Below are 57,671 nucleotides of genomic sequence, written 5' to 3'. Positions count from 1 at the left end.
AAAACAAAAGATAGGGTGATGAGTCATGCCTAAATTTCTGCAGAAACGCTGGCACGGCTATCACACCGTCTGGGCGTTTGCGCTGGTGCTTCTGCTTGTCATATTCCTGTCATTCTATAATACGATTCTAGGTCTGGTCGGGCTGCTGCTGGCTGTGATCGGCGGATACGCGATGCTAAAAGCGGAGATGAAGTTCCGGCGGGAGCTCGTCGAGTATATTGGCGATCTATCGTTTCGCATTCGGCGTGTGGAGGGAGAGGCCGTCAGCGTATTGCCGTTCGGAATCGTACTATACAGCGAGGATAAGACGGTGGAGTGGCATAATCAATTCGTTGTGAATATGTTTCCTCACCAGACATTGGTCGGCGTATCCTTGGAGGATCTGCTTCCTCAGCTGGTGAAGGCGATCAAGGAGACGCGGGAGAAGAAGGATGGCAAGGAGAACCAGCCTAAGGAGATTCGGCTCGAAATATCACATGAGGACAAGTTTTATGGGGCGACCGTCATTCCCGAAGAACGGCTGATCTATCTTGATGAGATTACCGAGCTGGTCGTTCTGCGTCAGCGGTATGAGGATGAGCGTCTGGCGCTGGGCATCATTATGATGGACAACATCGACGAGGCGTCCCAGGGCATGGATGACCAGCAGCGGACGGCGCTCATCGCGAAGGTGACCAGCGAAATTACCGACTGGGCCCGGGAATTCAACGTCTATCTGCGGCGGCTGTCGTCGGATCGTTATTTGATGATGCTGAATCACCGATCACTTGATCTCTTGGAGAACAGTCGGTTCGTCATCCTCGATGAAGTGCGGGAGATGACTGCCGATCTGAAGGTGCCGCTTACGCTCAGCATCGGTCTTGCCTTCGGCTCCGATGATATTACCGAGCTCGGTCAGCTGGCCCAGTCCAGCCTTGATATGGCTCTGGGAAGGGGCGGCGATCAGGCAGCGGTGAAAGCGGGGCAGCGCCTGTCCTTCTACGGCGGCAAATCCAATGCCGTGGAGAAGCGGACACGGGTCCGCGCTCGCGTCATTTCCCATGCGCTGCGCGATCTGATGCAGGAGAGCGACCGCGTCATCGTGATGGGGCACAAGCTGCCCGACATGGACGTGATCGGGGCATCGGTCGGCATTCTGAAAGCCGCTCAGATGTATAAAGTGGACGCATATATCGTGTTGGAGGGGCTCAACCCGTCGATTGAGCGGATTATGGATGAGGTTCGCAAGGATGAGGCCTTGATCAGCCGCTTCATATCGACGGAGCATGCGATGCAGATGATGACCGAGCATACCCTGCTCGTTGTCGTGGATACGCATAAAGCGTCCATGACGATGGAGCCGCGGCTCGTGCAGCGGGCAAGCCGGGTGGTCGTGATGGATCACCATCGCCGGGGCGAGGAATTCATCAACGACGCGGTGCTGATCTACTTGGAGCCATATGCATCCTCCACCTGCGAGCTCGTTACGGAGGTGCTGCAGTATATTCATGACCGGGTATCGCTTACCCCTGTGGAGGCGACAGCGCTGTTAGCGGGTATAACGGTCGATACGAAGCACTTCGCCCTTCATACCGGATCCAGGACGTTTGAGGCGGCAGGCTTCCTGCGGCGGCATGGTGCGGACACGATGCTGATCCAACGGCTGCTCAAGGAAGATCTGACAGAATTTATCGCTAAGGCAGAAGTCGTAAAACATGCTAGAATGGTATATGATCACATCGCCATTGCGGTCGCGGAGAGCGGGGAGCCGATGCCGCAAATGCTGATCGCGCAGGTTGCCGATATGCTGCTGAATATGAACGATGTGCAAGCATCGTTTGTCATCAGCGAGCGCACAGACGGCAAGATCGGCATCAGCGCCCGATCGATGGGCAAGATGAATGTTCAAATGATTATGGAACGTCTCGGGGGAGGCGGACACTTAACCAACGCCGCCGTACAGCTGGACTCGACGCTGGAAGAAGCCGAGGAGCAGCTGATGGAAGTGTTGGAGGACATTGAAGCGAAAGAGGGGTTATTCGAATGAAAGTAATTTTTATAAAGGATATGAAAGGCCAAGGCAAGAAAGGCGAAGTGAAGGAAGTATCGGAAGGTTATGCAACAAACTTCTTGTTCCCGCGCGGGGTTGCTCGTCCGGCAACGGAGGGCAATATGAAGACGCTGGAGCAGCAGCAGGCTTCCGAACAGAAGCGTAAGGCTCAAGAGAAGGAAGAGGCTCAAGTGCTCGGCAAGAAGCTGGAAGAGATGACGGTTGTGCTGAAAGCGAAGGCCGGCGAAGGCGGCCGCCTCTTCGGCGCGATTACGAGCAAGCAGATTGCCGAAGCGCTGGCTGGACAGAAGATTAAGATCGACAAGCGAAAAATCGAGCTGGGTGAACCGATTCGAACTCTGGGCGTGACGCAGGTACCGGTGAAGCTGCACCCGGATGTGAAGGTAACGCTTAAGGTTCAAATTACGGAGGAATAACATGGGAGGAGAACTCTATTTCGATCGGGTCCCCCCGCAGAACCTCGAAGCCGAACAGGCGGTGCTGGGGGCCATTCTGCTGCAGAGCGAAGCGCTGATTACGGCGATGGAGCGGGTGCAGACCGAGGACTTCTACGACAAAACGCACCAGATGATCTACGAAGTGATGGTGCAGCTCGGAGAAGAGAATCAGCCGATCGATCTGGTGACCCTCACCTCCCGTCTTCAGGATAAAGGACAGCTGGAAGAAATCGGCGGCGTCAGTTATTTAGCGAAGCTGGCGCATGCGGTTCCGACGGCGGCGAACGTGGATTACTACGCGCAGATCATCGAAGAGAAATCGATGCTTCGGCGGTTGATCCGAACAGCGACGCAGATCGTGAGCGAAGGCTATACCGGCGGGGAAGATGTAGCCGGCATGCTGAGCGAGGCGGAGCGCCGCATTCTCGAAATTTCCAACCGGCGCACGGGCAGCGGGTTCATTGCGATCCGGGATGTGCTGATGGAAGTGTTCGAGAAGGTGGAGGTTCTGCATCAGAACCGGGGGAGCACGACGGGAATACCGTCCGGCTTCGTTGATCTCGATAAAATGACGAGCGGCTTTCAGCGCAGTGACCTTATTATCGTAGCGGCGCGCCCATCCGTAGGTAAAACGGCGTTCGCCCTGAATATCGCGCAGAATGTAGCGATTCGGGCGAAGGAGACGGTCGCGATCTTTAGTCTCGAGATGTCCGCGCCGCAGCTGGTTCAGCGTATGATCTGCGCCGAGGCGAACCTCGACGCAGGCGTCATGCGGACCGGCGATTTTAAAGGCGATGAGGACTGGTCCAAGCTGACGATGGGGATCGCCGCGCTGTCGGAAGCGGAAATTTATATCGATGATACGCCTGGGGTTACGGTTGCCGATATCCGGGCGAAGTGCCGGCGCCTGAAGAAAGAGAAGGGGCTCGGGATGATTCTGATTGACTACCTGCAGCTCATTCACGGGCGCGGTAAGCCGGGCGAGAACCGGCAGCAGGAAGTATCCGAGATTTCCCGTACGCTCAAGCAGATTGCGCGGGAGCTGGAAGTGCCGGTAATCGCGTTGTCCCAGCTGAGCCGGGGCGTCGAGCAGCGTCAGGACAAGCGTCCGATGATGAGTGACCTTCGGGAATCCGGTTCGATCGAGCAGGATGCCGATATCGTTGCGTTCTTGTACCGGGATGATTATTACAATCAGGAGACGGAGAAGAAGAACATCATCGAGATCATTATTGCCAAGCAGCGTAACGGCCCGGTCGGCACGGTCGAGCTGGTGTTCTTGAAGAACTTCAACAAATTCGTCAATTACGAGCGTACGCATGCCGATGCTTTTGCCGCGGGATAGCCAATTATATACGAATATATTCGGGAATCATCTGTAGTTCTCGTCCTAATTCCGAACAATCGTACTGCATAGTGTACGATTGTTCGTTTTTTATTTGACTTTAAAAATAAGGACTGTTACACTGGTATTGCTGCCTTTTGTGCAGTTGAGGATATGAAACATGCTTCAAGACGATGTATTTCATAAAGGGTTTGACGAAATAATAAGGGTGCTAATGCCCGGGCGGAGGAATGAATATGTCAACGGTAGTCGTTGTGGGAACACAATGGGGAGATGAAGGGAAAGGGAAAATCACGGATTATTTGGCGGAAAGCGCCGACGTGGTGGCCCGTTACCAAGGCGGCAACAATGCCGGTCACACCATTCTGATTGACGGTAAAAAGTTCAAGCTCAGCTTGATTCCATCCGGAGTATTTTATAAAGATAAAACCTGTGTAATCGGAAACGGCATGGTCGTAAATCCGGCTGCACTGATTGAAGAGATTAACTATATTCACGATAATGGATTCAGCACGGACAATCTGGTCATCAGCGACCGGGCGCATGTCATCATGCCGTACCATATGGTGCTGGATGCTCTGGAAGAGGACCGGAAGGGCCCGAACAAGATCGGTACAACCCGCAAAGGGATCGGTCCTTGCTACATGGATAAAGCAGCGCGCAACGGAATCCGGATCTCGGATCTGATGGATCCCGAGGAGTTCGAGCTGAAGCTTCGCCATATGGTGAAGGAGAAGAATCAGGTGATCACGCAAGTGTACGGCGGCGAGGAGCTTGATGTCGAGGAGATTTTGACGAAGTACCTGGAGTATGCCGAATTCATTCGTCCATACGTCCGCGATACGTCGGTCGTGCTGAATGATGCGATTGATGAAAATAAGAAGGTGCTGTTCGAAGGCGCACAGGGCGTTATGCTGGATATCGACCAAGGCACCTATCCGTTCGTTACTTCGTCCAACCCTTCGGCTGGCGGCGTATGCATCGGCTCGGGTGTAGGCCCATCCAAAATCCAGCAGGTTATCGGAGTAGCGAAATCGTACACGACCCGTGTCGGCGATGGACCATTCCCAACCGAGCTGAACAATGAGATCGGCGACTATATCCGGGAAAAAGGCCATGAATACGGTACTGTTACGGGCCGTGCCCGCCGCGTCGGCTGGTTCGACAGCGTCGTGGTCCGCCATGCCCGCCGCGTCAGCGGAATCACCGGCCTGTCGCTGAACTCGCTGGATGTGCTGAGCGGACTCGAGACCGTTAAGATCTGCACAGCCTACAAATACCGTGGCGAGGAGATCAAGCACTATCCGTCCAGCCTTAAAATGCTGGCCGAATGTGAAGCGATCTATGAGGAGCTGCCAGGCTGGAGCGAGGATATCACCGGTGCGAAGACGCTGGAGGACCTTCCGGAGAATACCCGTCGTTATGTGGAGCGGGTATCGGAGCTGACCGGCATTCCGATTGCGATTTTCTCGGTAGGCCGCAACCGGGAGCAGACGAATCAAGTGCTGCCGATCTACGAATAATGCTGTAGAAGCATCAATTGTCCCAAAATATAGAGACGGAGAACGTCATCTGTTAGACCTGTTGAAGCCTGCTCGGGGGTGAGAACCCGGCAGGCTTTTTATTATGGCTTTAGCCAGTTGAGCTCGCGAAGCGTGCGAAACAAAAAACCACCCGCTATGCGGGTGGAGGGATCGAGGGTTTGACCAACAAGACCATTCCGATAAAATTGAGATGTTCAGGCTCAATAATGAAAGGAATGGTCTTAGATGGCAAACAAGAGCTATAGTTTAGCTCACACGAAGTGGATGTGCAAGTACCACATTGTGTTCACCCCGAAGTATAGACGGAAAGAGATTTATAATCAAGTGAGGAAAGACTTAATCGAAATTTTCAAACGATTATGCAAATACAAGGGAGTGGAGATAATCGAAGGCCACATGATGCCCGATCATGTACATATGTTGGTAGCAATTCCCCCCAAAATCTCAGTATCATCATTTATGGGATACCTGAAGGGGAAAAGCTCACTCATGATATTCGAGAAGCATGCTAGCTTGAAGTATAAATATGGCAATCGAAAATTTTGGGCGGAGGGATACTACGTCAGCACAGTGGGCTTGAATGAAGCCACCGTGGCAAAATATATCCGTGAGCAAGAAGCACACGACCAGGCAATTGATAAACTGAGTGTGAAAGAGTATGAAGACCCATTCAGCAAAAACAGTAGCAAGAAGAAGTAAACCAGTTTAACTGGTAAGTGAAAGTGACAAATTACACTGAGCCTGAACAATTTTATTGTCAGGCTAGCGTCTTTAGGCGCAGTTTGGCAACAAGGGGTTATACCCCAAGAGCAAACCACCCGTTTGACGGGTGGTTCTGATTTTGGGGGCGATGGGGAAGAAGTATAAGATTATACCCCTCCGTCCGAAAAAATTATCCCTCGACCGCAAAGATTTCAACCCTATAATGGAGTTAGAAATAAAGAGCATGACGCTGGGTTTGGAATTGGGGCTAAGACAGCGAACCGCACGGCAGGATAGCTATGATCACAGAGGGAAGAAGCCATACGCTTCTTAACAAGGCGTACGGCCTTATGGGAGAGCCGGGAATGCTATTCCCGGCAGCATAAAGACCGGAATCATCCGAAAGCGTTACATGCGGATGATTCCGGTCTTTTAACGTGCGTACCCCATTATGGCAGCCATTGCTGAATCCCTTCCATAGATTATATAGATCGGGGAACGAAAGTTAACCTCAATGAGGAATGATGCCTGATACCAATAAACGGTAGAGTGCCTGATACCGATTAAGGAACGCTTCGCGTCCGTAATAAGTCTCTATTTTCTGACGGGCGGCAGCGCTCATTCGCTCTCTCCATTCAGAATGGTCCAGGAGGTACATAAGCTGCTGGGCGTAATCCAGCTCCTCTGCTTCGGAACGCCCGATGAGAACGCCGTCATGGTGCTGGTGAATCAAATCCATCCATCCCCGGACAGCGAAGGCTATGACGGGCACCCCGGCTGCCATCGCTTCCAAGCCGCTAATCGGAAGTCCTTCACTTGGTGAGGTGGACGCCATGACATCCGTAAACTTCAGAATCTGATGCACGTCTCCGCGCGCACCAAGGACAATGATTTTGGACGACAGGGACCCGATGGCTTCGATTACCTGCTGCTTCAACGGACCTTCCCCAACGATTAGAAACCGGTAGCGATCCGCGGAATCGGCAGCGATCATTTGTTTGGCGATGGAAATGAATTTTAACGGGTCCTTGTCGATATTTAGTCTGGCGATGTAGGAGACGACCTTCTTATCCAGCGGGATGTTAAAGCCTTGTTTTAATATGGCATATTCCTCGGCAGTACCGGGGCGATATAAATTCGTATTGATCCCGTTTGGCAGCAGGCAGATTTTCTCGGGATTGATATGGAACAGGCTCGTCAAGGTGTCCTTCATTGACTGTCTGCACACGTTATAGCAATCAATCCAAGGATCGAACTGAACGGAATGCCTTACATGATCCCAGGGCAATTCAGGAACATAGGCGTGAAGCAGGGCAATGGTTTTAAGATGAGGAAATCTCGCTTTCAAGCCAGGCAGTATATTGTAGCCGACTTCGCTGTTGTTGTTATGGAGAATCTGTATGCCCCTGGTTTCGATCAGGTAATGGATGATGGCCTCCATTTGCTCCGGCAGCTCGCAAATCGAAGGGAGCAGAAAGATTTCATCGGTACATTGGTCATATCTCTGGTAAAGCGGGCTTTCCTCCCGTATGGTCGTGACCAGTGTAATGTGATACTGATCTCTGGGCATGGCCTCCAACAGATCCAGAAAGAAGGTCTCCGCCCCGCCGATAATGAGCCAAGGCATGATGATCATAATTTTAATTTTGTCGTCAGCCGGTTTGGTCACCATATAGTTATCTGACTGAATGTTCCAATTTGCCGATATCGCAGACGATTGCCTCATGCTGTACTCTAGCTGTCCGGCATCGAGCATGCTGTAGGCCCGGTGGTGTTTTCTCCGAAGATGTTCGCGAAGCTCATTCTGGCGGGGAAACTGTCTGACGGATTCGGTTTCGCCATGTCTGCGGTAGAAGAACAGCAATTCAGGAATACAGAATCCTCCCCAACCGAGACTGGTCAGCTGGATCCAGAAGTCCCAATCCTCGTAGCCTTTGCCTTGTTCGTCAAATCCGCCCGATCCCTCCCATGCGGCACGCCGAAACATTGAATTCCCCACGACTATATTATCTCTGAGCAGCTGGGCCAAGGAGAAGGGGGGGAGGATCCAAGTCCAATTCTCCTGATCAAATGCCTGAAGATAACAAGTAACGAAACCGACATGAGGGCGAGTATCCAATACGAGCGCCCCCTTCTCCAGCAGCGTATGGTGGATTCGGTCATCGGCATCAAGGCGAAAAATATACTTCCCCCTTGCCTCCCGTATCCCCCGATTTAACGCTGCCGGGATTCCTTTATTCTCTTGTCGAATGACTTTCGTCTTTGGCTTCTTCATGGTTCGGAACAACTCTACGGTATAAGGGTCTGTGGAACCGTCATCGACAACAATAATCTCGATATTTTGAATCGTGGAGGCGAGGCATGAGTCAATCGCTTCCTCGAGATAAACCCCATAGTTATAACATGCGATAACCACGGATACCAGCGGCTCGCTCTCTTGAGAATGTATAAACATGCGTCTAATGTGCCTCCTCTCACTTTGAGATGACAATGCACCACTCTCATTCCGGCTTACTGGCAGACGGACATCGTTCGGCTCTAGCATCTCATGCAACTGGTACTTTATCGTATGCAGGTCCGGCATAGGGGGCATAGGTGATCATATCAGCATGCCGTAATTATGCGAATGCACGGGGTGGATATCCCTGCAATATAGCAATTCTCAATAGAAAATAGAAAGCTTTGAGGTTGAAGAGAACGATAAGCGTCAATACTGGAAAAAGAAGACAGCCATCATTACGCAGTCTTATGGCATGCGGAAGGAAGGAGGAGAGGCGGATGAATCTGATGAAATGGCTGCTGAAGGTCAGCCTGACGGCAATCCTTGTCAGCACATTGACGATTGTGACCACGGGAATCGTTGTGAACGCTTATATTCAGTCGATCCTGTCCAGCCTTAATATTCAGCTTGAGGCTCAGCCTCTAGGAGTCGGAGGCATCATGAAGACGATGCTTGGCTTTGGCGCGGGTGCCGACACCGGAGCTGGTACGACGCCAGCCACTTCGGAAACCGTGAATGTGACGAATGCCAATCAAACTTCACCAGACTCCGTGCAAAGCGATGACAAGGAGCCTGGTGCAGACGAGGCAGATGCGGAGACTAACGGGACGCAGGAGGCTGAAGAAACGGATGCAGGCACGGGGGAAACGGAAGGGACGTCCTCCGAGCAGGGGGCTCCGGATGGATCGCTGCCGGTGATGGGGAGCTCCGCGGCCGATTCGGAAACGGCGCCAGAGGACGACCAGATTGTCATGACTCCTGGCGATATTGTAGACCGCAAAGGCAGTCTGCCGCTTGAGGACAAGGAGGAAATCTTTACATTGCTGATGAATAAGCTTCCCCAATCGGAAATGCAGAAAATATCGGAAGCTATGGAGGATGGCTTGACGGAGGCCGAACTCACGGAGATCGAGGAGGGCATCACCCAATACTTGAGTGAAGCTGAGTACGACAAACTAATCTCGCTGCTCCAGGAATAGAGCAAGGCCAGGAGCTGAGATGCGCCTGGTCACTATTTTGTCACAAATTGCAAGCCGTTTAATATTGGAAGACGTGTGAAAACCCGCATGTGATGCGGGTTTTTTGCTGTTTTGGCAAACTTGAAATGAGCTTAACGGCTATGTTAAAGTATACAAAGATCAAAAAGGTTAAAATTTTGATACCTTTTGACAGGTGATGACATTTTTCAAACGAGCAGTCAACATGTTCAGATGATATGCAGTGATTACATATGAACAAGGCTAGAAGGAGAGGGACATGAAGGGTTTCAAGGGGATACGGTGGATCGAAGGTTTGCTTCGTCGACAGCAAGCGGATCGCTCCGCCCTACACAACAATTCAACAGACGAGTCCGAGCTGCCTTCTCATCCGGAATCTACTGGACGGGCCGTTCCGCGCAAGTGGATTTGGATGTCGGCAGGGGCTCTACTCCTAGCAGGATCGATATATACCGGCAGCAAGGCTTATGTGAACGCCAATACCATTCCGTTCTATCATGTATATGTTAACGGTCAAGCGATCGGCGCGATTGCTGATGACGCCGAGCTGGACCGGCTGTTTGAAGAGAAGCGACAGGAATTTCAGGAGAAATACCCGGATGTGCTGATGGTGTTGCATACCGATGGGATTACGACGAAAGCGGATCGCTCCTTTAAGCCGGAAATTAACAGCGAGGAAACGCTGAACAAGCTGGACGGCATGCTGAAGGCATACGCTCGGGGCGTCGAGCTGAAGGTGGACGGCAAGACTGTTGCGATCGTCAAGGACCAGGAGACGGCAAGGGCTGCGATTGAGGCTGCCAAGCTGAAATTTGCGCCGGACGCGGATGCGGTGAAGACCAAGACGCAGCAGGTTGCTTTTAAGAGGGTCTCTGCTCAAGCTTCTACCAAGAATAAAGAAGGCGCAGAGCTGGAGTCCGTCCAGATCAAGGAAGAGATTACCGTGGCCGGCACGAAAGCCGATCCGAACAAGGTCTTGGATGTGGAGGACGCCGTGAAGGTGCTGACCGGAGCGAAGGACAAGCCGGTGACCTACACGGTGAAAGAAGGGGATACGATTTCCTCGATTGCCAAGCAGTACGGGATGAAATCATCGGAGGTTATGGCCTTGAATCCGGGGCTTGAGGAAAAATACATGCAGATTGGAGCCGAGCTGCAGCTTACCCAGCCGGAAGCGCCGCTCACGGTGCGGACGGTCGAGACGGTTACCGAGAAGCAGCCGAGCAAGCCGGAGACGATCGTTCGCAAGAGCGACCAGCTTCCTCTCGGTAAGCGTAAAGTTGTTCGCCCTGGGCGAGACGGTGTCAAAACCGTGAGTTACGTGGTCACGAAGGAAAACGGCAGGGTGGTCTCCAAGCTGTGGACCGGGCAAGAGGTAGTTCAGGAGGCGCTGCCGGAGGTTGTTTATAAAGGCACGAAGGTGGAACGCAAAGCGGCTGCACCGAAGGTGAGCAAAAAAACGTCGAGCAGCAAGCAGTTCGCCTGGCCGGTGAGCGGAGCTCGCATCACGAGCTCCTTCGGACATCGCTGGGGACGGAGCCATGAGGGCATCGACGTTGTCGGCGGCAGCACCATTATGGCCGCGGCCTCCGGTCGGGTTGTCTTCTCCGGCCAGCAGAGCGGGTACGGCAATGTGGTCATTGTGGACCACGGCAACGGCTACCGTACCCTGTACGGCCACATGAGCCGGATCTCCGTCAGCAACGGCCAGTCCATCAGCCAAGGCCAGAAGCTTGGCGTGATGGGCAATACCGGTCGTTCGACCGGAACCCATCTCCATTTTGAAATTCAAAAAAATGGAGTTGCCCAAAACCCGATGAAATATTTATAAATCTGTGTTATACTATCGTTACTAGTGACGACATAAGCCATTATTGGTTTTATATATCATAATGATGAAGATGGCCGCTCCTTTACGGGGGCGGCCATTTTCTTCGTTTGCATCTGCTTGGATGGGGGATGGGGATGTGGGAGGCAGAACGGGAAATATCTTTCCAGTCTGGGGGCATGGGGTGTCCTTCTCCATCGCTGTTGAATTCGGAAAATTTGGAACTAATAATCCCTGATGAGATTTTCCGAATTCAAAGGCGAGCGCTCCGCTTTCCGAATGCCACCCCAAGCTGAGTATGAAGGGTTTCCCTTATCTGCAAAGTCCATCCCCAATCCCGTGGAAGCCGATGCTGCCGAAGAGGTGGCCGCTCCCCGTGAACCGGAGCGGGCCATGGAGGCGAGGGTGTGGGAGGCAGAGCGGGAAATATCTTTGCAGTCTAGTGGCATGGGGTGTCCTTCTCCATCGCTGTTGAATTCGGAAAATTGGAACTACTAATCCCTGATGAGATTTTCCGAATTCAAAGGCGAGCGCTCCGCTTTCCGAATGCCACCCCAAGCTGAGTATGAAGGGTTTCCCTTATCTGCAAAGTCCATCCCCAATCCCGTGGAAGCCGACGCTGCCGAAGAGGTGGCCGCTCCCCGTGAATCGGAGCGGGCCATGGAGGCGGGGGGTGTGGGAGGCAGAGTGGGAAATATCTTTGCAGTCTAGTGGCATGGGGTGTCCTTCTCCATCGCTGTTGAATTCGGAAAATTGGAACTACTAATCCCTGATGAGATTTTCCGAATTCAAAGGCGAGCGCTCCGCTTTCCGAATGCCACCCCAAGCTGAGTATGAAGGGTTTCCCTTATCTGCAAAGTCCATCCCCCTTTCCGTGGAAGCCGATGCTGCCGAAGAGGTGGCCGCTCCCCATGAACCGGAGCGGGCCATGGAGGCGGGGGGTGTGGGAGGCGGAGTGGAAGCTGGAGCAAAGGAGTGAGTGCTGCATGCGTGAGTGTCCTTTGCCCTGGCGGAATGGGTGTGTCCAGGCGGCAGGTGTGTTAAAATGAAAAGAAGACCGTTCAAGTGAAGGTATGAGGTGAACAGGAAGATGCAGGGAACCATTCTGGTGGTGGATGACGAACAGCCCATCGCCGATATTTTGAAATTTAACCTGGAAAAAGAGGGCTATGAGGTCATTTGCGCCTTTGACGGCATCAGTGCGGTCGACATCGCGCTGACTCGGCGCCCGGATCTGATGCTGCTTGATCTGATGCTGCCCGGTAAAGATGGGATGGACGTATGCCGCGAGGTGCGTGCCGCCAACCTGCAGATCCCGATCATCATGCTGACGGCTAAGGACGGAGAGATCGACAAGGTGCTCGGGCTTGAGCTTGGGGCGGACGACTACGTGACGAAGCCGTTCAGCACAAGAGAACTGCTGGCCCGGGTGAAGGCGCAGATGCGCCGGCAGCAAAAGCCTGACAGCACGGCGGATCAAACGGGCGGTACCGGCGCGGGCGGACAAGGCCTGCGGTTGTTCGATCTGTTTATCGATACGGATATGTATATGGTATACAAGGGCGGCGAGGCCCTTGATTTGACGCACCGCGAGTATGAGCTGGTGTATTATTTGGCACGCAATGCCGGCAAAGTGATGACCCGGGAGCATTTGCTGCAAGCGGTATGGGGCTTTGAGTATTTCGGGGATGTACGCACGGTGGATGTGACCATTCGCCGATTGCGGGAGAAGATTGAAGAGAATCCGAGCAAGCCGGAATATATTTTAACCCGGCGCGGTCTCGGCTACCTGATGCGAAGCCCTAAAAACGGAGGCCTCTAATGAAGTGGCTCTCCTTCTTCCGCACGATTCAGGCGAAGGTGATCATCATCTACGTGCTGCTCATTCTGATCGCGATGCAGCTGATCGGGGTGTATTTCGTCAGTGCGATGAAGACGTCCCTGACCAGCAACTTTACGAAGGATTTGCAGGAGCGTGCGGAGCTGATGTCGGTGCTGGCCGCCAAAACCCTTGGCGGCGAGAACGAATCGGAGGAGGATCCCGTGGAAAGCCTGCGCGTCATGGTGAACAATCTGTTCAATCTGAGCGGGGCCGAGATCCAGGTGCTGGATTCGACGGGACGGGTATTGACGACCTCACTGCCTTCCCACGCCGATTATGAGGGCACGAAAAACACGCAGACTGTCGTAAGCCGGGCTTTGCAGGGAATCCAGGACAACGAGGAATACATTATTGACGATGACAATATCCGCAAAAAAGTCGTCGCCAAGCCCGTCATGTATAACGACAAGATCGTAGGCGCGATCTATATCGTTGCGAGCATGAGCGAGCTGTACAATACGATGCAGCGGATTAACAATATTTTTATATCCGGGATTCTCCTGGCGCTGGGCTTAACGGCCGTGCTGGGGGTTATCCTGTCGCATACGATCACGCACCCGATCAAGGAGCTGACGAAGCATGCGCGCGCGGTCGCCGACGGCCGGTTTACCGAGAAAACGCCGGTATTCGGCAGTGACGAGATCGGCCAGCTCAGCCAGGCGTTCAACTATATGACGAGCCGCCTGCGCGAAGCGCTGTCCCAGAACGAAGAGGAGAAGGAGAAGCTTGCTTCGATCCTCACCAACATGAGCGACGGCGTCATTGCCACGGATGAAGCGGGCCGGGTGATCCTGATGAACCGCCGCGCCGGTGAGATGCTGGGCGTGGAAGGCGAGGAGCTGGCTGGACGCGATATCGGGTCGCTCCTTGGCTTGGAGGAAGCGGAATCCGAGGCGCTGGCACGCGGGGAGCATCATGACTCCAAGCTGCTGGAGATCGCGCCGCGCGAAGGCGGAGAGCCGTTCATGGTGCGGGTTACCTTTACGCCGATCCATCGGCGGGAGATCGGGATTACGGGCACCATTGCCGTGCTTCAGGACGTAACGGAGCAGGAGAAGCTTGAGGCTTCGCGGCGGGAGTTCGTGGCGAATGTGTCGCATGAGCTGCGCACACCGCTGACCACGATCAAAAGCTATACCGAAGCGCTTGAAGACGGGGCGCTGGAGGACAAGCAGATGGGGCCGCGCTTTGTCGGCGTCATCCAGAACGAGACCGGGCGGATGATCCGCCTCGTCACCGACCTGCTTCACCTGTCGCGGCTCGATTCCAAGGAAGCGGCGCTTCATAAGGAGCCGACGGATATCGTGGAGATGCTGGAGGATGTCGAGGACCGGTTCTCTTTTCAAATGAAACAGAAGCATATCCGCACCATTATCGATATCAAGCCAGGTGTGTCCGCAGCGATGCTGGATAGGGACGGTATCGACCAAGTGCTTGACAATCTGATCTCCAACGCCCTGAAATATACGCCCGACGGGGGTTCCATCACCATGGAGGCAAGCATCACAGAGGACGGCATGCTGTCCTTATCCGTGAAAGATACCGGGATCGGCATTCCGAAGAAGGATCTGGATCGCATCTTCGAACGGTTTTACCGGGTCGACAAGGCTCGAAGCCGCAATTTGGGGGGCACCGGTCTTGGCCTGTCCATTGCCCGGGAAATTGTTAGAGCCCACGGGGGCTCAATCACCCTTCAGTCCGAGCTGGAGAAAGGTACAACCGTGACCTTTACCTTGCCCCTGAATGACGAGGGGAGGTCAACGCCGTGAAGGAACGATTAAAGACTTTACTGCTGGTCGTGCTGGTTCTTGGCAGTCTCGTGCAAAGCTATGTGCTGATCTACCGCCTGCCGGGCAGCGATTCTGTTGTGCAATCGAAGGATTCCTACATCCGAACCGAGGAGATGGGGCCGGAGGAGAAGCCGGAGAATCTCTTGTATCCCGACAAAATGATCATTCATCTCGGTGAGGACAAGCATACGATCTTTTATCCGAACGATACGTTCTACAATCTGGTGTACAACCGGCTGAAGGGCCGGACCTTCGACAATTTCCAGCGCCGGATGGTAGGCAATATCGACTGGAACAAGGTTCGATCCGAGAACCGGGGCATTGAGCTAAGCTTTGATTCAGGCATCCCGGTAACACTTCTGCAGCGCGTGATGCAGATCGTGCCCGATTCGCTGTTTAGTGGAGAGAGCATCAACAAAATGTGGCTGTACAGCGTTCCGGGCGAGGCGAAGGTTCATGTCATGTTTTTCAGCACCAAGGGAGATGTCGTTTACGAAGCCGTCCAGGCGGACTTGACCGTTCAGGACGTTGATCAGCTGGTCGATTTCGGGTTCAATTGGACGCCATACACCATGGTTAATGGCAGATATTATGTGCCGAACAAGAAGCTGAATATGGTCAGCACCGAGCTGCCGATCGGCGTGTATACGATTGAGCAGATGCAGCGCAGCCTGTTCTTTGACCCTAGCATCACCCGCAATATTCGGGAAAAAGACGGCTCCGAAATTTATACCGACAGCAAGCGCAGCCTGCAGGTGGATCAGGGGCAGCATTGGATCAGCTATACCGACCCGGCTGCGCCGCCGTCGGGAGAGAGCAGTCCGGGCAAGGATGTGCTGTCTGCGATTGATTTTGTCAACCAGCATGGAGGGTGGAACGGAATCTACCGGCTCAGTAAAGCTAGTGAATCTGAGGAGCGCACGCTGGTGAAATTCCAGCAGTACTACGGAGGCTATCCGATTCTCAATACGTCAGGCTTCCAGTACGGCGTGATGGAGCTAGATCTGCAGCAAGGCACGGTGACGTCGTATGAACGTTCGCTGCTTTATCTGGAATCGCCGGCGCTGAGCAAGCAGATGGTGACCCTGTCGGGAGGCGAGGAGCTCCAAGCGAAGCTGGATACGATCGCAGAGGAATCCCGGATTCAGAATTTGGAGCCGGCATATCTGCCGATCATTACAGGAGAAGGGCTGTTGCTTAAACCGGTATGGGCCGTCGAGCTTCAGAACGGAAGTGTGCGCACGCTGGAGTAACGGGTAAAGCAGATTGTGTTGGAATTACGAGAACAAGGAGGGACCGTCATGGATTGGGGCCGGGCTAAAAATGTTTTGATCTACGCCTTTTTGCTGCTGAATCTGGTGCTGGGCTATCAGCTGTGGATCGACTATCGGGAGCAGGCCGGCTCCAGTCTGGACTTTACCTCGCTCTCGGAAAGCACGCAGCAGATCATGGAGAAGAACGGGATTCAGGTGCAGAGTCCGATTCCGTCGGAAACGCCGCAGCTGCCCAAAATCAATTATATCTACAGCGCCGAAATGCAGAAGGAGCCGGTGGAGCTCGAAGAGCCGGTAGATACGAAGCTCATTTACGCCGATGAGAAGGAGCTGCGCAGTGTTCTGCAAGGGACTATACCGAATCTCGGAAACTATCGTCATGATCAGCCCTCGGATCAAGAGCATGTATTTGTGTTCCGGCCGCTGGTGCTGAAGGAATGGCCGCTGTTTAATGTGGAGCTGGAGTTTATCCATGAGTCGCAGAAGATTTATGCGTATCGTGAGCCGGTGTTTGAAATATTGCCGACGGACGGGGCGGAAGAGCAGAAGGTGCTCCCGGCATCCAAAGCGCTGGAGACCTTGATTGAGCGTAATTTCATACCGCGGGATACGGCGGTGAGGGACATACAGCTCGGTTATTACGGTCAGCTGTTCAATACGGAGGACCAGCTGGCGGCGCCGACATGGCGGTTCACGCTGGATAACGGCGAAATGATCTATGTACAGGGAATTAGTGGGGATGTGCTCACACCCAAAAGCGATACGGCAAAGGAGTAACAGAATTATGGGGATATCTTTTTCCGTGCTGTCGAGCGGCTCGACGGGCAATGCGACCATTGTCCGCAACGAGGATACGACACTGCTGATTGATGCGGGCTTAAGTGCCCGGCGCATCGATGAGCTGCTCAAGGAACGTGATATGATGGGAGAAGAAATCGACGGTATTTTGGTAACGCATGAGCATTCCGACCATATTAAAGGACTCGGGGCCGTCGCGCGCAAATACAATCTGCCGATCTATGCCAATGAGAAGACCTGGGAAGCGATGAGCAAATCGCTCGGAAAGATTGCCGAAGAGAACCGGATTGTGCTGGAGAGTCATGAGGTGAAGGATTTTGGGACGCTGCGGGTCGAGCCGTTCGAAATTTCCCATGACGCTGCGGCACCGGTCGGTTACTGCTTCTATGACGGCGATGAGAAGCTTGGTGTTGCGACAGACCTTGGGTATGTGAGCGATAAAGTGAAAAAAGCGCTGGACGGGTCGGACGTGCTGGTGCTGGAGGCGAATCACGATATCGAAATGCTGCGGATGGGACGCTACCCATGGAACACGAAGCGCCGGATTCTCGGCGATATGGGCCATTTGTCCAACAATTCGGCCGGAGAGGCGCTGAGCGAGCTGCTGACAGGCGATACGAAGCGGGCCTATCTGGCGCATCTCAGCTTGGATCATAACATGATGGATCTGGCCAAAATGACCGTGCGCGATACGATGGAGGACCGCGGCTGCTTCTTCAAGGACAGCGAGTTTAAGCTGTGCGACACCTATTATGACCGCTCGACCCCCTGGGATAAGGTCAGCGATTAGTAGGGCCTGTGCTGGCACAGGAACTGCGCGAACCGCTGGGACAGTGGGTGCCTTGGTATGTGCAGTGATTCGTTTCCCGTATATGCAGCGGCAGGCGGGTATAGTTGCATTGTGGCGGCATATACTGAATGGTCAGCTATTGAAACATGAAGGAGCTGGTCCAAATGATCGTGCGCGATACGATGATAAACCGCGGCTGCTTCTTCAAGGACAGTGAGTTTAAGCTGTGCGACACCTAGTTATGAATTAAAAAAACGTTGGAAATCAGTATAATCGAGAGAATAGGCGAAAATATGCACACAAGAAAGGGCTGCTTCCGTCACGTGGATCGTGACAGAGGCAGCCTGTTTGCTCTTTTACCCCTAAGTGAAAAAGATGCAGCAACGGCGTTATCGCCATAAGCCGCCATAAGCTATGCCTGCGTCGCATGCGTTAAGGGGCCCAGCTGCACACCGCGAAGCGCCGAGCGCTAACCCCTAGCGAGTGTGCAAGGAACGGCATGGAAGCATGATGAGGCATTCTCCCGGGCCGTGCAACATTCGGAAGCCATGGAGTGCTTTTGTGCTTTTATCCATAGCAGGCAACTAAGAACGTTCTTACGGCTTACTTAAACTCTCTTGTGCCATCCGGATCATTTCCCGGACCATCGAGCCGCCGATAGCGCCTCCGACTTTCCCGGCCTGCTCGGTGGTCAGATTGCCGTTGCCTTCAGGCTTGAGCGGGACGCCAAGCGTCTTTGCAACCTCATACTTCACTTCCTGCTGCGGGTTGACCTGGTAGCCCTCATTCCGCATGACGTCGTTCATGAACTGCTGCATTTCTGGACTGCGGCGCCGTCTTGATCTTCTAGCCATATTCGATCACCTCCTTTTCGTGAACCATCATCACGACGCGTTCTTAACATCCCCGCCTTATGGCGGACGCATGCGCAAGCAGCAGCTCGATCACCTTGAAGACAACGGGCAGCCTCAGCGAAAAACTCGGAACCTTGGGGCGAAAATAGCGTAATACCTTATTGTGTGTGTTAGGAGAAGCGTGGCTGCAGCATCATGCCTGAGGTATGTGAACGGAATTCCAAAAATATTTCCATCAATTTGACAATTGTTTTTACAAAAGACAGCTAACTTTAAACGTGACTGATGTGGTACAATAGGAGCACTAAAGAACATGCTCATGACAGCTGTTGGTATTTGGTACAATGTGCATCTTTGGAATGCACTGGATTGGGTTGTTCACGATGGATGGAGCAGGCGGATTGCCGGCTGTTTCATAAAATTACATGGAGTTCGCGCTTGGAGCCGCCCTGTTTGTGGTAATAGAAGGATACAGGGTTTTTTTTGAACCATATGGGTACCAATACATACCTTTTCTGGATGAAGATTCATAGTTTCCTGTCGGAACGTTCAGGCAGGGTTCGTATAAATGGTACAAATCGAAAGAGTATGGCCGAGACCTGCAACTTTTTGGCCTTCTCAAGAGTTATTACTATAGAGAGATTTATTGGCGTGGGCATGCGTTGGAAGAAAGATCTGATACACGATGCAGGGCGGATTGTTATGGCGACAGAATGAATGCGGAGTCGGTCGGTAATGGCGATGGTCTTTAAGCGGATATCGTATCTTGACGTGCAGCGACAAGGGGAGAGAGGGATCGCGAATGGGATTGTTTGACGATGATTTTTATTCAACCAAAGTATCCAGGAAGAGCAAAAATGCCAGCGAGGACCGATCTGCGCGAACCAAGTGGCGAACGAAGTGGCGGACCAGCCGCCGGAGCAGAGGGCTGTCCACCTTCCAAATCTCCGCGATCAGCTCGGTATGCAGCGCATTGATTGCCGTGATGCTGTTCAGCTTCATTACCGGCCATCCTGCCTCCACATCCCGGGTCTCCTTGGTGAACGGCGGACATCAGCTGTCCTCGACGGAAGGGGACCCTTATGAGCGGATTATTCAAGCAGCCGAGAAGGTGCGTCCTGCTGTCGTAAGCGTGCTGACGCATAAAGAGACCGTGCTGCCGGAAGAGGAGGATCTTGAGAGCGAGGAGGAAGTCTTGCCTGAAGACGAAGAGGGATTGGAGCTTCCGGAGGGATTTGATTTCGGAGAGGAATTCGATTTCGGGGATGAATTCGGTGATTTCGGCGAATCTCAGGAGGATGCGCTGGGATCCGGTGTTATTTTCAAGAAGCTTGAAGGCAAGGCTTACATCATCACGAATAATCATGTTGTAGAAAATGCCGATTCCTTCGAGGTCGTTACCGTGACCGGCGAGAAGAAGCAAGCGACGCTTGTCGGCACCGATCGCGTGAGCGATATTGCGGTGCTCTCGATTGACGCCAAAGGCATTGGCGATGTAGCCGAGTTCGGCGACTCCTCCAAGCTGCGGCTGGGAGAGACCGTCATTGCGATCGGGAACCCGCTTGGGCTGGGAGATACGCTGACCTCCGGCATCGTCAGTTATACGAACCGGATCATTCCGGTCTCGCTCAATCAGGACGGAAATTACGATTGGGAGCAGGAAGTGATTCAGACCGATGCCGCCATCAATGAGGGCAACAGCGGCGGTGCGCTGGTCGATCTGAATGGCCGGGTGATCGGCATTAATACGATGAAGATCGCGGATACCGGTGTGGAAGGCCTTGGGTTCGCCATTCCGGTGAACGAGATTACCGAGGTTGTTAAGGAGCTTATGCTGAAGGGCTACATCGCGCGTCCATACCTGGGTGTCTATACGGTGGATTTGGGCAATCCCTATGCGCCGCTGAGCAAGAAAGAGAAGGAGAATCTGAAGCTGCCGAAGAGCGTAACCGAGGGTGTGGTCGTACTGGATGCCCTGGGACCTGCCAAGGATGCGGGCCTTCAGCTGAACGACGTCATCGTCAAGCTGGATGGCAAGCCGATTAAGACCACCCTGGAGCTGCGCAAGCATCTGTACCGCAACACCAAGGTTGGCGGTGAGCTGGATGTAACATTCTACCGGGATGGGAAGCTGCAGTCGCTCAAGGTGAAGCTGGAAGAGAAGCCGGAGGAATAAGCTTCGGCTAGGCTTTAGACGAAAGAGATATGAAAAAGGTTGAGCGTCATTCACTTGGCGGACTAAAGAGAGAGCGTGCTTATGCACGCTCTCTTGCTGTTTTACTGGGATTGAGGCAATGAGGCAATCCCTAGCGGTAATTTAGCGTCATATGGGGATAGGCGGCCTCCCCGTCGGCATACCTTGTCCCGAACATTGGTCTGATCAACTCCTTGCAGACATTTCGCCCTCTTCCACGAGTATGGATTCATGGAGGCTGCGCGTAGAGGACGGGCCTCTTTGAGCGTGGTATTGTCCCAGAATAACGAATGATCCATTGTCCAGTAGGAAGATCTTGGGGGAATATCAAGCCTGGAAGCGAGGCAGAATACATTGGAAGCCCGGATGCGGGGGTAATTCGGGCAAAAGCATTTCTTTTTCTCGCAGAGTGTGGTAGAACAGAAGAGTGGCTATACAGTTTGATAGAAACGCGGGCTCATAGGCGATAACAGAAAGGATGCATAGAATGTACGTCGTATGCAAAGAACATGTGGAACTGGCAATCGAAAATTTCGTGGATGAGTATGAGGATGCTCCAGATATCGTGGATTTGAAGGAGACGGAGTTTTCGGACTGGGACCCGCCAGTGAAGTGCGCGGAGTGCGAGAAGCATGCTGAATTTTTAATTGTATAACGTCAATATTTTAATTCAATAAATAATGCGAATGAGAAAGCGTGATGATTTCACGCTTTTTTTGTTTAAGAGATCATGAAGGCAATCGAAGCAGCGAAGCTTTGGTAGACAGTCCTCCGTAGTGTATGATGGATGTGTAGATTGCACGGAGACGCCGATAACCTATCGTGAATGGAGACGATCAGAGATGGATGACTTCGGGAAGGTCTGGGAAGAGGAGATCAAGCGGGCAGCCGATGAGGCATACGAGAAGGAAATGGATGAAATCAACCGCCAACTGAAGCAGGAAATTCTCATTGCGCTGATTGGCGACGTGAATACGGGCAAGTCCTCAACCATGAATCGGATCGTGGGCGAAGAGGTGGCGGGCGTCGGGGCCGAGCCCGGCGAAACGACGGTGATTCATCCGCATAAATATAAGGACAATATATCTTTCATTGATACACCCGGGTTGAATGATGTGAATACCGCCAATTCGGAAGTGACCTTGAATTACTATAAACAGGCGGATATGGTGCTGTTCTTTCTGAACGCTGCAGGCACCGTCTTCTCGGAGGCGGAGAAGAGGTCGTTTGAGAAAATTCAAGGCGTCAACTCGAACATCCTGATCGTGCTGAACAAAATTGACGCCGCGGATGAAATCGACCGCCTGGTGGCGCGTATCCGGAAGGAGACCGGAGGGCGCTATGAGGTTGTGCCGGTGTCTTCTCGGACGGGCGAGAACATCGACCGGCTGCGGAGCAGCATTCTGGAGATGCTTAAAAAAAAGTCTAAAGACATCCTTTTTGCCAAAAGCATCAAGGAAAAGTCGGCGACCGCCAACGGGTGGATCATCGGAGCCTCGATCTCGGCAGGAGCAGTAGGCGCATCCCCCATTCCGGGATCGGATATCATTCCGATTACCGGCATTCAAGTGAGTCTCCTTACCCGGCTCGCGGTGCTGTACAATAAGCCGATCAGCAAGGAGACGGCGAAGGAGCTCGTCATTGCCACGATATTCGGGAATATCGGGAAGAGCATTTTCCGGCAGATCGTGAAGGTATTCCCTGGCGCTGGATCGGTCGCCGGAGCGACGGTCGCGGGGGCTACAACCCTGGCGCTGGGATATGCTGTGAAATATGCTTACGAGCACAACATCCAGATCAATACGGCGAATATTACAAAGCTCTATAAGAAATTCAGGGAGAAGGCCGAGACGGAATCGGAATCCAATTCCGAGTCGAAGTAAGCAAGCCGATGTCGAATGCAAACCACGTTAAACGGATGGAATAGAAAAAGGGGCCTTCGGCCCCCAATCGTAGCTGCGTCAAAGCAGCGATATTTATCTTTGATTTACTTCGTGGCAGCCTCATGGTCGGCTTTGGCCTGCTCCAGCATCGATTTCCAATCCGGAAAATCGGTTTCTCTTGAAACGTGACGGTCAAACAGTTCGTCCGGAATGTTATCGATATCTTCATGCGTTTCCACTTGGAAGTTACCTTTTACGACAAAATCCCCAAAGCTGTTATGGGATGAATGTTTACGCATAAACGATTCATTGAACAGCTTTTCCAGAGAGATGTTATCCGGATCCTCCTGTACCGATTTTTGTCCTTGCAATTCCTTCAACAGATCATCAAACGACATGGGCTTTTGCTTTCTCAGAGTACCACTCCTATAAATTAATATTTGTGTTCAGTATAACATACCCGGAATTCTTATAAACATGGTAGACTTTCCGGAAGGCTGGTTACCCCGTTATCTTCTTAACAAGGAAGACCAGGTTTGTTCCAGCCAGCTGTCGAATTCGTCTCCTTTGTCACCCTCGTACGTATCATAGATATCAATTCTCATCTTTTTTAGCTTGTCTTTGAAGTCTTCATACTTGTGGTCACGGGGAAGGCTTTTTTTGATGCGCAGCAGCACCTTAGAAACGTCTTTCATCAGCTCGCCTTTACGTCTTTCGGGCATCTGCACGTCCTCGCCAAAGGCCCGGAGCTTATGATAGGCTGCTTCCCTTACCTGGTGAACCGCATCCGTATTCAGTCTATGCAGCAAAATATCGATGGATTTCTGATTTTTCCAATTTCCCAGCTCTTCAACGGCGTTTAACCGTTCTCTCCAATTGGCGTTCCGGTTAGCGGAGCTTTTCAGCTCTTCATAATTCGACGGCACGTCCGTCAAAACCTCTTGATTGTCCAATCCGTTCATCTCCTTCATAGGTGGTATCAGGGGGCTCCTAAAACCATATGTTCATTATGGGGTACCTTTATGCTTACTGGCGTCCGCTGCATTGTCCGCCTGCTTGGTCCCTTTACTGGTATAAGGTTTGGGTTTACTCTTGGCTCTTCTCGCGCTGGCATCCCATCGGCTCCAACCTTTCTTGCCTGTGCCTCGGCCTGTTCCGCCCTTGCCCTTGGATTTACTCAACCCATCACTCCGTTACGATATATTCTTGTCCCTATATGCTGATTCTTTACCAGCCCTGTTGAAATATACACTGTATTGGACCATATGTATAGGATAGAACGGAAATAAACCTAAGAATCGAAATATATATGGATGGAATCCAAGCATTGATATAGTCTAGGGACTTCTTCGGTTGACTAATTTTTCCCAGCATGCTATCTTATTTTTGAACTGACCAGTCAGAACAAGAGACGTTGAACTGAAATTTGTGTGAAAGGGCAGACCCCATTGTGAGCAAAGAAAAAATTATCCAAGCAGCCATAGAAGTATTCTCCGAGAACGGATACCACCGCGCAAGCATGGACGAGATTGCCGCCCGCGCTCAGGTTGCCAAGGGAACGCTGTACTACAACTTCCCGGGCAAATCCCAGCTCTTCAAGACGGTCGTCAAGCAGGGCTTCGAGGATATTATGCGGCGGACCGAGGCGGATCTGAATTCCTCGCTGCCGATCAAAGAGATGATTATGCGGACCATCCGTCATCATCTGGATCTGTTTCTGGAATCCCAGCATTTTTCCCATATCGTATTCAATGAGATCTCGAACGGCATTGAGCAGGATGTCCTGGAAGAGCTGAAGGAGCTGAAGCGGACGCATATCGGCTTTCTGGCGAAGATCATTGAGGATGGCAAGTGTGAAGAGAATCTGTTCCGCGATGTCGATGCCAACCTGGCTGCGGTCAGCATGATCGGCACATTGGAGAGCGTATGTAATTATTATTTGAATCATCAAGAAGCCTATACCCGCGAAGACCTGGAGCAGTTTGCGTTCACGGTCATTACCCAAGGCCTGTTTATATCGGTTGAATAAACTCGGCCTTCTTTTGTAAGCAGCTCTAACTGACCAGTCAGTTCAAATCTTGAAGCGAAGATGGAGGTTATCGGTATGGAATGGAATAAGAACGGTTTACTCCCGCTGGAATGGTTCCGCCAGATGCGAACGGAATCTCCGGTGGCTGCAATTGATGGTAGCGGAGCCTGGAACGTATTTAAATACGAGGATGTCAAAGCGGTCTTCACCAACTATGAGGTCTTCTCTTCCCAAGGCTCGCCTTCTTCGGAGGACCCGATCGAGTCCAGCCTGCTCCGGCAGGATCCGCCGAAGCACCGACAGCTTCGGAGACTGGTCTCCCATGCGTTTACGCCGCGGATGATCGAGTCGCTTGCTCCCAAGATCGAGGAGATCACGAAGTCCCTGCTGGATGAAGCGGAGAAGAAGGGGAAGATGGACATCGTGGCGGATTTAGCGAGTCCGCTCCCGATCGTCGTCATCGCCGAGATGCTAGGCGTATCGCTGGAATACCGGGAACGCTTCAAGGCTTGGTCAGATGCGTTGGTTGGCGATAATTACGAAGCGTATATCCAGTGCCAGCGCGAGATGAGCGAGTACTTCTCTGCCATCGCGGATGACCGGCGCCGCCATCCGCAGGATGACCTGATTACGAAGCTGGTGGAAGCCCGTATCGATAATGAGTCTCTGACCGAGCTTGAAATCATCGGCTTCTGCATCCTCCTGCTGGTCGCCGGCAATGAGACGACAACGAATTTGATCTCCTCTGCCGTTCTGGCCATCGATAGCTTGCCGGAGGTGCGGGCAGAGCTTCTCGCGGACCGATCGCTCATCCCGGGCGCACTGGAGGAAGTATTCCGTTATTTCTCGCCGGTACAGGTGATGTTCCGCCGCGTGAAGCAGGAGACGGAACTGGGCGGGAAGACGCTGAGGGAGAACGAGAATGTGTATATCTGGATGGCTTCCGCCAATCATGACGAGGCGGTGTTCGAGCGTCCGGACGTATTCAATATTCACCGAAATCCGAATCCGCATCTTGGACTCGGAAGCGGCATCCATTATTGCCTCGGCTCTCAGCTCGCGCGGATGGAGTCCCGCATTGCGATTGAGGCGCTGCTGAAGCGCTTCCCGGAGTATCGGCGCGACCGCTCGGCCCCGCTTTCCCGGATGGACAGTACGATGATGTTTGCGTTGAAAGAGCTGCCTGTCATTTTGCGCTGAGGGGACGGGGGAGGCTTCAAGTTAAAGCACAGCGGGAGAACTGGCTCAAGCATAAGGGGTTCTCGGAAGGACTGTATATGGAAGAGGGGGACCGGAGGCTGTGTATTCAAAATGGGGAGATCGTGTGTGTTCAAATGAAGTGTGCGGGGTAGTTCTGATGTTTACATCAGAAAAGCCGACTGCATCAGCTTCTTGTAACGACAATGAACAGCAACTGAAAATAACGATGGATGGGAGAGCCGCGGGTTGCGGTTCTTTTTCTTTTCATGCGTAGGTGGAAACGACAGGCTTCGTACGGGAGGGAGGTAAGACGGCGTCTTTCTTTCCGTGCAGAGGTTACAATGGTAGAATGAACGTCAGAACAGCAAAGATAAGGAGCGAAATCATCGCCATGAATATACAGATCGTATGCGTAGGCAAGCTGAAGGAGAAGTATCTGGTGCAGGGCATTGCGGAATACAGCAAGCGTCTTGCGCCATATGTGCGCCTGTCGGTGCACGAGGTGCCTGACGAGAAAGCGCCGGAAAACATGAGCGAGGCGGAGATGCGTCAAGTGCAGGAGAAGGAGGGTGCGGGCATTCTCGGCTACATCAAGCAGGACGCCCATGTGATCGCGCTCGCGATCGGCGGCCAGCTGTGGTCCAGCGAGGATCTGGCCGCCCATATCGACAAGCTGGGCACCTACGGTACCAGCACCGTTGCCTTCGTGATCGGCGGCTCGAACGGTCTCTCCGAGGCCGTGCTGAAACGCGCCCAAACGAAGCTCAGCTTCGGGCGTATGACCTTGCCTCACCAGCTGATGAGGCTGGTGTTGGTGGAGCAGATTTACCGGGCGGTGAAGATTAATCGGGGGGAACCATACCATAAGTGACGGCAAGTTATTAAATATGCCCCCCTTTAAGTAAGCAGGTTTAATAAATAAACAGGCTACTTGCAGAGGAGCATACCAGTTATCGTGGATGCCGAATTTTTTGGTGTCCTTTACAAGGGTTTTACCACATCATCTGAATCAGTGGAGTAAGCCAGCTCTTTCTGTGCTTCCAGAGCGGCCAGTCTGTCCAGCAGGGCTGCCCGGATTTGCTCATAGGCGTCACTGCCCAACGCCATACGTATCGGACCCTCTCCCTGGTCGACACGACGGATAATCTGCTGCGCCATTTTATCCGGATCGCCGACAACCATTTGATTGAACATGCTCATATCTATACCAGGCAGTTCTCCCTTCATTAGGCTGACGAATTGGCCCGCCTCCGTATCCCGGTATTCGTCCATCCGCTCGCCGAATACGGCGTTGCTTGTAATGAAATTCGTTCGGATTCCGCCGGGCTCCACCATAGTGGTCTTAATATTGAACGGAGCCACTTCCTTAGCTAGCGCTTCAAAGGCTCCTTCGACCGCCCATTTCGAAGAGCAATACAGTCCCATACCCGGAATAGAATAATGACCCGCCATACTCGAAATCTGTACCATGTGACCGCCGCCCTGCTTACGGAAAAAGGGCAGGATTGCACGCGCCACACGTAGGGAGCCAAGCACATTGGTCATAAACTGATGCTCAATTTGCCTGTCGCTTGCTTCTTCCACTGCGCCATACAAGCCATAGGCTGCATTATTGACAAACACGTCGATCGTGCCCAGTTCTAAAAATGCACGCTCCACCACTTCAGCAATTTGCTGAGAGTTTGTCAGATCTAAATTAGCCTGCCAAAGCCCAGAGCCATACTGTGCCTGCAGATCATCCAGCACCCCCGGCTTGCGTACCGTTGCGGCTACACGGTCCCCTCTATCCAGCAACCGGCGAGTTATACATGAACCCAAGCCTCCTGATGCTCCTGTAATAAACCAAGTCTGCATGCTAAACACCCTCCAATCGTTGTCATCCACCGAATTATACAAACAACTGGAGGGAGCTAGCCACAGCACGTCTATTCTATTAATGGGAGTAACAGTCTACGGTAGCTGCCTGTCCTGCTCAAGTAAACGCAATAATCTCTCTTCCGTACCTGAACCGGGCACCGGAACAAAGAAACACCAGTGCAGTCCCGGGTCATTATCGATTACAGCCGCGGAATGGAGCTCAAACTCCATCTCCTGTGCGTCAGGAACACGGAATAAAGCGGTGGCTACGCGTTTTTGTTTGATTTCATATAGTTCCCAGAAATGCACGAATTCCGGGCTTTCCCGCCTCAAGCGTTCGAATCGTTCCATATATAACGGGTTGTTCTTGTAAAGATCGAAGCCTGCCCGCAGAACAGCTACAGCGTAACGAGCAAAGCCTTCCCAATTCACCAGTCTGTTGCGGTAATCCGGCTTTAAAAACATAATCTCCATCATATTCCGTTCGTTTTTCGGCAAACTGCCGAAATCGGCTACGATCAGTTCTGCCGCTCGATTCCAGGCGATAATATCCGTACCTTCGTCTGTGATAAAAGAAGGATAATGCAGTTGATTTACGATTTTCTGCAGAACTCCCGTATCCGGCCCACCGTTATTTGGCACTGTGACGACGCTCGCCACATCTCCATTGGCCAGATCGAATAGATGCTTCTGCTCGTCTTCGTCAAGCTGAAGCGCTTTGCTGATACTTAGCAGCACTTCCGGCGAAGGATTAACCTCCTTGCCTTGCTCCAGCCAGGCATAGTAAGTCACGCTTATATTGGCAAGATAAGAGACTTCTTCTCTTCGAAGTCCCGGAGTACGTCTTCGTCCGGGCAGCGGCTGGATCCCTGCCTCTGAAGGCTGTAACCGTTCTCTGCGCGATTTAAGGAAGTCACCCAATGCGGATGGAGAATGATTCTTTTTCAAATGGGTCACCTCTATTTACTTATCTATTTACTCATAGGGTAGATGCAGATTGCTAGTACCAAATGGACCAAAAGAACGTTATATATGATTATTATAATCTCTGTTGAATGCCGTTTCTACAAAAGAGAACCATAACGAGTACAGAGGCTGTTAATCCCGCTAATAGTATAAACATGATGTGGTTGACTTCCCTCCACCGACAGTACAATGAAGATAATTTACGTCAGAGACGCTTAAATAGGAGGTTGGCTTCTTGAACAAATATATATATCGAAATAAGCTGGCAGTAGTCACTGGTGCTTCATCTGGAATCGGGAAAGCGTATGCCAAAGAACTGGCGGCACGAGGCTGTCATGTCGTTCTGGCAGCGCGCTCCAAGGACAAACTGGATGCAATGGCAAGGGAAATCAACCGCCAGTACGGCGTACAGGCTTATGCGCTCGCTTGCGATTTGTCCAAAGCGAATGCCCCGCGTCAGCTGGCCGAACAAATATTCGAACTGGGCTTGTCGGTCGATATTCTCATCAACAACGCAGGCGTTGGCACTTATGGCCGTTTCGAGGAAATAGACCCGGAGCGCGAGCAGGAGGAGATTCTGTTGAATACGGCTGCGTTAGTCGATCTTACGCATCGGCTGCTGCCCGATATGCTGAGGAGAAAGGATGGAGTCATCGTTAACGTAGCTTCGATGGCTGCGTTCATGCCTTGTGCATATTCTGCAGTTTATGGGGGTACCAAGGCATTTGTATTGTCCTTCTCTGAGGCGCTATGGGCGGAGGCGCGCGGGCGTGGTATTCGCGTGCTCGCACTATGCCCGGGTGCAACAGAGACGGGATTTTTCGATGCGGTCGGCAGCGAGGAGATGGGAGCAGGTCAGAAGCTCTCGACCCCTGAAAAGGTTGTACAGGCCGGATTTCGCGGAATTGACCAGGGGCGCAGCTATATCATCGATGGCCGTAGCAATTACTTTATGGCTCTAATGATCCGACTTTTCAGCAGGCGCAGGGTGGCTTTGATCATGGAACGTATGTCAAAACCAAAAAGGCACTGATAGCGGGATCCGGTTCTTGACTTAGAGTCTCGATGCACTTGAAGATCACCAACAGTAAATCATATAGATATCATTTAACAATAAAACTCTTCATGGAGACTGGTCTTTCCAAGAAGAGTTTTTCGCCGTTAGGCCTGTTAAGCTGTGAAGCCAAAGGGCGTTCGCTTACGAAACAATGCATTTAGTTCGCTAATTCCGCCGTCCCCCATTCGAATAGATCTCCTGCTCTTCCCGTGATGCAATGCATATGCATATGTTTTTCAATCGCCCTCCGTCATCGGTGACCTACTCGATCAGTCCGGCTGCAAGCAGTCCGTGAATAAGTGGATAAAGCCCCCCCTTGAATAACTTGCCGGCTTCGTACGTTACAATTGGAAAACAAGACTTTCCTAGCGTTTTATACCCGTAAATATTCTTTTTCATCATTTCAAGGTCGAAGATGTTATTATTTTTGATGCTGCTGTCACAAAAGGAGCTGCATTGGTGTTTTAAGAGTGTAGGCAGGAGGGGGTAAGTTTTTGGATAGTCATTACAGAGAGTATAAATCGAACTCAGAAGAAATTGAGATGCTGGTTGAAAGGACTAAGCTTGGTGATAAGGAAGCTTTCGCTTCAATTATTAAAAACTTTGAAAAACCAATGTATATCTATTGTTACCATATGCTCAAAAGCAAGGAAGAAGCCGAGGACGCTCTACAAGAAATATTTATTAAGGTGTATGAACAGATACATAAGTATCGTCCAAATATGAGTTTTTCGGCATGGCTGTACAAAATTGCCTACAATTACAGTCTGAATCAAATCAGGAGCAAAAAAAGGTGGTTTCGTTTTATAGATCGTTATAAATATGATCAGCCTGAAACCCCGACTCAGCAAATAGACAGTCAAACGACACTGAAGGATTATCTAAATTTACTGACTGCCGAAGAGAGACATATATTAGTTCTCCGGGCGATTCATCGATATAACTTCAACGAGATTAGTGAAATCATGAATATGAAACCGGCAACCGTGCGCAAAAAGTATGAACGCCTTCGCAAAAAACTGCAGACGAAGGAAGTTAATGAAGGAGGAACAGTGAATGCGTCGATCACCTAATCCATCTAAAATCGCAAGTATTCACCAAGTGGAGCAAATGATTCGGGATACGGAGACGCCAGAGTACAGCATGAGTCAACAGATTGTCGAAAAACTTGAATCCAAAAGCATGCCACCACAAAAACCGATCTTCACAAGAAGAGTGGGTGTCATCGCAGCGGCGTTGGTTGCTTTTTGTGTGTCTCTAACTCCTGTCATGGCTCAAGCCATAGAGCGGCTATCTTTGCTTGAATATATTAATCCGTTTGCCAAAGAAATGAAAAGTAGTCCAAATGAGAAGGTGGATACCATTTATTCACGAGATTTGGATGGGAATAAGAAATTTCATACGGGGATGATTCCCTTTGAGGACATTGAGGACCAGGAGTTTAAAAGCCAGCTGCAAAAGGTTTGGGATGAGATTTTCCCTCAAGGAGAAGGAATTAATGATGTGATTATGTACGAATATAAACCGAACACATTTCACATAGAGGCGCGAAACGACAATAATTCCATCGAATTTGACCAAGGTAAATGGTATTATGCGCAGCAAACGATTGAAGAGGAGCAGGTTCCAGATGCAACAAAGGATGCAGCGGACCAAGCTTTTCATAAAGTTGGGGATTTTAAAGAAAGTGAACGGTCAGTAAATCAAATGATCTTAAGACCCGATCAAAATCCGGTGTATAAGTTCGTGTATCGTACACACAAGGGTTCTATCCTCATTGATGTACAAAAAAATACGAATCAGATCACAAGGGTTGTAGCTTTTCCGCTGTCGGATCAACTTAATCGATTGGATGATAAAAATAAATATCATGACGTAGTTGAGAAAACAAAAGCAATTGAGCTGGACAAGATTCATGAGGAAGCAGTGAAGCAAGCCAAAGCATGGATGAATTTGGATTTGGCTGATTATAACGTATCCAAACTTGAATCACGGTTTGATACATTAACGTTCACAAAAGAGGGTTCTCCAGACGTGACTGCGTTGTTCACCTCTAAAGGAACGATCTATTCTATTAAAATTGAGCTAAAGCAGTTATCTAAAAAAGGTACGGACTAATCAGAAGGTGCAGGGATTATCTGGATTAAAATCTCAAGCGGCATTGCCTGGCAAGTTGAAGGTGCTGCTGCTCGGTCTAAGGCAGAGAGAGGGGGTGATGACTACTGTTCTTCTATAGATTCATTTTAACGTGACTGAAGCATTCCATTAAAAAGCTGTGGGTAATAAATTATAAAGGAGTTTATTCGTATGAACAAAAAGATAATTTTTCCTATCATCGGAGCAGCCTTGTTATCAGGAAGTCTGCTTGGATATGATACACCGATTCAAGCCAATTCGCATAACAACGAGAATGTGAACATTAAGCAAAATGCTAAATCTGAGCAAACGCTTATGCAAAAGGCCCAGGATAAGCTTAAAGAATTGACAGGAAATACGTATACGTTGATTCAAGGAACTGCTGCAAAAGAATCTATCCATTTAAAAAGAGAGAACTTCAAGGACGATATCATCGCCTATAAAGCTAACGGAAAGCTCGAAACGATCAGTATTAAAATCAATTATGAAGATTTAAACGGTGGAAAATATCAAACCAAACTGAAGGAATCGTGGGAAGCTTTGTTCCCAGGGGAAGAACCGAAGTATGTGAATATCTCAGAGTCAATCTACTATGTGGGCACCATCTCATCGAATGCTATGCAAAATAAGCAAATTTATATGCAAGAGAATGGCGAGGCTTATGGCGTAAATTATGCTCCTGACGATGCCCCGGCAAGCGTGCAGAAGGAGGCTGATCTTGTTCTGTCCAAGCTTACCGATGGAAAGGTCAAGCAGGGTGCTAGGTTGGATCGTATGTATGTCCTTGATGGCAAACCCAATGTGTATCAATATAAGTATAAATCAAAAACGATGAACGTGACCTTTGCCATTGAAGAACAAACTCTGGAACTGCTCCAAGCTGACGTAAATCATACCGATGGTAAAGGGGTAGACAGTTATGAAGAATTCCAGAAAAGAGAAAAAGAAAAAAGTGAAAAGATTAAGAAGTTGACGTTAGACACTTTGATGAAGAACGCAGTGAAAGACGCAAAAACGATGTTAAACCTGGATTTGAAAGGGTATAAGGCAGCAAGAGGAGCGAATGCATGGGATGAGAATTATATGACGTTCACCAAAGAAGGGGCTCCTTCAGTTACTGCTAGATATAATAAAGACGGATCGTTTAGCAGCTTTACCATTGATAAGTATAATCAGACAATCGATTTTTACGGAATGACCATCGCAGGTCCCCCAAATGAAGAACTCAAATTGTTGATTGACTGATATGTATGGAAAAGCAGCTTGGAGATGCACTTAAATTTCAGTATAACCATGAGGCAGCCAAAGAAAGGAATTCATCGATATGAACAAAAAGAAAATTTTCCCTATACTCGGGGTAGCCTTATTATCAGGAAGTTTGCTGGGATGCCAAACACCTGTTCAGGCAGATTCGCCCAACAAAGTAAATATCAATGCTTCACAGAATGTTAAGGCGGATCAGAAGCTTATGCAGCAGGCTCAGGATAAACTGAAAGAGCTAACAGGAAATACCTATAAGTTAATTCAGGGAACAGCCATGAAAGATTTGGTGAGTTTTAAAAGAGAGAATTTCAAATATGATGTTATTACTTATAAAAAGAATGGAAAGCTTGAAAGCATCAATATTAACGTCAACTATGAAGATTTAAATGGCGGAAAATATCAAACTGAGCTGGGGAAAACGTGGGAAGCTTTGTTCCCAGGGGAAGCACCAAAGTATGTGAGTATCTCAGAGTCAAACTACAGTGTGGGCGCGATCTCATCGAATGCCAAGCAAAATAAACAAGTTTATATGACAGAGAAGGAGCAGGCTCATGGTGTGAATTATGCTCCTGACGATGCCCCTGCAAGCGTGGAGAAGAAGGCTGCTCAGGTATTATCCAAGCTTACCAATGGAAAGGTCAAGCAGGGGGCTAAGTTGGATCGTGTGTTTGTCCGTGATGGCAAACCGAATGTGTATCAATATAAGTATAAATCCAAAACGATGAATGCGAGCTTTGCCATTGAAGAAAAAACGCTGGAACTGCTTCAAGCAGGCGTATATCAGAGTAATGGTAAAAGCATAGATAATTACAAAGAATTCCAAAAGAAAGAAAAAGAAAAAGATGCAAAGATCAAGAAGCTGACATTGGATACATTAATGAAGAATGCAGTGAAAGACGCAAAAACGATGTTAAATCTGGATTTGAAAGGATATAAGGGAGCAAGAGGAACAAATGCATGGGACAAGGATCAAATGACGTTCACCAAAAAAGGGGCTCCCACAGTCATTGCCACAGTGGATGCAGACGGATCGTTTAACGAATTTATAGTAGAGAAGTATGGTCAGCATCTCAGTTTCGACGGAAACACGATCGTAGGGCCTGCAAATGAGGGACCAAAATTATTAATCAACTAATTCTAAATGTGGAAATCTTGACGCGGTGATTTTATCAGGCAGCTTTCTCAAAATGAGTTCGGTACTGTACCGGGCTCATTTTTTATTTTTGGCTTCATCCAGCATTTGATTTGCGTATTCCATCTGTGATAAAAGATCTGGGTCATACCCTTGAATTTATGCCAATTTCCTATCCTTCATAAATTTAGTCATAAAAAAATGCACCTGCATTATTTCATCTTTGCCTGATTTTTCGATCCAATCTCTGGATTTCTATGAGAGAATATAGAATGATGGGGTGAATGAAATGAACGGAATAGTAAAGATATTGGTCGTAGAAGATGATAATGAAATAAATAAATTACTGTGCGAAATTATAGCCAATAGTGGTTATGTTCCGCAGCCGGCTTATTCCGGCACAGAGGCTTTGTTGTATTTGGCGAATAAGCAGGAGTGGAGCATGGTCCTGCTCGATCTGATGCTTCCCGGTCGAAGCGGCGAAGAAATCCTTGAACAGTTAGGACCGGATCGACAACTGCCGGTTATCATTATATCGGCCAAAGGGGAACAGCAGACAAAAGTCGCCGTTTTACGAATGGGAGCGGACGACTACATTACAAAACCATTTGATGTTGAAGAGGTATCGGCAAGAATCGACATCCATCTTGGCAGATATCGACGTGTCGCGCAGCCCGATCCGATCCGGCAATTGACGTACAAGGATATTCTGCTGAACATAGATACGAAGACGGTATCGGTCAACGGTTCCGATGTGATCCTGACCGCGAGGGAATTTGCGGTGCTTGAACTCTTAATGTCTTATCCCAAGAAAGTATATACGAAGCAGAATCTATTTGAAGCGGCGTGGGGAGACGCTTACTTGGGGGAGGACAATACGATTACCGTACATGTGAGCAATTTAAGAAAAAAATTGGCCCAGGCAAACCCGGAGGCCGAGTATATTGAGACGATCTGGGGAATGGGGTATCGACTGAAAGGATGAATTAATAGTTTCTTAATAGTTTATTTAATCTTCTATTAGGATTTGATGATTAGTATGATGTTCATCAGCTGAAATAGGAGAGTGTAACATGAGAAAATTTCTACTCATAGTAATAACAATAGCACTTCTGTCCCCGTTTTTTTATCTTCCTCAACCAACCCTTGCCGCTGCGCCTGTACTCGACAAGGAAACGGTAGACGACTATATTGAACGTTATTTGGGACGGAATGGACTGCCTGGTGCTTCGATTGTTATCGTTAAGGATGGCGAGATCATCCATGCGCAAGGCTATGGGCATGATTCCGAGGGCAGTCCCATAACGGAACACTCGTTAATGAGAATTGGTTCCGTGTCTAAAACATTTACCGCATTTGCAATACTGCAGCTCGTGGATGAAGGAGCCATTCAACTGGATGACCCGGTCATCCGCCATTTGCCTAAGCTGACGATGGATGATAACAGATTCGGACAAGTGACCATACGCCATCTGCTTAGCCATACATCCGGGATTCCCAACCCAACCATTGTGCCTAAGGCGGATACCTTGGAACAAGGCGTTAGTCGTCTTCACTCCTGGAAGCTTCAATCCAACCCCGGGGAGAGGCATTTCTATAGCAATGCGAACTATTGGATCTTGGCATGGCTGGTGGAGAACGTAAGCGGCATGGAGTTCGCTGCGTATCTTGACACAAAGGTGTTTTCCCCACTCGGTATGGACGACTCGCTCTCGCCTGTGAACTCTAGGGTTGCGATTCCAGGGTTGCCTCGCGGGCATGTGACGGCCTACGGTACAGCAATTCCAATATCAGAGATGGAGATCATGTTCAGTGGAGCAGGGGGAATCGTTACTACAGCAGCAGATATGGGAAAATGGCTCTCCATGCATACCGATGATGGGGTAAGCCCATCAGGAGTTAGACTATTGTCTTCATCCTTATTGGAGGAATCTTATTCCCCGCAGCCTGGTAGTGAGCATTACGGTCTAGGCTGGTCGCTTAGTTCTTCGGGTGTTGCGCCGCAACGAATACAGCATAGTGGAGCATTATCAAGCTATCAAGCTCAACAAAGCATCGTACTAAGCAGCGGTTATGCCATAGCTGTAATCCTTAACAGCTTCACAACGACCTTCGAGCATGCATACGAGATGAGCTCAGGGATTATTCAGCTGACCGAGGGACAAGCACCTGCGATAAAGGCACCTGTGCCTACCATCATTGATTTATCGCTTGGATTTCTTACTTTGTTGTATGCAAGCTTTGGGATCAGGGGAATCCTGCGCAGTAAAAAGTGGTCTGATCAGCGCCAGCACCATTCCGCTGTGCGTTACTATCTGCGGTTAATCCCTCAATTGATTCCTATTGCGGGAATAGGATGGTTAATGTTTGTTGTTCCGGAGCTGCAGGACAATAGCTCGACGACCTTGGATGTGTTTCGACTATGGCCGGCTTTGGCGATCCTGTTATCGATCATCTTCTTATGTGCAGTGTTCATGACGGGAAAGAGAATTTATTATCGGCTTAAAGGAGGCAGATCCTAGTGGGACAGACTGTTCTGGCAACCATCGATTTGACGAAGAAATACAAGGAACAGACCGCCCTGGAGCATGTCAACTTGGTCGTGGAAAAGGGAGATATATACGGCTTTATCGGGCAGAACGGAGCAGGAAAAAGTACGTTGCTGCGTATCGTGACTGCCATGGCCCGGCCAACGAGCGGATCTGTCCGTTTGTTTGGAGAAAGCAGCGAGGCGGGGTTGATTGAAGCCCGGAAGCGCGTAGGGGCGATTATTGAAAGCCCTGCGTTATATCCTGATATGACGGCCCGCGATAATCTTGAAGTCCATCGGCTGCTCCGGGGCATCCCGGGTAAGGCATGCATATCGACAGCGCTTGCCCTCGTCGGACTACAGGATACGGGGAAGAAGAAGGCGAAGAACTTCTCACTCGGCATGAAGCAGCGCTTGGGCTTGGCAATCGCCTTGCTGGGCGACCCGGAGCTGCTTATACTCGACGAACCGACGAATGGCCTTGACCCTGGAGGCATCGTGGAACTTAGAGAACTGGTCAAGGAGCTGAATCGCGAGTTGGAATTAACGATTCTGATCTCCAGCCATATTTTGAGCGAGCTTCATCAGATGGCAACGAAGTACGGCATTATCCATGAAGGCAGACTGTTGGAGCAAATGACCCATGAACAGTTAAATGAGAAGTGCAAGCAGCATCTACGCATCCGAGTTGATGATCCAAGCAAGGCCGCAACTGTTCTCGAGATGGAACTGGGCACCCAGGATTATGAAGTTTTGCAGGACGGTACGATCAAGCTTTACAGCCTCTATCATGATGTCAGAAGGGTATCTATGGCTTTGACAAGCAGCGGTCTGGTCATTGAATATTTTGCGCCAGACGGGGATGACTTGGAAAGCTATTTTACTAAACGGGTTGGGGGCGGATTCCATGATTAATTTATTGCGCATGGAGCTGTTCAAACTCGGCAAAAATAGGATGTTTTGGACACTAATGATCATTGTAACGGTTGTTTTTGCTCTCCTGCACGTTCTAATTACCATCGGATGGTGGAAGATGGATAATATGTTTATGGGCGCGGGTCTGGAAATGTTCTCTTCGCTTGCACTTGCTACAGCCCCATTCTACTTCATGCTATTCTTGTGTACATTTGCCGGATTTTTTGTGGCGAATGACTTTACAATAGGAGTCGTCAAGAACATTGTCATGAGCGGAAACCGCAGAAGTCATATCTTTTTAGCTAAGTTTATCGTCTTGGCACTCGGTTCCATGGTTCTAGCGGGTGTATGTCCGTTCATTGTAATCATAGGCGGGAAGGTATTGTTCGGATTTGGAGAAATGACAGACCCGTCGGCCTTGGGCTATTTGGCAAGAGCAGTAGGCTTGTTCCTCATTCATATGCTGGCCCTAGTTGCCTTATTGATGCTGATCGCGGTGCTTGCGGAAGATAGCGGGAAAACCATTATTATTTCCATCGTAATTGCATTGTTCATCTCCGTAGCAGAAGTTCTAAGACCGTTGCCAGGAGTTCTGGAAGCGATGTATCGCTATTCGATATTCCATCATCTTATCGACTCCTTCCGAATCCGGATGACATACGCCGATGTGATCCAGTCTTTGTCGGTTGGATTCAGCAGCCTTCTAATTTTGGTGTTCTTCGGGATTCTGGTGTTTAAGAGGAAAGAGATTAAATAATAAAGATAGTAAGGGAGAGGAAAAATGATCTATATAGCGATCGCTGCGGTTCTGTTTATGTTCATTTTTCTCTTTCGCCTTGTGATGGTCAAGAAGGAGATGAGACGCTTATCCAGCCAGGTCGAACGCTTTCATAAAGGCTTAAGCGGGAAGAAGGTTGATATTGCTTTACTGGACAAAGATATCGAAGGGCTTGCCGGAAATATTAATCAATTGATGGATCTGGCGGTCCAATCGAACAGGGAGCGAATACGCAGTGATCGCGAATTGAGACAAGCGATCGCTAATATGTCTCATGATTTGAGGACGCCGCTAACGGCTATAATCGGATATACCAAATTATTGGGGGCTAGTTCGGTTACAGAAGAGAAAAGGCAGGAATATATATCCACCATCAGAGCAACTGCTGATCGTTTACACCTATTACTTCAGGAATTCTTCGAATTGTCTCTCGTGCAATCTGCTGATTATGAACTTAAGCTTGAACCGGTACACATGAATGCATTGTTGTGGGAAGTGCTGACCGGATTTTATGATCAATTTAACGAGCGACATCTGGAACCGGACTTGCAAATAACGGATGAAGTGCTGATTGCCAACGTGGATCCGTCAGCGGTTAAACGTGTAATCGAAAACCTAATCAGCAATGTGCTCCGGCATGCGACAGGCAATGTAGCGATTAGCTTGAAAGAAGCAGGCGGGAACATCATACTTATCTTCAGGAATGAAGCAAATAACTTGAGCGAGCAAGACTTAGACAGGCTGTTTGACCGCTTCTACACAGCGGATCGATCCAGATCAAGTCGAAGAACAGGCTTGGGTTTAACCATCGCCCGTAGTCTCATGTTAAAGATGAACGGGCGGCTGACCGCTGAGCTTAATGACGGGTACGTGGAGATGAGATGCGAGTGGAAAAGAAATTTGCCTTACTTATGATACAGTGAACCGTATCGTAAGTAAGGCAAGTTTTTTGGCGTTCAATAATGCTGCTTTTTTGTTATTTAAAGAGGGCATCCATTATGGAAGCGAGTTTTTCCTTATATGCCAATTTGAAGTCGTAGCAACTGTAGATTGGCTGATCGGGGACTGCGTCATGGCAGTACTTTTTTTATACAAGCGGTTATTCAACGGTGTTTTTCGTTGCCTTATACAACTTTTCTGTGTATTTGTCGATTTCATCTCGTGACATGCGCAAGCGGGCCACAGAAGAACCATATCCGATTTCCATTTTGCCTTTTGCTAATTCGTTGAAGATTCCATCCGCAAAGGCGTCTAATGGCTCGCCATGCGTATGCAATCCCGCACCGCCTAAATCTGTATTTACTGCCGGAGGAGCGACTTCGATAACTTCGACAGACGTATCGGACAGCTGATGCCTTAGACTCATCGTAAACGAATGAAGTGCCGCTTTCGTTGCTGAATAAATCGGAGCCATCGCAAACGGTGTAAAAGCTAACCCTGATGTTACGTTAATAATGGTCGCCGATTCTTTTGCTGCAAAAAACGGAGCAAACAGCATAGAGAGATGGAGCGGTGCTTCAAGGTTCGTTATGATTTCTTTGTTGAAATAGCTCCAATTATTCGTCGCATCTGCTTTCAACACGTTAAAACGTTGTTGGATCCCTGCATTATTAACCAACACATTTACTTCCGGATAGTTTCCTGTTACCCAGTCAAATAATGCTGCACGCTCGGATTCCTTATTCAAATCGCTTACACGAGTTATCAGGCTTGGAAGTTTTTCTTTTGCATGTTGAAGTGCATTTTCCCGCCGTCCAGTAACGATGACTTTATTTCCAGCCTTTATGAACCTTTCTGCAAAGGCTAATCCGATTCCAGCACTTCCACCTGTAATGAGAATTGTATTCCCTGAAAGATTCATGATCGTTCCTCCCTGATTCGATTTGTATAGCGCTTTATTTTTTCATCAATACCTTGCAAGGAGTCTGTCATTAACGAAATCTCATCCAGCACCTTCTGTTTGTGTTTTGTCATCATTTCAAGTCGGCGTTCAATTGTGGCGTCTCCTTCTTGGATCCAATCCATGTACTGCTTAATTTCCCTTATTGGCATGCGAGTATTTTTTAAGCAAATTACGGTTTGAAGGAGCGCCATTTGGACTTCTGAAAATAACCGCCTGCCTGCTTCATCACGCTCAATTCGTGGCAGCAGTCCTTTTTTTTCGTAATAACGCAATGTTGATTCTGGAATATTGAATTTGGCTGAAACTTCGCTAATGGAACAATACTTCATTTGAAGGCCCCCAAATCTTACATTTCAATGTCGACAAGAATAGGATACGACTTAAACCATGGTTTAAGTCAACAGTTAGTTTCCATGCGTGCATATGCCGTTTCAGGCAGCGGTGAGCTGAAATCAGGCATGTCGAATTGTTAATTTGAGTGTTGAGAATATGGGATGTCGGATTTAGGGAAATGAGATACATCTGGAATTGGTAAAGAAGCAAGGACAGTGTGGCTGGGAGAGAGTAAGCCGGGTTGGTTCCCCTTATATGCCCCCAGTATCAGATCTCCTTACATGTCGGCTTATTCCAGATTGTTTTGTGTGATACTAACCGAAACATCTAGGATAGGGGTCAATGATGTGATGAATGAATATCAACCGGGACAGATTGTGTATGTAATCATTCGTAACCCGCATGTTCAGGGTGTCGCAAATGTCCAGGAAGCTGCCGTAGTGAATGATCCTGATTCGCCGGGAAATTATGCGCTATTTATTTATGAGACGTATTACCCATTGAACGATGAGATTGCGGTGTACCCAACAGCAAGTGAAGCTGAGCACGCCTATAGAGAGGCATTCGGTTTATCCGATATGGGGGCGTATTATGGTTAAGCCATTTGTGCCTCAACTCGTATATGTAGAGCCAAGGGCATTGGATTATCCGTTGGGAAAAGAATTAATATCTAAATTTGAAAAAATGGGCATCGAAATCCGTGAGACAACCTCACATAATCAAATTCGGAACCTGCCTGGAGACAATGATTTTCAAAAATATCGAATAGCAAAGTCAACATTAGTTGTCGGAGTTAGGAAAACTTTAAAATTCGATACTTCAAAGCCTTCGGCAGAGTTTGCTATTCCGTTTGCAACAGGGTGCATGGGCCATTGTCATTATTGTTATTTACAAACGACGATGGGAAGTAAGCCGTACATTCGGACTTATGTCAATATTGACGACATCTTTGAGGCTGCGGACCAATATATGAAAGAGCGAGCCCCTGAGATTACAAGGTTTGAAGCATCATGTACATCGGATATCGCGGGTATTGATCACTTAACCCATACGCTCAAGAAGGCTATCGAATATTTTGGTAAGTCTGACTTGGGACAACTACGCTTCGTAACCAAGTTTGCTCATATTGATCATTTACTTGATGCCAAGCATAATGGGCGGACTCGCTTTCGATTTAGTATGAATGATGATTATATTATTAAAAATTTTGAACCAGGTACATCCAGACAGGCAGAGAGAATCGAAGCCGCCAGAAAAGTTGGGGAGGCAGGATATCCATTAGGTTTCATTATTGCCCCTATATATTTGCATGATGGATGGAAAGCGGGCTACAAGGATATGTTCGAGAAATTAGAATCCGCACTTACCCATTCTTCTAAAAAGGATTTGACCTTTGAGCTGATTCAGCATCGCTTTACTAAACCGGCTAAGAATGTCATACAGAAAAACTATCCGATGACGAAGCTGGAACTTGATGAAACGAAGAGAAAGTGGAAGTGGGGGCGGTATGGGATTGGAAAATACGTGTACACTGATCAAGAGCAGGAGGATATTAAAGATACGCTAGGCAGGTATATCCATACTTATTTCCCTAATTCAAAAATTGAGTATTTTACGTAATAAAGCGAATTGAATAAAGATACGCCAAAGAAGAAAGGCACCTGATGGGGTGCCTTTTTGATTTCTCTCTATAGATGTTAAAGTGTCACGTTTTACGCTCCGGAAACGTCTTGTTCGTAAATAACACTCTCCTTGGGTCATCCGAAATGGGGATGACAGGAGAGGCCTTTTATCTTAAGGTACCTTTTGGTTAATTAGATGGATCAAAAATTGCTGGATTTTCAATGTCTCTATAAGCTGCCGTGTTTACTTTGATACAGGAAGGTTCCGGGCCTGAACCCTTCGATACCGCGCAGCCCCAATTAGCATTGGAATGGAGATCAGAAGACTGACCACAACCGAAACAATGGAACCTTCAAGTCCAAAATCGCCCCCTGTGAGAAGTGTGGCACCGTTCACCTCTACAGTAAACAGACCGGGAGCCGAGTGTCCGGAAACAGGAATGCCTAGCACTCCTTCAATGGCATTCCATGCAAAATGCAGCCCCATGGCAAACCATAAGTTCCGCCGCCACAGGAAGGCCGCTCCGAGCAGAACACCTGCTTCCAGGGCTATGGCGAACCCGCTCCATAATGTTGCCCCTGGATTGCCGAGATGGGCAATTCCAAAGAATAGTGAGGTCACAACGAGTGCGAGCGGTTTCCCCCCCAATCGATCAATGGCTTGAAACATAAGTCCACGAAAGATAAGCTCCTCGACAATGGCTGCTCCTAAAGCTGCCCCAATGGAGGATAGTAGAACAGAACCCGCATTCGCAGAACTTGCCCACTGAAAGGAGTAACCTCCCAGAGCCATAATAATAAAGACGGAGCCTGCAATAAAGATTGTCCCGGTAAGTACGCCCAGCAAGGCCTCAATCCCTGCGCGTTGTCTAGCTATCTCTGGAGTGGAACGCCGGGCCAGGTATGTCAGGGTGAGCTTATAAACCAAGATGGCCAGCAACCCCATCACTAGTGTAAGGGCAAGGGAAATCACCCCATCAACTCGCTCTGTCAGCTGCCGGAACAACGTATCGATAAGAACAATACCGATAGCTCCTACAAGCATCCAGACGATGGGAAAGCGCCAAAATGAACTCCAAGCACTTAACTTCCTGCCATTCTGCTTCTGCAGAAGTTCTTTATTTCCGGACATTTTTTTCTTCATTTCTTATCGCCTCTTCTATTGTTTGATGCTATGAGTATAGGCTGAGAAAGTCATAAGAGACAGTGCGCTTTGGTCATCATTTAAGCTATGGCTATTGAGAAAAAAGCCGGTAACTCTAATGAGTTACCAGCTTCTTGGGAATCAGCTTATGAATGATCCAGCATTCCCGAATCTCGGGCTTTACGGGCGGCCTCGCGCCTTCCTTTCACATTCAGCTTTGAATAAATCGTGGAGATATAATTTTTGACCGTTCCTTCACTAAGATACAGCGACTCGGCAATGTCTTGATTACGCAGGCCAGAAGCCAGCTTATGCAGCACTTCCATTTCACGGGCGGTGAGCCCAAATTCGTTATTTTTTGCAAGGGGAGCATTGTTCATGGTCTTGATCATTTTACTCGCCATTTCCTGCGAAATTAAAGTCCCTCCCGCCTGAACCACCCGTATGCCTGCAGCCAGGTCTCTGGGATGAAGGGCTTTGAGCAGGTAACCTTCCGCTCCATGGCTTAACGCTGCTAGCACATACTCTACTTCCTTATAGGAGGTTAGCATGATGATTTTAGTTGCAGGCATCCGCTCTTTAATCAGGGCTGTTGCGGCGACGCCGTCCATGACAGGCATATTGATATCCATCAACACAATATCCGGCAAAAACTGCTCACAGCCCTTCAGTGCCTCTTCCCCATTCTTGGCCAAACCGACAATTTCCAAATCCGGTTCCATGGACAGCACGATATGTAAACTTTCGAGAATCAATTCTTGATCATCAGCAAGCAGCACTTTAATCTTCTCCATGCGGTACCAATCCTTTCAGCGGGATTTCGCATCTGACTTCGGTGATCACTGGAGTTCCCTCCCTGGATGACAGGTGCAAGCTGCCTCCTAACTGCTCAACCCGGTGGTTCATCGTGGTCAAGCCGAAGCCATAATTTAGCTTGTCGATCGGCTTGCCGTTATTTCGAACGGACAATAGTAGGTGGCTCTCGGAAAACCCAAGCTCCAGATGAAGTTGAGTTGCCTTTCCATGTTTTAATGCATTCGTAAAGGACTCCTGGATGACCCGAAGGATTGTTTGCCGTACTTCAAAACGTATCGACCTCTCTGTCCCCGGCAGACTCACAGTCAGGGCCGTACCCGTGTGCTCCCGGAAACGGGCCGCAAGGGATTCAATCTGTCGGATCAGACTGGACTCCTCTTCTTCCCCCATCTCGTGTACGATGTTTCTCATATCGTCCAGATTTTTCTCAGCCAATGCCCTTAAGCGAATTAACCGATCTTTGGCCTCGGCAGGCTTGCTATCCATAAGGGCAATAGAAGCATCAAGACTCAGGATGAGTGAGATAAAGGAATGACCCAGCGTATCATGAAGCTCCTTGGACATGCGGTTGCGTTCTTCAAGCAAAGTCATTTTCTCGATCTCGGCCGAGTAGTGAGTTAAGAGCTTATTTTGATGCTCCACTTCGGCTACCAGTTTATTCTTCTGATCATACGCATTGGCTACGAGGCTTGCCCACATGCCGATGAAGCAGAACAGCAGATTGTCTGTTCCGAGACTTAGGGCTTGCTCCCAGGACAGTCTTAGGGAAGACTGAAAGGAAAAAGGAATGAAAGCAAGCAAGGGAATGATCCAAAGAGATTGCTTAGTTAATAAGTACCCGATTGTAAGACTCGGCAGCAAATAGTCCGCTTTTGAAGTCAGATCCGGATGAATGACAGAATTCACATAATAAGAACCGCCAAGCAATAACTCCAATATGCAAAACCAGACTTTGTTCATCCGGCGCCCAGGAAACCAGAACAGCAAAGGGACGACAAGGGCTGCGCCCAGCCAGGTCACATTTAATAACGTTCGGATCGAAAACTCACTTACCGCCAGAGCCTGGGACAACAGCAAGATATAATGGTACGAACGAAGAGCGAATATGCCCCAATCCATGAAAGATAATATTTTTTTCATAGCATCATTTTACAGGAAATCTATAAACTTGGAACCTCGTATTCCGGCCAGTTTAATAAAACTCGGCATTGCAGCTCAATACGATGACCTACGGGTCGTCCCAACCGCGATAAATGTCTTTAATGGTTTCTTGTGTGTCAGAGGCTGATGGCCACTTGCGAGTATGCCTTCGATTTAACCATGACATCGCAGATAAGGTGAAGGAATCGAACGAAGCCCCAAAAATTCTAAAACGCTACTGACATAACGTTGTCAGTAGCGTCAGATTGTCGAGAAACCCACGTCTTGTAGACGTTGGGTTTCTCTTATTTTCATTTGCAGTTGCTAAAAAGCCTAAAAAAGAAGGGTTACCCCCTCTTTTCCAGGCGATCCAGGTGGATCGCCATCTTCTTCATGTTCTGCACGGTGGCCGTCATCAACGCTTGTTCCGTGACGTTCGAGAGTCCGCGCAAACGGCAATAGCGAAACCCATGGAGCTCTTTGGCATCCGCGAAGCTTCGCTCAATCGTTTCTTTTCGTTTGCGGTACAACTGCTTGCCGTCTCGGCTTAGCCGGTTATTTCGCACCCAGTCTTTGCTGTCTTCCCAGACATGTCGGGTCAGTACCTTCCGGTGGTTCCTGGAATGAGTGCATTGCGCAAGCATCGGACAGGTCTTGCAATGTTCCGGGTCTGACGCATACTGCCTGTAACCCTTCCGGTCGGTAGTCCGGTACGTCAGTTGGTGTTTTTCCGGGCAGATATAGGTGTTACTTTCAGCGTCGTAAGTAAACTTCCATTTGGCAAACAAACCTTGCTTCGGATGAAATCTCCGGTGTGCAATAACGGCAAAAATCTTTCGCTGCTGTAAACCTCGGCAAATGGGCGTAGTTAAATAACCGGAATCCAGGGCTACAGCTTCAACCTTGAATCCAAAACGTTCTCTTTGGCGGTCTAATCGCGACAAATACGGAACCGAATCGTGGACATTTCCTGGCGTAACATGGACATCGGTAATGAGATTGTATTTAAGATCCACCGTCCGGTGGTCGAGATAAAAGAACCCCTCTGGCTTACCGTCGCGAATCATATAGCCACTTTCAGGATCGGTGGTGCTCACTTTAATTTCTTTGGTTCCATTCACTTCCTCTCGTACTTTCAGGGCTTTTTTCCGTGCGCTTTGCGGTCCTCCGTCACAGCCTCATTGAGTTCGTCAATATAGTCCTTGGTGTTTTGTAGAACTTCTTGCTTGGTATAGTGGTGCTTGTTGGCATTGGCTTTTACGTGAGTCGAATCGGTAATGAGCACACGCCCGCCCACCATTTTGTGCGAGATCGCTTGGAGGACGATTTCGTCAAAGATCTCCTGGAAAATGTCAGTATCCTTAAACCGAGTCCGCCGGTTCCAGCTAATGGTGGAGTGGTCTGGGACTTTATCGGTTAGACCAAGACCTAAAAACCAGCGGTAAGCCAAATTCGTTTGAATCTCGCGTTCCAACTGGCGTTCGGAGCGAATGCCATAAAAATAACCGAGAAAAATCATCTTAAACAGAACGACCGGATCAATGGCTGGCCGCCCGTTATCTGCGCAGTAAAGAGGACGAACCTTATCGTCAATAAAGGAGAAGTCGATATACTTGTCCACTTTCCGCAGCAAATGATCCTGTGGAACCAGCTCTTCAATTGACACGAATTCGTAGCTTTGTTGTTTTTCCCGATTAGATCTCAGCATTCAAGACACCATCCGTTCATGAGTAGTTATCTATATTATACAACATTAACGCGGTGCTGTCTTAAAATAAATAAACATAAAGAAGGCTGTCGAGACTTTCTCGACAGCCTGACGCTACTGACATAACGTTGTCAGTAGCGTTTTTTTATTATTGGACAAGTAAATGAAATAAGTAAAAAGCAAGTTTTACAACGGCTGTGGGGCACAGCCAAACCCATTATTAGGAAGGATGATAACTTATGAATTTCGCTTCCGTACGCATCATTACTGACGACGTGGATCGTCTCGTCGAGTTCTATGAGAAAGTCATGGGGGTTTCGGCGGAGCGACCCGCGCCCGTATTTGCCGAACTCGTCTTGCCATCATGCACCCTTGCAATCGGCCACTCCCAAACGGCACAGCTATTCGGCGCGGGTTCCGTAGTGGGGGCCAATAATCGCACTGTCATTATTGAGTTCCGCGTCGATGATGTCGAAGCCGAATATGTGCGCTTGAAGCCATTCGTCGATCATTGGGTAAAGGAACCGACCACGATGCCGTGGGGGAACCGTTCTATGCTGTTCCGCGATCCCGATGGCAATCTGCTTAACCTCTTCGAGCCGGTGACCGAGGAAGCGATTAAACGGTTCAAAGGTAGACATTGACGAACGCTTTTGGGTTGTATCTTATTGTGAAGTCTGAATGGAGCTGATCCGTTCATTCAATTCGGACTGTAATTGCAGGCGGAGTTTCTCCACGATCGAAAAATCGGTGGCCGCAACATAGTAGGCTTTAATCTGAGAATCGATGGCTTCGGCTTCCGCCAGATGGGAGGTGGCCTCTTTCATCTTTGCCGAATAGCGTGCTTTGATAGCCGCTATTTCGTTAGCATAGGCTTCATCGGTTCCAGGGGCAATGGTCCGCGTATACATATCTAGGATCTCATCCCCGTCCCGATCGGGGAAATATTCATGCGGAGCGGTACTGTCGAAGATCGCTGTTCGAAGCTCCGGGAATATCAGCATATCCAGACTGTTCGGATCAAAGGCGCAATGAAACACTTGAACGTTGATTCCTTTCTGTTCGGCAGCAGATGCAAGCTTTTTCAGCAGCGTCGATTTGCCGGATCCCGCCCTTCCTTTGATGAATATCCGTCTTTCCAGCTGAGCGGTCAAGCTTTGAATAAAATCGAACGCCCCCCTCGGGGTCGCAGCTCCGAAAAATAAGTGACGCGGAGCGATTGGCGTATCGCTTTCATGACCGGCGTATAATTCTTGAATGAATTCCAGTGCAATCTGATCGGCCTTCGCGAAATCCATATTTTCGATATAATATTTTTCCCACTCGTCATGAATCCGTAGTGCCGTTGCGAATGTTTCATATACAGTTGAATAGGCGTCCTCAAGCTTGCCACTAAGATCTTCTATCGTGACCAAGTCTTCCGGTGAAATCAGGCTGTTATCGAATGCTTCCCCGAAATCGATATAGACGATGTTATCGGCCCCGCTATCCGAAATTCCCTTACAGACTCTGCCGTCAACAATACCAACCTTCAATTCCGTAAAAATGATGCCATCCAGTTCGTCGGGACGGAGGGGGGAGTGGAAGCATTGCACATGAAAGCCTTGATCCAGCAGGCGATCCGCCAAGCTTTGCATGACCGTTGATTTCCCCGTACCTTGGGGCCCCGTAAGGACATAAATCTTGTTCAACCCGTCAAATGCGGATGTATACAAGAAATGAGCCCCGCGCGCAGTGTTGCCGTGGGCAAAATAGTGAGATGATTGTAGTACCAACCTACACACTCCTTTGTGCCTATTCCGATTCCAAGCTTACAGAATAAGCATGATTGGGATAAGTGCCTATATATTTGTATATTCCGTGTTGTAACAAGTGGTGTTCGTCCTCTCATGATTTTGCGGAATGTACAAGATCATAACGATCATGTCTGCGATAAATGGGCAGATTTCACTTGCCATGCGCAGGCTTTTCTGTTATTTTTGATAGTAACAAAATGTTATTAACAAAATGATACTAAGTATTGACTGGGTGGTTTCGCTCTATAAACCAGTGAAGAAAGCAGAGGGGATGTATTGTGAAGATGGTTGCGCGCGGCTGGAACCTGTTCGAAATCGCTTGGTTGGCGCTGTTTACCTCGATTGCGGTGGGATTTACGGTGATGTCCAAGGATTCTTTATTCGGATTTACCGTTTTTATTACCGGGGTGCTGTGCGTGGTGCTTGCGGCGAAGGGCAGCCTGATGAGCTATGTTTTCGGCATGTACAACACCATCGGTTATGCTTATCTGGCCTATATTAACGGGTTGTTTGGAGAGGTTATGCTGAATCTGCTGTTCTTCGTTCCGATGAACGTCATTGGCTTCTACATGTGGAAAAATCACCGCCAAGACGGCAAGCTGATCATGCGCCAAATGGAGTTTAGAGGTCTGCTTCTCGTTGGCGCAGCCTGTATCTTGGGCTGTTTGCTGCTGGGATTTGGGCTTTCGTTCATCCCGGGACAGAACTCGCCTTACATCGATGCTATTACGACGGTGTTGTCCGTTGTAGCCACCTTCTTAATGGTCCGCAGATTCAAGGAGCAATGGCTTGTCTATATTGTGTTGAATTTGTTTACGGTGCTGCTCTGGGCGATTCGACTGCTTGAGGGCAGCAGCGAAGGCATGCTGATGATCGTCATGTGGAGCGCGTATTTGGTTAATGCGGTATACGGCTATTACAATTGGAACAAAGGGGCCAGGGAGGTGGCGGCATGAAAAAGCTCGGATTAACGCTGGGGAAGTTTGCCCCGCTGCATAAAGGGCATCAGTTCATGATCGAAACGGCGCTGCAAGAGGTCGATGAGTTGATCGTGGTCATTTACGAGACGACGGTGACGCCGATCCCGCTTCACATCCGGGCGAATTGGATTCGGCGACTATACCCGGCAGTCCGGGTCGTTGAAGCTTGGGACGGACCGGACGGGTATTCGGATGACCGAGAGCATGAGATTCGGGAGGAACAGTATATCCTCCGTTTACTGAACGGGGAGCAGGTCACGCATTTTTATTCGAGCGAGTTTTACGGCAGGCATATGAGCCTCGCTTTGGGCTCGGTTGACCGGCGGGTTGATGAAGCCCGCGAGCAGGTTCCGATCTCTGCAACGATGATCCGTTCCGATCCGTATAAATACAGGGAGTTCATAAGTGATATCGTGTACCGGGACTTAATCACGAAGGTGGTATTCGTTGGGGCGATGTCGACGGGGAAGTCGACGATCACCGAAGCGCTGGCGCGGCGGTATCACACGACCTATGCTAGCGAATACGGGCGCGATTATTGGACCGAGCATCAGGTGGACCGCAGAATCAGTCTGGAGGCGTTCGATGAAATCGCTGTGGGCCATATCGAGCGGGAAGAGCAGGCTTTGCTTGCGGCGAACCGATTTCTGTTCGTCGATACGAATGCGATTACGACGTATATGTTCGCTATGGATTACCACGGCCGGGCGCCGGAGCGGTTAACGCGGATTGCCCTGGAGAACGCGCAGCGCTACGATCTGTTCTTCTTGTGCGACGACGATATTCCTTACGACGATACGTGGGATCGAAGCGGGGATCAGAAGCGGCATGTTTTTCATAAACAGATCATCGCGGATTTGAAGGAGCGGCGCATCCCCTACATTACGCTGCGGGGGAGCCTGGAGGAGCGCATGCGCAAGGTAGACGAGGTGCTGGCGGGGTTCGAGCCCTATCGGAACTATTTCGGGGAGCTAAAACGTTTAGAATTAGATGCAGGCAGGGAGTAAAATGAACACATAACCACAACTAGCTTAGAATGAAAAAACAAGGAGGCGCCCCCATTGGATTTGTTGGATCGGGACGGACTAACGGAACGCGAATTTTTGGAGAAGTACCGGGCAGAGAATTACGAGCGGCCTTCGGTGGCAGCCGATATGGTGATCTTCACGGTTACGGATGAGGCGGCTGACAGCTATCGGAAGCTACCCGAAAAGGAGCTCCGCATCCTGCTCATCCGCCGGGGAGGTCACCCTTTCCTGGGTAAATGGGCGCTGCCTGGCGGCTTTGTCCAGCCGGGCGAGACGACTGAACAGGCCGCGGCAAGGGAACTGCGCGAGGAGACCGGCGTGGACGACGTTTATTTGGAGCAGTTGTATACGTTCAGTGACATCGGGCGAGATCCCCGAACCTGGGTGATGAGCTGCAGCTATATGGCTTTGATCAACAGCGATAAATTGGAGCTTCAGGCGGGAGACGATGCGGCCGACGCTGCTTGGTTCAAGGTATCCTATCGGCTGCTGCGGGAGCAGAAAGAGATGATGGAGGACGGATACGTCAAGACGCTGGAGTATGAACTCAAGCTAAGCGGGGAAGAGGAGCTTTCGGCGGTCGTGGCGAGGACGTTGACCGTGAAGACGACATCGACCAGCACGGATTATAAGATCGTATCGAATAACGGTTTGGCCTTCGACCACGCGAAGATTATAGCATGCGCGATCGAGCGGCTGCGGGGAAAAGTGAACTATACCGATATTGCGCTGCACTTGATGCCAGAGCTTTTTACCTTGACGGAGCTGCAGCAGGTTTATGAGGTCATTTTGGATAAAGAGCTATTAAAGGCGGCCTTCCGGCGCAAGGTGGCCGATCTCGTGGCGGAGACCGATCATTACACCGAAAATGCGGGACATCGGCCATCCCGCTTGTATCGAAGAAAACTGGAGGAATAACGGATGATTTACAATCTCGATGAGCTAAAACAAGCTTATAACAAAGGGAAAACGTTCAAGTTTGTATTCTTTTGGGGCCATACGCCGCCTAAGGACGGGAGCATCGACAAAAGCTGCTTCAGCCAGTGGTGGATGTGCCCGTTCACGGTAGAGGGGACGGAGTATTCCTGTGCCGAGCAGTTTATGATGGCTGAGAAGGCAAGGCTGTTCGGCGACCATGAAATGCTGGAGTCGATCCTTACAGCTAAGCATCCCAAGGAAATGAAGGCTTATGGGCGCGCGGTCCGAAACTTCGACAAGGATACCTGGGACCAGGAATGCTACGGCATCGTCAAACGAGCCAGCTTGGCCAAGTTTTCGCAGAATCCGGAGCTTGGCGATTATCTCAAGTCGACGAAGAACCGCATCCTCGTCGAAGCCAGCCCGCAGGACCGCATTTGGGGGATCGGTATGAGCCAGTCCAATCCAAATGCGGAGAACCCCGTGAAATGGCGGGGCCAAAACCTGCTGGGATTCGCGCTGACCGAAGCGCGGGACGAGCTGCTGCAGAGCTAGTTTTTTGGTCGGATAACGGAATTAGAGGATCGTAGGTGCTGTATTAAAATCGATCCTCTTTTCATTTTTCGTCGATAGCTCTCTCTATGGGATTGTGTTTCGACCGAGGTTTACAGGTCGACTCTCCAGTTGCCCATCATCTTGGCGACTTCCGGATCGCGGTATGATAAGAAGAGACTTTCACGCGTATCGAGGGTAGAGATTTGTGTCATATCGTCCGCGCTTAACTCAAAATCGAAAATGTCGAAGTTTTCGGCGATCCGCTCTCTGCGCACCGATTTTGGAATGACAACGACTTCACGCTGAACAAGCCAGCGCAGCACGATCTGGGCGACGGACTTGTTGTGTTTTTCAGCGATCGAGGTCAGCACTTCGTTGCCGAACATGTTGCCTCGTCCTTCGGCGAACGGCGCCCACGACTGATGTTGAACTCCCTGCTCTTTCAAAAAAGCGGTGACCTCTGTCTGCTGGTAGAACGGATGCGTTTCGATCTGGTTGACGGCGGGGACGACCTCATTGTGTACGATAAGGTCCATCAGACGGTCAGGCAGGAAGTTGCTGACCCCGATCGCCTTGATTTTGCCCTCGCGATACAATTCCTCCATTGCGCGCCAAGCGCCGTAGTAATCGCCGAACGGCTGGTGAATCAGGTACAGATCGAGGTAGTCGAGCTGCAGCTTCTTCAGGGATTTGGCAAATGCCAGCTTGGCACTCTCGTAGCCGGCATCCTGGACCCAAAGCTTGGTCGTGATGAACAGTTCCTCACGCGGTATGCCGCTGCGCTTAATTGCTCGTCCGACTGCCTCCTCGTTCAGATAACCGGCGGCGGTGTCGATGAGGCGGTAACCGGTCATTAGTGCTTCATATACTGCGTTCTCGCATTCTTCCGCATCGGGAACTTGATAGACCCCGAAGCCGACGATCGGCATGTTTACTCCGTTGTTCAACGTTACGGTTTGCATTGTAATTCCTCCTATTGTTCAAATGTATTACGGCAAACGGCCGCGAGTCCCAGGGGAATCGGTACCGCCGAGCGAAGATTTCGCTTACAGCCGATTTGCATTACAATTAGCTTAGAGCCTTCGTGTTACACGAAGTCAAGCCGTCTTTCAAATTATTTTTCAGGAGGATTTCACAATGCATACGGTCAAAGAAGCTGCCCAGATAACGGGACTCACAGAGCATGCCGTGCGCTTTTACACGGATAAAGGCCTGGTGCCAAGCGTACAGCGCAATGAGAATAATATCCGGATGTTCGACGAAGAATCGATCAACTGGCTGTTTGGCGTCAAATGCCTCAAGCAATCCGGGATGCCGATTGAAGTCATTAAAAAGTACGTCGATTTATGTCTCGAAGGGGATTCAACCATTCCGCAACGCTACACACTCATGATGGAGCATAAAGAAGCGGCGCTCGCTAAGCTCGAGGAAGCCAAACGGCATGTTGCCCATTTGGAGGAAAAAACAACCCTGTATCAGGCCATTCTAGAGAACCGCTCTCCAGACACGACCAATCCCGGGAACTGGGACAGAATTCTGCACATGCATAGTGACGTGTTTTACTCGCCCTCTGTTCGTTATCCCCGTTAAACTGAACCGTACAACAAGTGACGGAGAAAAATTTATGTCCGATATAAGCTGCTTTGATAGGCATAAGGCGGAGATGGGCGTTCCGATTCAGGAAAGGCTGAGCGCCCCATAAATCCGACTTTGGAATCATTTTCCTGGGCGGACTTGCCGGAACCGTGTGGCAATCTCTATAGTAGAGGGGAACGACATACGAACGGAGTGGTAGGGGAAAAATGGAGAGCGAACGCGTGCTTCAGCAAAATTTAGACGAAAAAAGCGAGTTTCAGCGGTTGTTTCAAATGTACCTGCTGTTTGAGGAGGAAGCGGAACGGCCGAATGCCGAGGCCATCCGGATTGCGATAGAAACCCAATGCGGAAAAACGGATATCGTGTCGGGATCCGACGCGTTGTCGTCGTTTGCCGTAGAGGCGTATAAAGTAGCCTACCGGGATGGGGAAATGCCGGCTCAGGTAATGATGGCAGACGTTACGCCTTTTCAACCAGAGTCGATTACCGACATGGAGCGCACCCAGTTTTGGACAATGCCGGATGGGGAGGACGTTCTGGAACAGTGCCGTTATAAGCTGCTGATCAGCGACTTCATGGCGGCGGGGCTGGACTATAAATCGCGCAGCGCCTTGTTGGCGGATTGGCTGGAGGCTGCCGTAAGCCTGTTCCCGACCTGCAAAGCGATCTGGATTCCATCGAGCGGGAAGCTGCTGCATCCGTCCGAAATTGCGGATAATCCGTACGAAGGAGCCGCGAGGTTCTTGCAGTTCGGCATGAATATCCGCTATTTTACCATTCATGGCACCGAAGACAGCTTGGTCGATTCGCTCGGCCTCTTTGCGCTTGGACTTCCGGATGTCCAGTATCACTTTCATACCTTGGATCCAAACGACGTGTCACGGCATGCATTCAGTGTTGCAGCCTATTTGTTTGAAGCGGACGTGCCGGTGAACGACGGCGAGACGATCGCCGGCTTGCTGAACGGGGAGATGGCACCGGAGGTGCATTGGCCTTGCAGGTTCGAAATGTCGCTGATCCAGCCTGCCAGAGAAGTGATGGACGTCTGTCCAGGCGAATATGCGGCAGGAGAACGAGAATAAATTAGGCTGACGTATGACCGAGGCCTCGCGCCTGGAGTCGCGGGAGGGGCCCCGATCGAGCCGGCTGAGTATCAATTTTATACTAAACATGCCTGCAGTGTGATACGGCACGAAAATGAGCTGGCGGTACGTTTCCGCTGGCTTTTTTAATACTTTTATTTCCCGGACATGGCAACCGCCTTGGCTAGGTTAAGTTAACGGACAGATAGGAGTGGTATTGGATGATCGTTCTAAAAGATATCGGGAGGTTCGAGGAGCTGCCTGAAATTGCGATGCATATATACCAAGGGAATATTCCCGCGTTAGAAGCTGCAATTGCCGCAGGCTGGGATATTGAAGATGGCATCGTACTCAGCAAGCGCACCAAGCTAAGTCCGTTGGATCTGGCGCTTGTAACGCAGAGAATGGATGTTGTAAAGCTGCTGGTCGAGCACGGCGTCAACCTGAACGTCCATCATAATCCGGCTTTTTTGCGGGCTGTTCGCTATTGCAGGGAGGACATCGTCCGCTATATTGCAGCGCAAGGCGCCGAGATGGACAAGCTCAATAAAATCGGGTCAGGCGCCTATTCAGAGGCCTACAATGGCAACAAAAAAACATTCCGCTTATTCATGAGCTCGGATTAGATATCAAGCTGCATGGCGGTGACGTAATGCGTCAAGCCGCCTCGGACCATGACATGAAGACACTCAAGTATCTGCTCGATCAAGGGGTAGACATCAACTATAATAAACCAGATATGGTCTATCCTTATCAAGCGACTCCGTTAACCGTTGCGACGCGGATTGGGAATATGGCCATGGTCAAGTTTTTGATTGAACACGGCGCGGACGTTACGTTAGCGGAAAAGAACGGCGAGCGGCCTTATACGATTGCAGTCAGTAATAAGAATACCGTCTTGGCCGATTATTTGAAATCGCTGGAGCCGGATGAGATGCATGATATGGAAAACAAAAAATATGAGTTAAAGAAATATAAGCTAACGGATGAACTGGTCAGCTTCCTTACGGGAGACAAGCTGCGCCTTGAGCTCGCGCAAAACGAGTATGAAATCGGGCATATCGACTTTTTCACATTGACCGATACGATTGAGATGAAAGTTGGCAAGCAAAAGCTGCTGCGTCTATCAGCCGATATCGACAATTACTCCGATCTGCAGCTCGTTTGGAATCCGAAGAAAAAAGGGCTGATCGGCTGCTACGACGAGGAACATCAGACTTATGCGGATTTATGCAGCTTTACAGAGTTCCTCGCGTCGCCTGAAATGCACCTCATGAAGTTTCTTGAGGGAGAGGCGTAAAATGGAGAACCACACAAATTATTTAGTTGAGAAAACAGACTGTATTCTTTATTATGCGGAACCAAGTCTATCGAACGAACAGGGTACAGGCTGGATCGGCGGGAATGCACCGGACTTCTTTGATGATCAAGCAGACCTTATCCACGAAGGTAATCAAAAATATTATTTTTACATGTGCCTCGTCCATCCCTTTAAACCGGAGAGCATGATTTCGATCTTCATCCCAGAGGACTATGAGGAATATTTGGACAATAATGTTTATCCGAAGTGCTCGATAAAGGTGGTCGAGCATCCAATTTCAAAGGAAAGCGTTAAAGAGACGTTCACGAATCCAGGTCTCTTAAAACATGCAATTTCCGCCGGGGATATAAGCAATGACGAGAAATCCATGGATCAGTCTTTTTTGATCAAGCTAGGCGGGAATCCGAGACTTATCCAAAATAACGACTACTATTTCACGAAGCTGAAGGAGGAGTCATACTCTTTTTTATTTCAGGTAGATGAAGATGGTTACCCCGATATGCTTCTTCGAGACGACTACAGTTATCCTTTTGGTTTTGGATCTCTGTATATTTTTGCGAAGATTGGGGCGGAGGGGATACAACATCCAATAGCAGGTTTTTGGCAATTCTCATGATTTGTGGAGGGGTCGCAAAGCAATGGATCGGATCCTGGAGGATTGCTGGAAACGAAGTACGGATAAAACCCCGATGGTAAGCAAAATGGCAATCTTGTCAAAAGAACCGACCACTGACATGCGTTGCATGCGGAGGACGGTCTTTTTGTTATCCGATTTCTTGATGAATTAGTCGAATCATCAGTAACTGCAGTCATTCCTGAGTCTCGTTAGCGAGTGAATGAGCCCGGAAGGACTGAAGAAAGTGCAATATATCGGATGGAGCGGCCGTAAGTTTTTTATTTTCATAGTATGATAATGTTGAGAAAAGATGGGACAAGCGGAAAGGTGGAACACAATGAACGAGCTGCAGAAGGAAGCGCTGGAAGAGATGGAAACGGC

At 49.6% G+C, this 57,671-nt stretch carries 55 protein-coding genes and 2 pseudogenes (2 of these 57 cut by a window edge); 42 read left to right on the top strand and 15 right to left on the bottom strand.

Annotated elements, in window-relative coordinates:
• The 6 genes from NSQ46_RS30180 to tnpA form a co-directional block, all read left to right on the top strand.
• A protein-coding gene (locus tag NSQ46_RS30180) for a DUF2232 domain-containing protein (protein WP_007129202.1) crosses the window boundary here: on the top strand, positions 1–14 show its 3' portion. 904 nt of this gene lie to the left of the window's left edge; 14 of the gene's 918 nt are visible here — the last part of the coding sequence; the start codon falls outside the window, past its left edge; it ends in the stop codon at positions 12–14.
• Between the two features lie 11 nt (positions 15–25).
• Complete coding sequence (locus NSQ46_RS30175; protein WP_007129201.1) at positions 26–2,026, top strand: DHH family phosphoesterase; 2,001 nt, start codon at positions 26–28, stop codon at positions 2,024–2,026.
• A complete protein-coding gene (rplI, locus tag NSQ46_RS30170) occupies positions 2,023–2,466 on the top strand; it encodes a 50S ribosomal protein L9 (RefSeq protein WP_007129200.1) in 444 nt (147 codons plus the stop codon). The genes NSQ46_RS30175 and rplI overlap by 4 nt, the downstream gene beginning before the upstream one ends.
• A gap of 1 nt (position 2,467) precedes the next feature.
• Positions 2,468–3,832: a replicative DNA helicase gene (dnaB, locus tag NSQ46_RS30165; RefSeq protein WP_007129199.1), complete on the top strand. Its 1,365-nt coding sequence runs from the start codon at positions 2,468–2,470 to the stop codon at positions 3,830–3,832.
• Positions 3,833–4,068: 236 nt separating this feature from the next.
• A complete protein-coding gene (locus tag NSQ46_RS30160) occupies positions 4,069–5,355 on the top strand; it encodes an adenylosuccinate synthase (protein ID WP_144870886.1) in 1,287 nt (428 codons plus the stop codon).
• Between the two features lie 246 nt (positions 5,356–5,601).
• Positions 5,602–6,075, top strand: coding sequence for an IS200/IS605 family transposase (tnpA, locus tag NSQ46_RS30155; RefSeq protein WP_007128375.1), 474 nt, complete (start codon positions 5,602–5,604; stop codon positions 6,073–6,075).
• Positions 6,076–6,589: 514 nt separating this feature from the next.
• Here the strand turns inward: tnpA and NSQ46_RS30150 are convergent.
• Positions 6,590–8,533, bottom strand: a complete 1,944-nt coding sequence (locus NSQ46_RS30150) for a glycosyltransferase (protein WP_007129197.1) — start codon at positions 8,531–8,533, stop codon at positions 6,590–6,592.
• A 323-nt stretch (positions 8,534–8,856) separates the two neighbouring features.
• Here NSQ46_RS30150 and NSQ46_RS30145 point away from each other — a divergent pair, with 323 nt between their 5' ends.
• The 8 genes and pseudogenes from NSQ46_RS30145 to NSQ46_RS30110 form a co-directional block, all read left to right on the top strand.
• Positions 8,857–9,558 (top strand): hypothetical protein, encoded by a 702-nt coding sequence (locus NSQ46_RS30145; protein WP_007129196.1) that lies wholly within the window; start codon positions 8,857–8,859, stop codon positions 9,556–9,558.
• A gap of 277 nt (positions 9,559–9,835) precedes the next feature.
• The gene (locus NSQ46_RS30140; RefSeq protein WP_341342595.1) at positions 9,836–11,407 is read left to right on the top strand and encodes a peptidoglycan DD-metalloendopeptidase family protein; all 1,572 of its coding nucleotides are present in this window, start codon (positions 9,836–9,838) and stop codon (positions 11,405–11,407) included.
• Between the two features lie 1,087 nt (positions 11,408–12,494).
• Positions 12,495–13,226: a response regulator YycF gene (yycF, locus tag NSQ46_RS30135; RefSeq protein WP_007129193.1), complete on the top strand. Its 732-nt coding sequence runs from the start codon at positions 12,495–12,497 to the stop codon at positions 13,224–13,226.
• Complete coding sequence (gene walK / locus NSQ46_RS30130) at positions 13,226–15,055, top strand: cell wall metabolism sensor histidine kinase WalK (RefSeq protein ID WP_007129192.1); 1,830 nt, start codon at positions 13,226–13,228, stop codon at positions 15,053–15,055. Before yycF ends, walK begins: the two co-directional genes overlap by 1 nt.
• Positions 15,052–16,329 carry a two-component system activity regulator YycH gene (gene yycH, locus NSQ46_RS30125; RefSeq protein WP_007129191.1) on the top strand — a complete coding sequence of 426 codons (1,278 nt, stop codon included), beginning with the start codon at positions 15,052–15,054 and terminating at the stop codon, positions 16,327–16,329. The genes walK and yycH overlap by 4 nt, the downstream gene beginning before the upstream one ends.
• Positions 16,330–16,377: 48 nt before the next feature.
• The gene (gene yycI, locus NSQ46_RS30120; protein ID WP_007129190.1) at positions 16,378–17,127 is read left to right on the top strand and encodes a two-component system regulatory protein YycI; all 750 of its coding nucleotides are present in this window, start codon (positions 16,378–16,380) and stop codon (positions 17,125–17,127) included.
• A 7-nt stretch (positions 17,128–17,134) separates the two neighbouring features.
• On the top strand, positions 17,135–17,938 hold the full coding sequence (locus NSQ46_RS30115) for an MBL fold metallo-hydrolase (protein ID WP_007129189.1): 804 nt from the start codon (positions 17,135–17,137) through the stop codon (positions 17,936–17,938).
• Between the two features lie 143 nt (positions 17,939–18,081).
• Positions 18,082–18,177, top strand: a pseudogene (locus tag NSQ46_RS30110) (MBL fold metallo-hydrolase); the annotation flags it as partial.
• Between the two features lie 357 nt (positions 18,178–18,534).
• Here the strand turns inward: NSQ46_RS30110 and NSQ46_RS30105 are convergent.
• Entirely contained in the window at positions 18,535–18,792 is a 258-nt protein-coding gene (locus NSQ46_RS30105; protein WP_028406228.1) for an alpha/beta-type small acid-soluble spore protein, read from the bottom strand.
• Between the two features lie 802 nt (positions 18,793–19,594).
• Here NSQ46_RS30105 and NSQ46_RS30100 point away from each other — a divergent pair.
• The 3 genes from NSQ46_RS30100 to NSQ46_RS30090 all read left to right on the top strand — a co-directional run bounded on the left by NSQ46_RS30100 (position 19,595) and on the right by NSQ46_RS30090 (position 22,869).
• Positions 19,595–20,968, top strand: coding sequence for a trypsin-like peptidase domain-containing protein (locus NSQ46_RS30100; protein ID WP_007129187.1), 1,374 nt, complete (start codon positions 19,595–19,597; stop codon positions 20,966–20,968).
• Between the two features lie 505 nt (positions 20,969–21,473).
• Positions 21,474–21,641 (top strand): CxxH/CxxC protein, encoded by a 168-nt coding sequence (locus NSQ46_RS30095; protein ID WP_007129186.1) that lies wholly within the window; start codon positions 21,474–21,476, stop codon positions 21,639–21,641.
• 187 nt (positions 21,642–21,828) lie between these two features.
• Positions 21,829–22,869, top strand: a complete 1,041-nt coding sequence (locus NSQ46_RS30090; protein ID WP_007129185.1) for a GTPase — start codon at positions 21,829–21,831, stop codon at positions 22,867–22,869.
• Between the two features lie 104 nt (positions 22,870–22,973).
• Here the strand turns inward: NSQ46_RS30090 and NSQ46_RS30085 are convergent, their stop codons facing one another.
• The 3 genes from NSQ46_RS30085 to NSQ46_RS30075 form a co-directional block, all read right to left on the bottom strand.
• Positions 22,974–23,267: a hypothetical protein gene (locus NSQ46_RS30085; RefSeq protein ID WP_007129184.1), complete on the bottom strand. Its 294-nt coding sequence runs from the start codon at positions 23,265–23,267 to the stop codon at positions 22,974–22,976.
• 111 nt (positions 23,268–23,378) lie between these two features.
• Positions 23,379–23,831, bottom strand: coding sequence for a HEAT repeat domain-containing protein (locus NSQ46_RS30080; RefSeq protein ID WP_244152683.1), 453 nt, complete (start codon positions 23,829–23,831; stop codon positions 23,379–23,381).
• A 45-nt stretch (positions 23,832–23,876) separates the two neighbouring features.
• A complete protein-coding gene (locus tag NSQ46_RS30075) occupies positions 23,877–24,050 on the bottom strand; it encodes a DUF3934 family protein (RefSeq protein WP_083832603.1) in 174 nt (57 codons plus the stop codon).
• Positions 24,051–24,319: 269 nt separating this feature from the next.
• Here NSQ46_RS30075 and NSQ46_RS30070 point away from each other — a divergent pair, with 269 nt between their 5' ends.
• From NSQ46_RS30070 to rlmH, 3 genes are all read left to right on the top strand, one after another.
• Positions 24,320–24,898, top strand: coding sequence for a TetR/AcrR family transcriptional regulator (locus NSQ46_RS30070; RefSeq protein WP_342575873.1), 579 nt, complete (start codon positions 24,320–24,322; stop codon positions 24,896–24,898).
• A 75-nt stretch (positions 24,899–24,973) separates the two neighbouring features.
• Positions 24,974–26,098, top strand: coding sequence for a cytochrome P450 (locus tag NSQ46_RS30065; RefSeq protein WP_342575871.1), 1,125 nt, complete (start codon positions 24,974–24,976; stop codon positions 26,096–26,098).
• Between the two features lie 391 nt (positions 26,099–26,489).
• The gene (gene rlmH, locus NSQ46_RS30060) at positions 26,490–26,969 is read left to right on the top strand and encodes a 23S rRNA (pseudouridine(1915)-N(3))-methyltransferase RlmH (protein ID WP_251535889.1); all 480 of its coding nucleotides are present in this window, start codon (positions 26,490–26,492) and stop codon (positions 26,967–26,969) included.
• A 110-nt stretch (positions 26,970–27,079) separates the two neighbouring features.
• Here the strand turns inward: rlmH and NSQ46_RS30055 are convergent, their stop codons facing one another.
• Positions 27,080–27,952 (bottom strand): SDR family oxidoreductase, encoded by an 873-nt coding sequence (locus tag NSQ46_RS30055; RefSeq protein ID WP_340898244.1) that lies wholly within the window; start codon positions 27,950–27,952, stop codon positions 27,080–27,082.
• 96 nt (positions 27,953–28,048) lie between these two features.
• On the bottom strand, positions 28,049–28,912 hold the full coding sequence (locus tag NSQ46_RS30050) for a helix-turn-helix transcriptional regulator (protein ID WP_341342593.1): 864 nt from the start codon (positions 28,910–28,912) through the stop codon (positions 28,049–28,051).
• A 244-nt stretch (positions 28,913–29,156) separates the two neighbouring features.
• Here NSQ46_RS30050 and NSQ46_RS30045 point away from each other — a divergent pair, with 244 nt between their 5' ends.
• The 10 genes from NSQ46_RS30045 (at position 29,157) to NSQ46_RS30000 (ending at position 39,647) form a co-directional block, all read left to right on the top strand.
• A complete protein-coding gene (locus tag NSQ46_RS30045) occupies positions 29,157–29,954 on the top strand; it encodes an SDR family oxidoreductase (RefSeq protein WP_341342592.1) in 798 nt (265 codons plus the stop codon).
• Positions 29,955–30,472: 518 nt separating this feature from the next.
• Positions 30,473–31,051 (top strand): sigma-70 family RNA polymerase sigma factor, encoded by a 579-nt coding sequence (locus NSQ46_RS30040; RefSeq protein ID WP_251535885.1) that lies wholly within the window; start codon positions 30,473–30,475, stop codon positions 31,049–31,051.
• Positions 31,035–32,096 (top strand): hypothetical protein, encoded by a 1,062-nt coding sequence (locus NSQ46_RS30035; protein ID WP_342575869.1) that lies wholly within the window; start codon positions 31,035–31,037, stop codon positions 32,094–32,096. Before NSQ46_RS30040 ends, NSQ46_RS30035 begins: the two co-directional genes overlap by 17 nt.
• A 189-nt stretch (positions 32,097–32,285) precedes the next feature.
• Complete coding sequence (locus NSQ46_RS30030) at positions 32,286–33,359, top strand: hypothetical protein (protein WP_007129164.1); 1,074 nt, start codon at positions 32,286–32,288, stop codon at positions 33,357–33,359.
• A gap of 79 nt (positions 33,360–33,438) precedes the next feature.
• The gene (locus NSQ46_RS30025; protein WP_007129163.1) at positions 33,439–34,512 is read left to right on the top strand and encodes a hypothetical protein; all 1,074 of its coding nucleotides are present in this window, start codon (positions 33,439–33,441) and stop codon (positions 34,510–34,512) included.
• Between the two features lie 286 nt (positions 34,513–34,798).
• Complete coding sequence (locus NSQ46_RS30020; RefSeq protein ID WP_040738336.1) at positions 34,799–35,494, top strand: response regulator transcription factor; 696 nt, start codon at positions 34,799–34,801, stop codon at positions 35,492–35,494.
• 88 nt (positions 35,495–35,582) lie between these two features.
• Positions 35,583–37,031 (top strand): serine hydrolase domain-containing protein, encoded by a 1,449-nt coding sequence (locus NSQ46_RS30015; RefSeq protein WP_007129161.1) that lies wholly within the window; start codon positions 35,583–35,585, stop codon positions 37,029–37,031.
• Positions 37,031–37,954: an ABC transporter ATP-binding protein gene (locus NSQ46_RS30010; protein ID WP_342575866.1), complete on the top strand. Its 924-nt coding sequence runs from the start codon at positions 37,031–37,033 to the stop codon at positions 37,952–37,954. Before NSQ46_RS30015 ends, NSQ46_RS30010 begins: the two co-directional genes overlap by 1 nt.
• Entirely contained in the window at positions 37,947–38,711 is a 765-nt protein-coding gene (locus NSQ46_RS30005) for an ABC transporter permease (protein WP_251535883.1), read from the top strand. The genes NSQ46_RS30010 and NSQ46_RS30005 overlap by 8 nt, the downstream gene beginning before the upstream one ends.
• 24 nt (positions 38,712–38,735) lie before the next feature.
• A complete protein-coding gene (locus NSQ46_RS30000; protein WP_213616499.1) occupies positions 38,736–39,647 on the top strand; it encodes a HAMP domain-containing sensor histidine kinase in 912 nt (303 codons plus the stop codon).
• A 184-nt stretch (positions 39,648–39,831) separates the two neighbouring features.
• Here the strand turns inward: NSQ46_RS30000 and NSQ46_RS29995 are convergent, their stop codons facing one another.
• Complete coding sequence (locus tag NSQ46_RS29995) at positions 39,832–40,593, bottom strand: SDR family NAD(P)-dependent oxidoreductase (protein ID WP_251535882.1); 762 nt, start codon at positions 40,591–40,593, stop codon at positions 39,832–39,834.
• A complete protein-coding gene (locus NSQ46_RS29990) occupies positions 40,590–40,964 on the bottom strand; it encodes a MerR family transcriptional regulator (RefSeq protein ID WP_007129156.1) in 375 nt (124 codons plus the stop codon). The genes NSQ46_RS29995 and NSQ46_RS29990 overlap by 4 nt, the downstream gene beginning before the upstream one ends.
• Before the next feature lie 354 nt (positions 40,965–41,318).
• Here NSQ46_RS29990 and NSQ46_RS29985 point away from each other — a divergent pair, with 354 nt between their 5' ends.
• Positions 41,319–41,567, top strand: coding sequence for a transcriptional regulator SplA domain-containing protein (locus NSQ46_RS29985; RefSeq protein WP_007129155.1), 249 nt, complete (start codon positions 41,319–41,321; stop codon positions 41,565–41,567).
• Positions 41,560–42,588, top strand: coding sequence for a spore photoproduct lyase (gene splB, locus NSQ46_RS29980; protein ID WP_342575864.1), 1,029 nt, complete (start codon positions 41,560–41,562; stop codon positions 42,586–42,588). The genes NSQ46_RS29985 and splB overlap by 8 nt, the downstream gene beginning before the upstream one ends.
• A gap of 246 nt (positions 42,589–42,834) precedes the next feature.
• On the opposite strand, the gene NSQ46_RS29975 is transcribed toward splB, so the two are convergent.
• The 4 genes from NSQ46_RS29975 to NSQ46_RS29960 form a co-directional block, all read right to left on the bottom strand.
• Entirely contained in the window at positions 42,835–43,734 is a 900-nt protein-coding gene (locus NSQ46_RS29975; RefSeq protein ID WP_342575862.1) for a type II CAAX endopeptidase family protein, read from the bottom strand.
• A gap of 146 nt (positions 43,735–43,880) precedes the next feature.
• Positions 43,881–44,528: a response regulator transcription factor gene (locus tag NSQ46_RS29970; RefSeq protein ID WP_007129142.1), complete on the bottom strand. Its 648-nt coding sequence runs from the start codon at positions 44,526–44,528 to the stop codon at positions 43,881–43,883.
• On the bottom strand, positions 44,515–45,690 hold the full coding sequence (locus tag NSQ46_RS29965) for a sensor histidine kinase (protein ID WP_040738333.1): 1,176 nt from the start codon (positions 45,688–45,690) through the stop codon (positions 44,515–44,517). Before NSQ46_RS29965 ends, NSQ46_RS29970 begins: the two co-directional genes overlap by 14 nt.
• Positions 45,691–46,037: 347 nt before the next feature.
• A protein-coding gene (locus NSQ46_RS29960) for an IS1182 family transposase (RefSeq protein WP_251535842.1) occupies positions 46,038–47,398 on the bottom strand; the annotation gives its coding sequence in 2 pieces (ribosomal slippage) (positions 46,038–46,831 and positions 46,831–47,398; 1,362 coding nt in all).
• A gap of 239 nt (positions 47,399–47,637) precedes the next feature.
• On the opposite strand from NSQ46_RS29960, the gene NSQ46_RS29955 reads away from it, so the two are divergent.
• Positions 47,638–48,042: a VOC family protein gene (locus NSQ46_RS29955; RefSeq protein ID WP_007129140.1), complete on the top strand. Its 405-nt coding sequence runs from the start codon at positions 47,638–47,640 to the stop codon at positions 48,040–48,042.
• 21 nt (positions 48,043–48,063) lie between these two features.
• On the opposite strand, the gene NSQ46_RS29950 is transcribed toward NSQ46_RS29955, so the two are convergent.
• The gene (locus NSQ46_RS29950; protein ID WP_244152675.1) at positions 48,064–49,182 is read right to left on the bottom strand and encodes a PRK06851 family protein; all 1,119 of its coding nucleotides are present in this window, start codon (positions 49,180–49,182) and stop codon (positions 48,064–48,066) included.
• Positions 49,183–49,478: 296 nt separating this feature from the next.
• On the opposite strand from NSQ46_RS29950, the gene pnuC reads away from it, so the two are divergent.
• The 4 genes from pnuC to NSQ46_RS29930 are packed head-to-tail and all read left to right on the top strand — an operon-like array spanning position 49,479 to position 52,675.
• Complete coding sequence (gene pnuC / locus NSQ46_RS29945; RefSeq protein WP_244152682.1) at positions 49,479–50,150, top strand: nicotinamide riboside transporter PnuC; 672 nt, start codon at positions 49,479–49,481, stop codon at positions 50,148–50,150.
• Positions 50,147–51,181 carry an AAA family ATPase gene (locus tag NSQ46_RS29940; protein ID WP_007129137.1) on the top strand — a complete coding sequence of 345 codons (1,035 nt, stop codon included), beginning with the start codon at positions 50,147–50,149 and terminating at the stop codon, positions 51,179–51,181. Before pnuC ends, NSQ46_RS29940 begins: the two co-directional genes overlap by 4 nt.
• 54 nt (positions 51,182–51,235) lie before the next feature.
• On the top strand, positions 51,236–52,120 hold the full coding sequence (locus tag NSQ46_RS29935; RefSeq protein WP_028405864.1) for an NUDIX domain-containing protein: 885 nt from the start codon (positions 51,236–51,238) through the stop codon (positions 52,118–52,120).
• A 3-nt stretch (positions 52,121–52,123) separates the two neighbouring features.
• Positions 52,124–52,675 (top strand): NADAR family protein, encoded by a 552-nt coding sequence (locus NSQ46_RS29930; protein ID WP_007129135.1) that lies wholly within the window; start codon positions 52,124–52,126, stop codon positions 52,673–52,675.
• A gap of 110 nt (positions 52,676–52,785) precedes the next feature.
• Here the strand turns inward: NSQ46_RS29930 and NSQ46_RS29925 are convergent, their stop codons facing one another.
• Entirely contained in the window at positions 52,786–53,637 is an 852-nt protein-coding gene (locus NSQ46_RS29925; protein ID WP_210094146.1) for an aldo/keto reductase, read from the bottom strand.
• Between the two features lie 175 nt (positions 53,638–53,812).
• Here NSQ46_RS29925 and NSQ46_RS29920 point away from each other — a divergent pair, with 175 nt between their 5' ends.
• The 5 genes and pseudogenes from NSQ46_RS29920 to NSQ46_RS29900 form a co-directional block, all read left to right on the top strand.
• Positions 53,813–54,265 (top strand): MerR family transcriptional regulator, encoded by a 453-nt coding sequence (locus NSQ46_RS29920; protein ID WP_210094145.1) that lies wholly within the window; start codon positions 53,813–53,815, stop codon positions 54,263–54,265.
• A gap of 212 nt (positions 54,266–54,477) precedes the next feature.
• The gene (locus NSQ46_RS29915) at positions 54,478–55,353 is read left to right on the top strand and encodes a DUF4261 domain-containing protein (RefSeq protein ID WP_040738332.1); all 876 of its coding nucleotides are present in this window, start codon (positions 54,478–54,480) and stop codon (positions 55,351–55,353) included.
• 221 nt (positions 55,354–55,574) lie between these two features.
• A pseudogene (locus NSQ46_RS29910) lies at positions 55,575–56,653 on the top strand (ankyrin repeat domain-containing protein).
• Position 56,654: 1 nt separating this feature from the next.
• Positions 56,655–57,290, top strand: coding sequence for a hypothetical protein (locus NSQ46_RS29905; RefSeq protein WP_007129130.1), 636 nt, complete (start codon positions 56,655–56,657; stop codon positions 57,288–57,290).
• Between the two features lie 337 nt (positions 57,291–57,627).
• Positions 57,628–57,671, top strand: partial view of a DUF6138 family protein gene (locus tag NSQ46_RS29900; RefSeq protein WP_213616477.1) — the 5' portion only. The gene runs 1,630 nt beyond the window's last position; 44 of the gene's 1,674 nt are visible here — the first part of the coding sequence; it begins with the start codon at positions 57,628–57,630; the stop codon falls past the right edge of the window.

It is taken from the genome of Paenibacillus sp. FSL M8-0142, from assembly GCF_038597315.1.
GTDB lineage: Bacteria > Bacillota > Bacilli > Paenibacillales > Paenibacillaceae > Paenibacillus_AQ > Paenibacillus_AQ lactis.
The sequence above is the reverse complement of the archived record's forward strand: the minus strand, read 5'-3'. Positions and strand labels throughout refer to the sequence as shown.

What these genes read in the sequence shown, in the direction of transcription:
- NSQ46_RS30175 (WP_007129201.1), top strand. Translation starts at nt 26, where the DNA reads ATGCCTAAATTTCTGCAGAAACGCTGGCACGGCTATCACACCGTCTGG.
- rplI (WP_007129200.1), top strand. Translation starts at nt 2,023, where the DNA reads ATGAAAGTAATTTTTATAAAGGATATGAAAGGCCAAGGCAAGAAAGGC.
- dnaB (WP_007129199.1), top strand. Translation starts at nt 2,468, where the DNA reads ATGGGAGGAGAACTCTATTTCGATCGGGTCCCCCCGCAGAACCTCGAA.
- NSQ46_RS30160 (WP_144870886.1), top strand. Translation starts at nt 4,069, where the DNA reads ATGTCAACGGTAGTCGTTGTGGGAACACAATGGGGAGATGAAGGGAAA.
- tnpA (WP_007128375.1), top strand. Translation starts at nt 5,602, where the DNA reads ATGGCAAACAAGAGCTATAGTTTAGCTCACACGAAGTGGATGTGCAAG.
- NSQ46_RS30150 (WP_007129197.1), bottom strand. Translation starts at nt 8,533, where the DNA reads ATGTTTATACATTCTCAAGAGAGCGAGCCGCTGGTATCCGTGGTTATC.
- NSQ46_RS30145 (WP_007129196.1), top strand. Translation starts at nt 8,857, where the DNA reads ATGAATCTGATGAAATGGCTGCTGAAGGTCAGCCTGACGGCAATCCTT.
- NSQ46_RS30140 (WP_341342595.1), top strand. Translation starts at nt 9,836, where the DNA reads ATGAAGGGTTTCAAGGGGATACGGTGGATCGAAGGTTTGCTTCGTCGA.
- yycF (WP_007129193.1), top strand. Translation starts at nt 12,495, where the DNA reads ATGCAGGGAACCATTCTGGTGGTGGATGACGAACAGCCCATCGCCGAT.
- walK (WP_007129192.1), top strand. Translation starts at nt 13,226, where the DNA reads ATGAAGTGGCTCTCCTTCTTCCGCACGATTCAGGCGAAGGTGATCATC.
- yycI (WP_007129190.1), top strand. Translation starts at nt 16,378, where the DNA reads ATGGATTGGGGCCGGGCTAAAAATGTTTTGATCTACGCCTTTTTGCTG.
- NSQ46_RS30115 (WP_007129189.1), top strand. Translation starts at nt 17,135, where the DNA reads ATGGGGATATCTTTTTCCGTGCTGTCGAGCGGCTCGACGGGCAATGCG.
- NSQ46_RS30105 (WP_028406228.1), bottom strand. Translation starts at nt 18,792, where the DNA reads ATGGCTAGAAGATCAAGACGGCGCCGCAGTCCAGAAATGCAGCAGTTC.
- NSQ46_RS30100 (WP_007129187.1), top strand. Translation starts at nt 19,595, where the DNA reads ATGGGATTGTTTGACGATGATTTTTATTCAACCAAAGTATCCAGGAAG.
- NSQ46_RS30095 (WP_007129186.1), top strand. Translation starts at nt 21,474, where the DNA reads ATGTACGTCGTATGCAAAGAACATGTGGAACTGGCAATCGAAAATTTC.
- NSQ46_RS30090 (WP_007129185.1), top strand. Translation starts at nt 21,829, where the DNA reads ATGGATGACTTCGGGAAGGTCTGGGAAGAGGAGATCAAGCGGGCAGCC.
- NSQ46_RS30085 (WP_007129184.1), bottom strand. Translation starts at nt 23,267, where the DNA reads ATGTCGTTTGATGATCTGTTGAAGGAATTGCAAGGACAAAAATCGGTA.
- NSQ46_RS30080 (WP_244152683.1), bottom strand. Translation starts at nt 23,831, where the DNA reads ATGAACGGATTGGACAATCAAGAGGTTTTGACGGACGTGCCGTCGAAT.
- NSQ46_RS30065 (WP_342575871.1), top strand. Translation starts at nt 24,974, where the DNA reads ATGGAATGGAATAAGAACGGTTTACTCCCGCTGGAATGGTTCCGCCAG.
- rlmH (WP_251535889.1), top strand. Translation starts at nt 26,490, where the DNA reads ATGAATATACAGATCGTATGCGTAGGCAAGCTGAAGGAGAAGTATCTG.
- NSQ46_RS30055 (WP_340898244.1), bottom strand. Translation starts at nt 27,952, where the DNA reads ATGCAGACTTGGTTTATTACAGGAGCATCAGGAGGCTTGGGTTCATGT.
- NSQ46_RS30035 (WP_342575869.1), top strand. Translation starts at nt 31,035, where the DNA reads ATGCGTCGATCACCTAATCCATCTAAAATCGCAAGTATTCACCAAGTG.
- NSQ46_RS30030 (WP_007129164.1), top strand. Translation starts at nt 32,286, where the DNA reads ATGAACAAAAAGATAATTTTTCCTATCATCGGAGCAGCCTTGTTATCA.
- NSQ46_RS30025 (WP_007129163.1), top strand. Translation starts at nt 33,439, where the DNA reads ATGAACAAAAAGAAAATTTTCCCTATACTCGGGGTAGCCTTATTATCA.
- NSQ46_RS30020 (WP_040738336.1), top strand. Translation starts at nt 34,799, where the DNA reads ATGAACGGAATAGTAAAGATATTGGTCGTAGAAGATGATAATGAAATA.
- NSQ46_RS30015 (WP_007129161.1), top strand. Translation starts at nt 35,583, where the DNA reads ATGAGAAAATTTCTACTCATAGTAATAACAATAGCACTTCTGTCCCCG.
- NSQ46_RS30005 (WP_251535883.1), top strand. Translation starts at nt 37,947, where the DNA reads ATGATTAATTTATTGCGCATGGAGCTGTTCAAACTCGGCAAAAATAGG.
- NSQ46_RS30000 (WP_213616499.1), top strand. Translation starts at nt 38,736, where the DNA reads ATGATCTATATAGCGATCGCTGCGGTTCTGTTTATGTTCATTTTTCTC.
- NSQ46_RS29995 (WP_251535882.1), bottom strand. Translation starts at nt 40,593, where the DNA reads ATGAATCTTTCAGGGAATACAATTCTCATTACAGGTGGAAGTGCTGGA.
- NSQ46_RS29990 (WP_007129156.1), bottom strand. Translation starts at nt 40,964, where the DNA reads ATGAAGTATTGTTCCATTAGCGAAGTTTCAGCCAAATTCAATATTCCA.
- NSQ46_RS29985 (WP_007129155.1), top strand. Translation starts at nt 41,319, where the DNA reads ATGAATGAATATCAACCGGGACAGATTGTGTATGTAATCATTCGTAAC.
- splB (WP_342575864.1), top strand. Translation starts at nt 41,560, where the DNA reads ATGGTTAAGCCATTTGTGCCTCAACTCGTATATGTAGAGCCAAGGGCA.
- NSQ46_RS29975 (WP_342575862.1), bottom strand. Translation starts at nt 43,734, where the DNA reads ATGAAGAAAAAAATGTCCGGAAATAAAGAACTTCTGCAGAAGCAGAAT.
- NSQ46_RS29970 (WP_007129142.1), bottom strand. Translation starts at nt 44,528, where the DNA reads ATGGAGAAGATTAAAGTGCTGCTTGCTGATGATCAAGAATTGATTCTC.
- NSQ46_RS29965 (WP_040738333.1), bottom strand. Translation starts at nt 45,690, where the DNA reads ATGAAAAAAATATTATCTTTCATGGATTGGGGCATATTCGCTCTTCGT.
- NSQ46_RS29955 (WP_007129140.1), top strand. Translation starts at nt 47,638, where the DNA reads ATGAATTTCGCTTCCGTACGCATCATTACTGACGACGTGGATCGTCTC.
- pnuC (WP_244152682.1), top strand. Translation starts at nt 49,479, where the DNA reads ATGGTTGCGCGCGGCTGGAACCTGTTCGAAATCGCTTGGTTGGCGCTG.
- NSQ46_RS29940 (WP_007129137.1), top strand. Translation starts at nt 50,147, where the DNA reads ATGAAAAAGCTCGGATTAACGCTGGGGAAGTTTGCCCCGCTGCATAAA.
- NSQ46_RS29930 (WP_007129135.1), top strand. Translation starts at nt 52,124, where the DNA reads ATGATTTACAATCTCGATGAGCTAAAACAAGCTTATAACAAAGGGAAA.
- NSQ46_RS29925 (WP_210094146.1), bottom strand. Translation starts at nt 53,637, where the DNA reads ATGCAAACCGTAACGTTGAACAACGGAGTAAACATGCCGATCGTCGGC.
- NSQ46_RS29920 (WP_210094145.1), top strand. Translation starts at nt 53,813, where the DNA reads ATGCATACGGTCAAAGAAGCTGCCCAGATAACGGGACTCACAGAGCAT.
- NSQ46_RS29915 (WP_040738332.1), top strand. Translation starts at nt 54,478, where the DNA reads ATGGAGAGCGAACGCGTGCTTCAGCAAAATTTAGACGAAAAAAGCGAG.
- NSQ46_RS29905 (WP_007129130.1), top strand. Translation starts at nt 56,655, where the DNA reads ATGGAGAACCACACAAATTATTTAGTTGAGAAAACAGACTGTATTCTT.